At 70.5% G+C, this 55,072-nt stretch carries 53 protein-coding genes (2 of these 53 only partly in view); 15 read left to right on the top strand and 38 right to left on the bottom strand.

The window, feature by feature from the left end; genetic code table 11:
* Window positions 1-417 carry the 3' portion of an MFS transporter gene (locus tag ACQ860_RS15010; protein WP_431304145.1) on the top strand. Its footprint begins 753 nt before the window's first position, so the window shows 417 of its 1,170 coding nt (coding positions 754-1,170); its start codon lies beyond the left edge, outside the window; it ends in the stop codon at window positions 415-417.
* The gene (locus tag ACQ860_RS15005; RefSeq protein ID WP_431304144.1) at window positions 417-962 is read left to right on the top strand and encodes a hypothetical protein; all 546 of its coding nucleotides are present in this window, start codon (window positions 417-419) and stop codon (window positions 960-962) included. Before ACQ860_RS15010 ends, ACQ860_RS15005 begins: the two co-directional genes overlap by 1 nt.
* A gap of 3 nt (window positions 963-965) precedes the next feature.
* Here ACQ860_RS15005 and ACQ860_RS15000 read toward each other — a convergent pair whose 3' ends face one another.
* From ACQ860_RS15000 to ACQ860_RS14970, 7 genes are all read right to left on the bottom strand, one after another.
* Complete coding sequence (locus ACQ860_RS15000; protein WP_431304143.1) at window positions 966-1,223, bottom strand: hypothetical protein; 258 nt, start codon at window positions 1,221-1,223, stop codon at window positions 966-968.
* 120 nt (window positions 1,224-1,343) lie between these two features.
* Complete coding sequence (locus ACQ860_RS14995; RefSeq protein ID WP_431304142.1) at window positions 1,344-2,321, bottom strand: MBL fold metallo-hydrolase; 978 nt, start codon at window positions 2,319-2,321, stop codon at window positions 1,344-1,346.
* 94 nt (window positions 2,322-2,415) lie between these two features.
* Window positions 2,416-3,390: an MBL fold metallo-hydrolase gene (locus ACQ860_RS14990; protein ID WP_431304141.1), complete on the bottom strand. Its 975-nt coding sequence runs from the start codon at window positions 3,388-3,390 to the stop codon at window positions 2,416-2,418.
* A gap of 37 nt (window positions 3,391-3,427) precedes the next feature.
* Window positions 3,428-4,687, bottom strand: a complete 1,260-nt coding sequence (locus ACQ860_RS14985) for a class I SAM-dependent RNA methyltransferase (RefSeq protein ID WP_431304140.1) — start codon at window positions 4,685-4,687, stop codon at window positions 3,428-3,430.
* Between the two features lie 225 nt (window positions 4,688-4,912).
* On the bottom strand, window positions 4,913-6,115 hold the full coding sequence (locus tag ACQ860_RS14980; RefSeq protein ID WP_431304139.1) for an acyl-CoA dehydrogenase: 1,203 nt from the start codon (window positions 6,113-6,115) through the stop codon (window positions 4,913-4,915).
* Between the two features lie 132 nt (window positions 6,116-6,247).
* Entirely contained in the window at window positions 6,248-7,090 is an 843-nt protein-coding gene (locus tag ACQ860_RS14975; RefSeq protein ID WP_431304138.1) for a c-type cytochrome, read from the bottom strand.
* Between the two features lie 72 nt (window positions 7,091-7,162).
* On the bottom strand, window positions 7,163-9,115 hold the full coding sequence (locus ACQ860_RS14970; protein WP_431305764.1) for a DEAD/DEAH box helicase: 1,953 nt from the start codon (window positions 9,113-9,115) through the stop codon (window positions 7,163-7,165).
* 202 nt (window positions 9,116-9,317) lie between these two features.
* Here ACQ860_RS14970 and ACQ860_RS14965 point away from each other — a divergent pair, with 202 nt between their 5' ends.
* Window positions 9,318-10,019, top strand: a complete 702-nt coding sequence (locus ACQ860_RS14965) for an alpha/beta fold hydrolase (RefSeq protein WP_431304137.1) — start codon at window positions 9,318-9,320, stop codon at window positions 10,017-10,019.
* On the opposite strand, the gene ACQ860_RS14960 is transcribed toward ACQ860_RS14965, so the two are convergent.
* Window positions 9,997-10,404, bottom strand: coding sequence for a hypothetical protein (locus tag ACQ860_RS14960; protein ID WP_431304136.1), 408 nt, complete (start codon window positions 10,402-10,404; stop codon window positions 9,997-9,999). The genes ACQ860_RS14965 and ACQ860_RS14960 overlap by 23 nt on opposite strands.
* Before the next feature lie 6 nt (window positions 10,405-10,410).
* The gene (locus tag ACQ860_RS14955; protein ID WP_431304135.1) at window positions 10,411-10,560 is read right to left on the bottom strand and encodes a hypothetical protein; all 150 of its coding nucleotides are present in this window, start codon (window positions 10,558-10,560) and stop codon (window positions 10,411-10,413) included.
* Window positions 10,561-10,769: 209 nt separating this feature from the next.
* Between ACQ860_RS14955 and ACQ860_RS14950 the strand changes: the two genes are divergently transcribed.
* Window positions 10,770-11,513 (top strand): DUF4189 domain-containing protein, encoded by a 744-nt coding sequence (locus ACQ860_RS14950; protein ID WP_431304134.1) that lies wholly within the window; start codon window positions 10,770-10,772, stop codon window positions 11,511-11,513.
* A 15-nt stretch (window positions 11,514-11,528) separates the two neighbouring features.
* On the opposite strand, the gene ACQ860_RS14945 is transcribed toward ACQ860_RS14950, so the two are convergent.
* The 8 genes from ACQ860_RS14945 to hppD form a co-directional block, all read right to left on the bottom strand.
* Window positions 11,529-12,473, bottom strand: a complete 945-nt coding sequence (locus tag ACQ860_RS14945; protein ID WP_431304133.1) for an alpha/beta fold hydrolase — start codon at window positions 12,471-12,473, stop codon at window positions 11,529-11,531.
* Between the two features lie 30 nt (window positions 12,474-12,503).
* A complete protein-coding gene (locus tag ACQ860_RS14940; RefSeq protein ID WP_431304132.1) occupies window positions 12,504-13,385 on the bottom strand; it encodes an ABC transporter permease in 882 nt (293 codons plus the stop codon).
* The gene (locus ACQ860_RS14935; RefSeq protein ID WP_431304131.1) at window positions 13,382-14,329 is read right to left on the bottom strand and encodes an ABC transporter permease; all 948 of its coding nucleotides are present in this window, start codon (window positions 14,327-14,329) and stop codon (window positions 13,382-13,384) included. The genes ACQ860_RS14940 and ACQ860_RS14935 overlap by 4 nt, the downstream gene beginning before the upstream one ends.
* A 1-nt stretch (window position 14,330) precedes the next feature.
* Entirely contained in the window at window positions 14,331-15,845 is a 1,515-nt protein-coding gene (locus ACQ860_RS14930; RefSeq protein ID WP_431304130.1) for an ABC transporter substrate-binding protein, read from the bottom strand.
* Window positions 15,842-16,870 (bottom strand): ABC transporter ATP-binding protein, encoded by a 1,029-nt coding sequence (locus ACQ860_RS14925; protein WP_431304129.1) that lies wholly within the window; start codon window positions 16,868-16,870, stop codon window positions 15,842-15,844. Before ACQ860_RS14925 ends, ACQ860_RS14930 begins: the two co-directional genes overlap by 4 nt.
* Window positions 16,867-17,832: an ABC transporter ATP-binding protein gene (locus tag ACQ860_RS14920; protein ID WP_431304128.1), complete on the bottom strand. Its 966-nt coding sequence runs from the start codon at window positions 17,830-17,832 to the stop codon at window positions 16,867-16,869. Before ACQ860_RS14920 ends, ACQ860_RS14925 begins: the two co-directional genes overlap by 4 nt.
* Window positions 17,829-18,530: a DUF1028 domain-containing protein gene (locus ACQ860_RS14915; protein WP_431304127.1), complete on the bottom strand. Its 702-nt coding sequence runs from the start codon at window positions 18,528-18,530 to the stop codon at window positions 17,829-17,831. The genes ACQ860_RS14920 and ACQ860_RS14915 overlap by 4 nt, the downstream gene beginning before the upstream one ends.
* A gap of 179 nt (window positions 18,531-18,709) precedes the next feature.
* Window positions 18,710-19,810 carry a 4-hydroxyphenylpyruvate dioxygenase gene (gene hppD, locus ACQ860_RS14910; protein ID WP_431304126.1) on the bottom strand — a complete coding sequence of 367 codons (1,101 nt, stop codon included), beginning with the start codon at window positions 19,808-19,810 and terminating at the stop codon, window positions 18,710-18,712.
* A gap of 115 nt (window positions 19,811-19,925) precedes the next feature.
* Between hppD and ACQ860_RS14905 the strand changes: the two genes are divergently transcribed.
* Together ACQ860_RS14905 and ACQ860_RS14900 are read left to right on the top strand one after the other, a co-directional pair.
* A complete protein-coding gene (locus ACQ860_RS14905; RefSeq protein ID WP_431304125.1) occupies window positions 19,926-20,402 on the top strand; it encodes an Lrp/AsnC family transcriptional regulator in 477 nt (158 codons plus the stop codon).
* A 55-nt stretch (window positions 20,403-20,457) separates the two neighbouring features.
* Window positions 20,458-20,871, top strand: coding sequence for a globin family protein (locus ACQ860_RS14900; protein WP_431304124.1), 414 nt, complete (start codon window positions 20,458-20,460; stop codon window positions 20,869-20,871).
* Here the strand turns inward: ACQ860_RS14900 and ACQ860_RS14895 are convergent.
* From ACQ860_RS14895 to ACQ860_RS14830, 14 genes are all read right to left on the bottom strand, one after another.
* Window positions 20,859-21,890 carry an NAD-dependent epimerase/dehydratase family protein gene (locus tag ACQ860_RS14895; protein WP_431304123.1) on the bottom strand — a complete coding sequence of 344 codons (1,032 nt, stop codon included), beginning with the start codon at window positions 21,888-21,890 and terminating at the stop codon, window positions 20,859-20,861. The two genes, ACQ860_RS14900 and ACQ860_RS14895, sit on opposite strands and share 13 nt — an antisense overlap.
* 17 nt (window positions 21,891-21,907) lie before the next feature.
* The gene (locus tag ACQ860_RS14890) at window positions 21,908-22,081 is read right to left on the bottom strand and encodes a hypothetical protein (RefSeq protein ID WP_431304122.1); all 174 of its coding nucleotides are present in this window, start codon (window positions 22,079-22,081) and stop codon (window positions 21,908-21,910) included.
* Between the two features lie 253 nt (window positions 22,082-22,334).
* Complete coding sequence (locus tag ACQ860_RS14885) at window positions 22,335-23,321, bottom strand: branched-chain amino acid ABC transporter permease (protein WP_431304121.1); 987 nt, start codon at window positions 23,319-23,321, stop codon at window positions 22,335-22,337.
* 3 nt (window positions 23,322-23,324) lie between these two features.
* Complete coding sequence (locus ACQ860_RS14880; RefSeq protein WP_431304120.1) at window positions 23,325-24,209, bottom strand: branched-chain amino acid ABC transporter permease; 885 nt, start codon at window positions 24,207-24,209, stop codon at window positions 23,325-23,327.
* Between the two features lie 84 nt (window positions 24,210-24,293).
* Window positions 24,294-25,529, bottom strand: a complete 1,236-nt coding sequence (locus ACQ860_RS14875) for an ABC transporter substrate-binding protein (protein ID WP_431304119.1) — start codon at window positions 25,527-25,529, stop codon at window positions 24,294-24,296.
* A 61-nt stretch (window positions 25,530-25,590) separates the two neighbouring features.
* Complete coding sequence (locus ACQ860_RS14870; RefSeq protein ID WP_431304118.1) at window positions 25,591-26,838, bottom strand: ABC transporter substrate-binding protein; 1,248 nt, start codon at window positions 26,836-26,838, stop codon at window positions 25,591-25,593.
* A gap of 65 nt (window positions 26,839-26,903) precedes the next feature.
* Entirely contained in the window at window positions 26,904-28,145 is a 1,242-nt protein-coding gene (locus tag ACQ860_RS14865; protein ID WP_431304117.1) for an ABC transporter substrate-binding protein, read from the bottom strand.
* 22 nt (window positions 28,146-28,167) lie between these two features.
* Window positions 28,168-29,403 carry an ABC transporter substrate-binding protein gene (locus ACQ860_RS14860; RefSeq protein ID WP_431304116.1) on the bottom strand — a complete coding sequence of 412 codons (1,236 nt, stop codon included), beginning with the start codon at window positions 29,401-29,403 and terminating at the stop codon, window positions 28,168-28,170.
* 55 nt (window positions 29,404-29,458) lie between these two features.
* Complete coding sequence (locus ACQ860_RS14855; protein ID WP_431304115.1) at window positions 29,459-30,163, bottom strand: ABC transporter ATP-binding protein; 705 nt, start codon at window positions 30,161-30,163, stop codon at window positions 29,459-29,461.
* Window positions 30,156-30,941 (bottom strand): ABC transporter ATP-binding protein, encoded by a 786-nt coding sequence (locus ACQ860_RS14850; RefSeq protein ID WP_431304114.1) that lies wholly within the window; start codon window positions 30,939-30,941, stop codon window positions 30,156-30,158. The genes ACQ860_RS14855 and ACQ860_RS14850 overlap by 8 nt, the downstream gene beginning before the upstream one ends.
* Window positions 30,942-31,032: 91 nt before the next feature.
* Entirely contained in the window at window positions 31,033-33,312 is a 2,280-nt protein-coding gene (gene xdhB / locus ACQ860_RS14845; protein ID WP_431304113.1) for a xanthine dehydrogenase molybdopterin binding subunit, read from the bottom strand.
* The gene (locus ACQ860_RS14840) at window positions 33,309-34,667 is read right to left on the bottom strand and encodes an FAD binding domain-containing protein (protein ID WP_431304112.1); all 1,359 of its coding nucleotides are present in this window, start codon (window positions 34,665-34,667) and stop codon (window positions 33,309-33,311) included. Before ACQ860_RS14840 ends, xdhB begins: the two co-directional genes overlap by 4 nt.
* Before the next feature lie 40 nt (window positions 34,668-34,707).
* Window positions 34,708-35,286 (bottom strand): amino acid synthesis family protein, encoded by a 579-nt coding sequence (locus ACQ860_RS14835; RefSeq protein ID WP_431304111.1) that lies wholly within the window; start codon window positions 35,284-35,286, stop codon window positions 34,708-34,710.
* Entirely contained in the window at window positions 35,283-36,437 is a 1,155-nt protein-coding gene (locus ACQ860_RS14830; protein WP_431304110.1) for an amidohydrolase family protein, read from the bottom strand. The genes ACQ860_RS14835 and ACQ860_RS14830 overlap by 4 nt, the downstream gene beginning before the upstream one ends.
* 70 nt (window positions 36,438-36,507) lie before the next feature.
* Between ACQ860_RS14830 and ACQ860_RS14825 the strand changes: the two genes are divergently transcribed.
* The 6 genes from ACQ860_RS14825 to ACQ860_RS14800 all read left to right on the top strand — a co-directional run bounded on the left by ACQ860_RS14825 (window position 36,508) and on the right by ACQ860_RS14800 (window position 45,322).
* Entirely contained in the window at window positions 36,508-37,263 is a 756-nt protein-coding gene (locus ACQ860_RS14825; RefSeq protein ID WP_431304109.1) for an FAD binding domain-containing protein, read from the top strand.
* Complete coding sequence (locus ACQ860_RS14820) at window positions 37,260-39,938, top strand: molybdopterin-dependent oxidoreductase (RefSeq protein ID WP_431304108.1); 2,679 nt, start codon at window positions 37,260-37,262, stop codon at window positions 39,936-39,938. The genes ACQ860_RS14825 and ACQ860_RS14820 overlap by 4 nt, the downstream gene beginning before the upstream one ends.
* A complete protein-coding gene (locus tag ACQ860_RS14815) occupies window positions 39,932-41,401 on the top strand; it encodes a 6-hydroxynicotinate reductase (RefSeq protein ID WP_431304107.1) in 1,470 nt (489 codons plus the stop codon). The genes ACQ860_RS14820 and ACQ860_RS14815 overlap by 7 nt, the downstream gene beginning before the upstream one ends.
* Window positions 41,398-42,285: a UPF0280 family protein gene (locus ACQ860_RS14810; protein ID WP_431304106.1), complete on the top strand. Its 888-nt coding sequence runs from the start codon at window positions 41,398-41,400 to the stop codon at window positions 42,283-42,285. The genes ACQ860_RS14815 and ACQ860_RS14810 overlap by 4 nt, the downstream gene beginning before the upstream one ends.
* A 960-nt stretch (window positions 42,286-43,245) precedes the next feature.
* The gene (locus ACQ860_RS14805) at window positions 43,246-44,316 is read left to right on the top strand and encodes a hypothetical protein (protein ID WP_431304105.1); all 1,071 of its coding nucleotides are present in this window, start codon (window positions 43,246-43,248) and stop codon (window positions 44,314-44,316) included.
* A 22-nt stretch (window positions 44,317-44,338) separates the two neighbouring features.
* Window positions 44,339-45,322 carry a Bug family tripartite tricarboxylate transporter substrate binding protein gene (locus ACQ860_RS14800; protein WP_431304104.1) on the top strand — a complete coding sequence of 328 codons (984 nt, stop codon included), beginning with the start codon at window positions 44,339-44,341 and terminating at the stop codon, window positions 45,320-45,322.
* A gap of 4 nt (window positions 45,323-45,326) precedes the next feature.
* Here ACQ860_RS14800 and ACQ860_RS14795 read toward each other — a convergent pair whose 3' ends face one another.
* A complete protein-coding gene (locus ACQ860_RS14795; RefSeq protein ID WP_431304103.1) occupies window positions 45,327-45,944 on the bottom strand; it encodes a DUF1194 domain-containing protein in 618 nt (205 codons plus the stop codon).
* A gap of 126 nt (window positions 45,945-46,070) precedes the next feature.
* Between ACQ860_RS14795 and ACQ860_RS14790 the strand changes: the two genes are divergently transcribed.
* Complete coding sequence (locus ACQ860_RS14790; RefSeq protein WP_431304102.1) at window positions 46,071-46,490, top strand: CBS domain-containing protein; 420 nt, start codon at window positions 46,071-46,073, stop codon at window positions 46,488-46,490.
* A gap of 4 nt (window positions 46,491-46,494) precedes the next feature.
* Here ACQ860_RS14790 and ACQ860_RS14785 read toward each other — a convergent pair whose 3' ends face one another.
* Entirely contained in the window at window positions 46,495-47,607 is a 1,113-nt protein-coding gene (locus ACQ860_RS14785; RefSeq protein WP_431304101.1) for an NADH:flavin oxidoreductase/NADH oxidase, read from the bottom strand.
* Complete coding sequence (locus ACQ860_RS14780; RefSeq protein WP_431304100.1) at window positions 47,604-48,419, bottom strand: DUF2272 domain-containing protein; 816 nt, start codon at window positions 48,417-48,419, stop codon at window positions 47,604-47,606. The genes ACQ860_RS14785 and ACQ860_RS14780 overlap by 4 nt, the downstream gene beginning before the upstream one ends.
* A gap of 58 nt (window positions 48,420-48,477) precedes the next feature.
* Between ACQ860_RS14780 and ACQ860_RS14775 the strand changes: the two genes are divergently transcribed.
* Window positions 48,478-49,914: an FAD-dependent oxidoreductase gene (locus ACQ860_RS14775; RefSeq protein ID WP_431304099.1), complete on the top strand. Its 1,437-nt coding sequence runs from the start codon at window positions 48,478-48,480 to the stop codon at window positions 49,912-49,914.
* A gap of 4 nt (window positions 49,915-49,918) precedes the next feature.
* Here ACQ860_RS14775 and ACQ860_RS14770 read toward each other — a convergent pair whose 3' ends face one another.
* The 4 genes from ACQ860_RS14770 to aroA all read right to left on the bottom strand — a co-directional run bounded on the left by ACQ860_RS14770 (window position 49,919) and on the right by aroA (window position 54,919).
* A complete protein-coding gene (locus tag ACQ860_RS14770) occupies window positions 49,919-50,647 on the bottom strand; it encodes a response regulator transcription factor (RefSeq protein ID WP_431304098.1) in 729 nt (242 codons plus the stop codon).
* A gap of 340 nt (window positions 50,648-50,987) precedes the next feature.
* A complete protein-coding gene (rpsA, locus tag ACQ860_RS14765; protein ID WP_431304097.1) occupies window positions 50,988-52,706 on the bottom strand; it encodes a 30S ribosomal protein S1 in 1,719 nt (572 codons plus the stop codon).
* 231 nt (window positions 52,707-52,937) lie between these two features.
* On the bottom strand, window positions 52,938-53,573 hold the full coding sequence (gene cmk, locus ACQ860_RS14760; RefSeq protein WP_431304096.1) for a (d)CMP kinase: 636 nt from the start codon (window positions 53,571-53,573) through the stop codon (window positions 52,938-52,940).
* Window positions 53,570-54,919, bottom strand: coding sequence for a 3-phosphoshikimate 1-carboxyvinyltransferase (gene aroA / locus ACQ860_RS14755; RefSeq protein ID WP_431304095.1), 1,350 nt, complete (start codon window positions 54,917-54,919; stop codon window positions 53,570-53,572). Before aroA ends, cmk begins: the two co-directional genes overlap by 4 nt.
* 86 nt (window positions 54,920-55,005) lie before the next feature.
* On the opposite strand from aroA, the gene ACQ860_RS14750 reads away from it, so the two are divergent.
* Window positions 55,006-55,072 carry the 5' end (the start) of a TIGR02300 family protein gene (locus ACQ860_RS14750; protein WP_431304094.1) on the top strand. Its footprint extends 260 nt past the window's final position, so 67 of the gene's 327 nt are visible here — the first part of the coding sequence; it begins with the start codon at window positions 55,006-55,008; the stop codon falls past the right edge of the window.

Below are 55,072 nucleotides of genomic sequence, written 5' to 3'. Positions count from 1 at the left end.
CACGGCCCCTTGCAGGTGGCGGCGCGCGCAGGCCTCTACGTCGCGGGCTCGCGCGCCTCGACGCGCTGGGTGGGCTTGGGCGCCATGCTGCTGCTGCCCATCGCGCTGGCCTGGCTGGGCGGCGCGCCGGCCGCCTTCCTGTGGCTGCTGCCCTTCGTCTTCTGCTGGGCGGTGGCGGATGGATTGCTCACCATCGTCCGCGCCGCCGGAACCGCGGAAATCCTGGGGCGCGAGGGTTATGGCGCGGTGACGGGCGCGCTCAGCCTGATCGCCGTGCTGCCGCGCACCCTTGGCCCCATCACGGTCGCCCTCATCTGGGAGGCTCAGGGCGGCTATGCTTCCGTGCCCTGGATCCTCGCCGCGGTCGGCATGCTGGGGGCGGCGAGCTTCGTTCTCGCCCTGAGGGACAAGGGATGATGCGCGCCTTTCTCCTGCTGATGCTCATGATGGGCCCGGCCCTCGGCCAGACCCTCACCCTCCCGGGCGAGGCACGCTTCGGCGATGACCGGCGGGCGGTGCGCTTCACCTTCCTCTGCTCGGCCAATGCGGGCCCGCAGGTGACGGGCGTGCTGGGCGTGGAGCTGGCCATCCCCCGACATGCCAGCCTGCGCCCGCAGTTCAATTTCGACGTCTTCGAGGGGCCCGATGCGCGGGCGGGGCGGCGGACGGCGCTGGAGAGCCAGGCGGGCGGCGCGGCGGCCCGGATGCAGGCGGAGGTCAGCGGCTCGATCGGCGTGGCGGAGGATGCGCCCTTCCAGTTCGGCCTCTATGCCGCCCGGCGGGGCGAGGTGGCCCGGCTCGGTGAGGTCGCGCGCCTGCTGGCGCCGCTGACGCTGGGGCAGGCGCAGCTCACCTGGACCCAGTGGCAGCCGCGCGGCCCGGCGATTGAAGCGCGGCTCATGGTCTCCGCGGAAAATGCCGCGCGGCTGCGGAGCCTGCTTGCGCCCTGCTTCCCAAGGTAGCGATCAGCGGGCCGCCGTGCGGCGGATCGGCGTGCCGGGGAAGTTCTGGTTGAACTGGGCCTGGCGGGCGGCGCGGGCCGCGCGGTCGGCGGCGGTGCCGGAACCCTGGGTGGTGGTCATGCCCTGCAGCGTGGACAGGTTCTGCGGCAGGTTCCAGGACTGGCCGTACATCACGCCGTTGGAGGAGATGCCCTGCGCGGAGGCAGCGCCAGCGAAACCGGCGATCAGCAGGGCGGCGGCGGCGATGGTGATGCGGCGCATGGCGGTGGTCCTTCTCGCTTCGGGGCGGGAGGATGTCCCCCGCCGGTGAGAGAAGAATTAGCGCCAGGACCACAATAGGCGTGAGACCGTAAAAACGATCATCACGATAGGATTGGCCGATTATATGGCGTTGGTCCAATCGGCCGGCACGAAGCGGAAGCCCTCGCCCATGCGCTGGACGAAGCCATTGGCCGGGAAAGGGAAATGATAGGCCGTCATCCGCGCCCGCTCGGCCGCGATGCGGTCGAAGATGGCGATGCGGCTGGCCGTGGCCGTCGGCCCGTCAATGTCGAAGATGCTGGTCCAGCCCGGGTTGCGCAGGAAGAGCTCGGGCCGCGAGGCCGTGTCGGCGGTGACGAAGAGCTGGTCCGCGCCGTCGGCCACATGGAAGACGGTGTGGCCCGGCGTGTGGCCATAAGCGGCGACCGCGCGCACCCCGGGCAGGATCTCGGCGCCGGCGGCGAAGCGCTCCACCTTGCCCTGGTACGGCCCGAAGCGGCGCGTGACATTGGCGAAGGTGCCGCGCTGGAACTCCGGCACGCTGCCGCTGTTGGAGGAATCCGTCCAGAAGGCCCACTCGACCTCCGGCACGAAGACCTGCGCATTGGGGAAGACGGCGGCGTTCTCGGCGGTGGTGAGGCCGGTGATGTGGTCGCCATGGAAATGGCTGACCAGAATGCGCGTGACGCGGGCCGGGTCAATGCCGGCGGCGGCCAGGTTCTCGCGCATGCGGCCGGCGGTGGGGGCGAGTTGCCCACCCGTGCCGCTGTCGAACATGGTCAGCCCGGCCGGCGTCTCCAGGAAGGTGACGATGAAGGGATTGTCCAGCCGCGCGGTGGAGAGCATCGCATCGCGCAGCGCGCCCTCGACGGCCGCCTGGTCAGCATTCACGATCCAGCCGCGGCCGGGGTTCTGGCGCGGCGCGAAGCCATCCCACACCGTGGTGGCGACGAAGCCGCCGACGCGGAAGCGGTAGAAGCCCGGCGCCTGGGAAGGTGCTGCGGCGGGGGCGGCCGTTTGGGCCACCGCGCCCCCGATCAGCGCGGGGGCGGCGAGCAGCGCGCCGGTGGCGGCCAGAAGATGGCGGCGGTCTGTCATGACATGTCTCTCCACGAAGGGTGATGTCTGGCAAGGCCGGCCGCGATCTGGCCGGAAGGAAACCCGCCCGGGCGAGGCCGGGCGGGGAGTTCGTTCAGACGGCGCTCGACCAGTCGGCCGGCACGAAGCGATAGCCCTGGCCGTCGCGCGTGAAGAAGCCATTCGCCGGGAAGGGGAAGTGATAGCCCGTCACGCGGACGCGGTCCGTCGCCGCCATGTCGAGGATGCGGCGGCGGGTGGCGGCGGCGGCATCGCCATCGAAGTCGAAGACGATCTGCCAGTCGGGGCGGCGGGCCATCAGCTCGGGCCGGTTGGTCACGTCGGCCAGGAAGATCATCTGATCCGCGCCGTCGCTGATGCGGTAGATGGTGTGGCCCGGCGTGTGGCCATGCGCGGCGATGGAGCTGATGCCCGGCATGACCTCACCGCCTGGCGTGATCTGCCGGACGCGGCCCTGATAGGGCGCGAAGCGGCGCGCGGCATTGGCGAAGGTGGGGCGCTGGCCCTCGGGGCTGCGGGTGCTGTTGCCCTCATCGGTCCACCAGGCCCATTCGGGGGCGGGGACGATGATCTCGGCATTGGGGAAGGCGCGGCCGTTCTCGGCGTTGAGCAGGCCGTTGATGTGGTCGCCATGGAAATGGCTCTGGATCACATGCGTCACGCGCGCGGGATCAATGCCGGCGGCGGCCATGTTGGCGATCATCCGACCATTGGTGGCGCCGGCCGCGGTCACGCCATTGCCGGCGTCGAAGACCACCAGCGCGTCGCCGCGCTGGGCGAAGGTGATGGTGAAGTTGATGGTCAGCGCATCGCCGGGCAGGAAGCTCTCGGCCATCACGGCCTGCACCTCGGGCAGCGGCGCATTGCGCACGAAGCCCTCGAGCGGGCGGCGGAAGAAGCCATCATGCACGGTGGTGATCAGCCAGCCGCCGACGCGGAAGCGGTAGAAGCCGGGGGCCTGCGCCGCGGGCGCCGGGGCGGCGCCCTGTTGCGCGGCGGCGGGCAGCGCCAGCGCCGTGGCGAAGGCGGCGGAGCCGGCGAAGAGCGTGCGGCGGTTGGACGCGATCATCTGGTTATCTCCCTGGAATGATCAGGGAGATAAAGTCTCAACGCGCAAATACAACCACGCTTTCCAGATGCGGCGACCAAAGGAACTGGTCCACCGGCGTCGCCGAGACGAGCCGGAACCCGGCTTCCCGCAGCGTGCCCGCATCCCGCCCGAGCGCCGCCGGGCTGCAGGAGACATAGATCAGGTGGGGCAGCGTGCTGCGCGCGATCTGTGCCACCTGCTCGGCCGCGCCGGCGAACGGCGGGTCGAGCACCACGGTCGCGAAGGCCTTGAGCTCGGCCGGCAGGAGCGGCTGGCGCACCAGGTCCCGCCGCGCGGGCTGCACGCGCGAGGCCTGGGCGGCATTGACCGCGAGGCGCAGCGCCTCGGCCGCCGCGGGGTCGCCCTCATAGGCGTGCACCACATGGTTGGCGGCGAGCGGGAAGGAGAGCGTGCCGATCCCGGCATAGAGATCGGCGATGCGCGCGCGGGGCGACAGCTTCTTCGGCAAGCCGGCGAGGACCGCGGCGATGATCGCGGCCTCGCCCTCCGCACTCGCCTGGAGGAATGCGCCGGGCGGCGGTGAGACGGGGATGCCGGAGAGCATGTGGCGCACCGGCTTCACCTGCGCCGCGACCTCGGCCGGCGCGCCCTTCCCCGCCCAGGCGATGCGCGGGATACCGGCGCGCGCGGCGAAATCCGCGAGCATCTTGCGATCGGCCATGGTGAGCGGCGCATCGGTGCGCAGCAGGATATCGGCGCCCGTGTCGAGCCAGTTGATGACGGCCGAGCCCAGGCGCTTCAGCGCGTTCAACCCACGCAGCGCATCCTGAAGCGCGGGCAGGAGCGCCACGAGCGAAGGCAGCATCACATGGCATTCGCGCATGGGCACGAGATGCGTCGCGCCGCGCTCGTGAAAGCCGATCTCGACGCGGCCATCGGTCAGGCGTTCCAGCCCGAGATCGGCGCGCTGCCGCACGGCACGCGGCGTCGCCACCATCGGCGCCACATCCGGGTCGGCATAGCCGGCGCGCGAGAGAGCTTCCGCGAGCCGCCCGCGCTTCCATTCGGCATAGGGCGGGGCGTCCCAGTGCTGCAGCGCGCATCCGCCGCAGATGGTGAAGTGGCGGCAGGGTGGCTCCACGCGATCCGGGCTGGCCAAGACGATGCTCTCCAGCACCGCGCGATCCTTGCCCGCCACACGCGCGGCGACGCGCTCGCCCGGCAAGGTGAAGGAGACGAAGGCCGCTCCGCCATCCGGCAGCGGCGCGATGCCGTCGCCAGCGGCCCCCATTTGCGTGACCGTGAGTTCCAGCATGGGGGAGCCTTCCAGGAAAAATCAGGCGGGCCGGGACCACCCGCCCAAGCCCATCGCCACGCCAGACGCCGCGCCCGGCGTGGCCCTCATGTGGCTTCGCCACATGAGGATCAACCGCCCCGCCAGGATCAACACCAAACCGGGGCCCCCACGAAAGCGCGAAGCGATTTCGTGGGGAAGTGAGACGGGGCCCCCGCAAAAATGCCGAAGGCGTTTTTGCGGGGATTACCCGAAAGCGTTGAGTCCGGTGATGGCACGGCCGAGGATCAGCGCATGCACGTCATGCGTGCCCTCATAGGTGTTCACCGTCTCGAGGTTCATGACGTGGCGGATCACGTGATACTCATCCACGATGCCATTGCCGCCGTGCATGTCACGCGCCACGCGGGCGATGTCGAGCGCCTTGCCGCAATTGTTGCGCTTGATCAGGCTGATCATCTCGGGCGCGGCCTTGCCCTCGTCGAAGAGGCGGCCCACGCGCAGCGCGGCCTGCAGGCCGAGGGTGATCTCGGTCTCCATGTCGGCCAGCTTCTTCTGGATGAGCTGCGTCTGCGCCAGCGGCTTGCCGAACATCTTGCGGTTCAGCGTGTAGTCGCGCGCGGCGTGCATGCAGAATTCGGCGGCCCCCAGCACGCCCCAGGCGATGCCGTAGCGCGCGCGGTTGAGGCAGGAGAAGGGGCCGGCCAGCGAGCGCACGCCCGGCAGGCGGTTCTCATCGGGGACGAAGACCTCATCCATCATGATCATGCCGGTGATGGAGGGGCGCAGCGAGAACTTGCCCTCGATCTTCGGCGTGGTGAGGCCCTTCATCCCGCGCTCGAGCAGGAAGCCGCCCAGCGTGCCCTCGTCATCCTTCGCCCAGACCAGGCAGACATCGGAGATGGGGGAGTTGGTGATCCAGGTCTTGGAGCCGGAGACGAGCCAGCCGCCATCCACCTTCTTCGCGCGGGTGCGCATGGAGGAGGGGTCGGAGCCGGCATCGGGCTCGGTCAGGCCGAAGCAGCCGACCCATTCGCCGGTGCGCAGCTTCGGCAGGAATTTTTGTTTTTGCGCCTCGGAGCCATAGGCATGAATGGGGAACATCACGAGGCTGGACTGGACGGAGAAGGCGGAGCGGTAGCCGCTGTCCACCCGCTCCACCTCGCGCGCCATCAGGCCGTAGGCGACGTAGGAGACGCCGGCGCAGCCATAGCCCTCCAGCGTGGCGCCCAGGAAACCCTGCTCGCCGAAGGCGTTCATGATGGAGCGGTCGAAGGTCTCGTGCCGGTTGGCCATCAGCACGCCAGGCATCAGGCGGTCCTGGCAGAAGGCGCGCGCCGCGTCGCGGATCATGCGCTCGTCTTCGGTGAGCTGCTCATCCAGCAGGAAGGCGTCGTCCCACTGGAAGGGCGCGGGCTTCGACTTGAGGGCGGGCGAGACGACGTTCATGAGCTTCTTCCTTCCGGCGATGCTGGCGCGCTGGCTTTAACATGCCTGAGTTGGGCAGGGCCATAAGCCCTGCAACCCGATCGAGCATGATCCGCTGAGGTGGAACACCGAGGCGGTAAATCATCCTCGCAGCTAATCCAGCGGCGGCAGACTGCGGAAATAGGCGAAAAGATCGGCGATGTCCTGATCCGTCATCGCGGCCCAGACCCGCCCGCGCCCCATGGGTGGCATGAGCGGGCGGCCATCGGCGCCGATCTCCTCGCGCAGCGCGCGGGTGAACTGCGCCAGCGTCCAGTTGCCGATGCCGGTGGTGCTGGGCGTCAGGTTGCGCGCGACGACGGTGCCCCAGGGGCCGGTGAAGGAGAGGCCCTGCGCGCCCTCGCGCCCCGGGATGATCCGCATGTCGGGGCCCCGGCCGGAATGGCAGTCGAGGCAATGGGCGATGGGGCCGGCGAGATAGGCGCCGCGCGCCACGGGGTTGTCGGCGGGCGGGGGCAGGTTCGCCACCACAGGGTGGGTCGGCACCGGGAAGGGATAGCTGGAGCGCCCCTGCACCGCGTTGCGCACCGGCGGCACGCTGCGGAGATACGCGGCCATGGCGGCGGCATCGGCGTCGGAGATGCGCTGGTAGAAATCCGCCGGCATGGGCCAGCCGATATTGCTGCCATCGGGGCGCTTGCCTTCACGGATGGCACGGATGAGTTGCGCCTCGGTCCAATTGCCGATGCCGGTCTCGCGGTCGGGCGTGATGTTGGGGACCACGGCCCGCATCGGGCCTTCCTCGATCACCCAGCCGCCGGCCAGGCCGCGCCCGGGCAGGGGTGCGCCATCCGGCCCGCGGCTGGCGTGGCAATTGGCACAATGGCCAGCAATTTCGACGAGGCAGCGCCCGCGTTCGAGCTGGGCGGTGGAGGGCTGCGCCCCGGCCGTGCCGACCCAAAGCGCGCATAGCCCAGCCAGGATCCACCGCCGCATCCCCAACCTCCCGTTCGTGTCGTTGCCGGAAGGTCAGAAAAGGCGGTGCGGTGGCTGCAAGAAAACGCCGCGTCAGGCGGCGGCTTCGGCGCCCTGGCCCAGGGGAGCGACGCCCTCCGCCGGCGTCTCGGCGGCGAGCATGGCGGGCGTGTCCGGCATGGCTTCAGCCGGGGCCTCGGCGGCGGCCGCTTCAACGACGGGCGCCTCCGTGGCGGAAGCCTCCGGGGCCGGGCGCTTCGGACGCGGAATCGGGATCAGCATGAAGGCGGGGATGCTGTCGCCGAAGCCGCGCACGGCAGGGCCCATATCGTCACGGTCGCGGTCACGGCCGCGCGGGGCGTCGTCGCGGTCACGCGCGCGGGGCGCGTCGTCGCGGTCACGCGCGCGGGGCGCGTCATCGCGGTCACGCGCGCGAGGCGCGTCATCGCGGTCGCGGCGCGGGCGCGCGCCCTCGTCGCGGCGGAACTCGTCGCGCGGCGGGCGGGCATCGCCGCGGCGCGGGCGGTCCTCGCGGCGCGGGCGGTCCTCGGCGACCGCGACTTCGGCAGGCGCGGCCTCCTCGGCGTCACGGCGCGGGCCGCGGCCGTCGCGACGGCCGTCACCCCGGCTGCCCTCACCGCGTCCACCGCGATCGCGGCCACCCCGGCTCGGCTCCGCGCGGCCGCCCGGGCGGGCGCCGCCCCGGCCACGCCGGCGGGTCGCCGCCTCGGCGATCTCCTCCTCGGTCACGACATCGAGGCCATCCACCTGCATGCGTGGAATGGCGGCGCCGGTCAGCTTCTCGATGGCCTGGACGAGCTTGCCGTCATCCGCCGTCGCGATGGTGTAGGCATGGCCCTCGCGCCCCGCGCGGCCTGTGCGGCCGATGCGGTGGACGTAATCCTCGGAGTGGAAGGGCACGTCGAAGTTGAAGACGTGGCTGAGGCCGCCGATGTCGAGGCCACGCGCCGCGACATCGGAGCAGACGAGCAGCTGGATCTCATTCGCCTTGAAGGCGTTGAGCGTGGCGAAGCGGGCGGACTGGTCCATGTCGCCATGCAGCGCGCCGACCGAGAAGCCGTGCCGCTTGAGCGACTTGTAGAGGATGTCCACCTCGATCTTGCGGTTGCAGAAGATCAGCGCGTTCTGCACCTGCTCGCGCCGGATCAGGCGGCGCAGCGCCTCGCGCTTGTCGCGCTCCTGCACATAGAGCACGCCGGTGGTGATCGTCGTCGCCACCGTGGCGGGGCGGGAGACGGTGATCTCCTTCGGGTTCTGCAGGAAGGCATCGGCCAGCTTGCGGATCTCGGGCGCCATGGTGGCGGAGAAGAACAGCGTCTGCCGAAGGCGCGGGATGATCTGCACGATGCGCTCGACATCGGGGATGAAGCCCATGTCCAGCATGCGGTCGGCTTCGTCGATCACCAGCAGCTTGCAATCCGCCATCAGGATGCGGCCGCGGTCGAAGAGGTCGAGCAGGCGGCCCGGCGTGGCGATCAGCACGTCCACGCCCTTCTCGAGCACGTCGCGCTGGTCGTTCATGCTCTCGCCGCCGATCAGCAGCGCGTGGTTCAGGTTGAGGTGCTTGCCGTATTTCACGAACTGCTCGGCCACCTGCAGCGCGAGCTCGCGCGTCGGCTCCAGGATCAGGCTGCGCGGCATGCGGGCCTTGGCGCGCGAGCCCGCGAGGATGTCCATCATCGGCAGGGTGAAGCTGGCGGTCTTGCCGGTGCCGGTCTGCGCGCAGCCCAGCACGTCCCGGCCCATCAGCACGATGGGGATCGCCTGTTCCTGGATCGGCGTCGGGTGGGTGTAGCCGGCCTCGGTGACGGCGCGGACCAGCTCGTCGGAGAGGCCGAGATCGGCGAAGACGGTGCGGGGTGCCGCGGCCTCTTCCGGTTCGGCTTCCGCCACGGGCGCTTCGTCGGCGTCCGCGGCGAGGATCTCGACCGGCTCGGCGGGTTCTTCCGCGACGATCTCGGCGATGGGCTGTTCGATCACGGGGGCAGCGGCCGCATCGGCGGCGGGAAGGCTCTCTCCGGGCATGTCACTCGCCACGGCGGCGTTCGGGGTGGTCTCGTTCAAAATGGGGCATCCTGGCCTAAGGGGGCCCGCGCGAAGGCGCAGGGCCGCTCGGGCGGACCTGCCGCCCTCTTCATCAACGGGGGGCATATGCGCCCGAAACGGGCAGCTTGCAACCGGAAACCGGGCAATTGCGCCCAAGGGGACCGCGATTTATGCCCGTCGCATGGCGATTCCACTGCTCCTGCTCCCCGGCCTTCTCTGCGACGCGCGGCTCTGGCGCGATTGCCTTCCCGCAGGTGCGGAGGCGCGCATCGCCGACCTGACGCGGGATGACAGCGTCGCCGCCATGGCGCGCCGCGCGCTGGAGCTGGTGGTGGATGCGCCGCATTTCGCCGTGGCCGGCCTTTCCATGGGCGGCTATGTCGCGCTGGAGGTCTGGCGCCAGGCCGCGCCGCGCGTCACACATCTGGCGCTGCTCGACACCTCCGCCCGGCCTGACACGCCCGAGCAGACGCAACGCCGGCTCGACCTCATCGCGCTCTCCGGGCGCGGCGCTTTCAAGGGCGTCACGCCCCGCCTGTTGCCGATGCTGCTGCATCCCTCGCGGCTTGAGGGCCCGCTCGCCGGCGAGGTGATGGAAATGGCCGAGCGCGTGGGCGTGGAGGGTTTCCTGCGGCAGCAGCGCGCCATCATGGCGCGGCCTGATTCCCGGCCGGACCTGCCGCGCATCGCCGTGCCCACGCTGGTGGCCTGCGGCGATGCCGATCTTCTGACGCCGCCCGCCCTGCATGATGAGATGGCGGCGCTGATCCCCCGCGCGCGACAGGTGAGCTTCGCCGGCTGCGGCCATCTGCCGACGATGGAGGCACCCGATGCGGTGCGCGCCGCGCTGGAGGATTGGCTCAGCCCGCCACGCAGCGCGTGACGTTGGGCTGATCCCGCGCCGGGATGGCGGTGGTGCCCGGCGGGCAGGGCGCCTGGGCGCGCGTCGGCGGCGCCAGGCCACGATCCCAGTCGCGCACCTCGGGGTCATCGCCGAGCCAGCCGGTGCCGGCGGCGCCGATGCCCGGGCCGCGCGAGCAGCGCCCCCGCCCCTGCGGCGTGCCGCCATGCGGGCAGAGGAAGGCGCGGGCGGAAGCCAGCGCGGCGGCGCTGGCGCGCGGGCTGCGCGGCTGGCCCAGCGGGCGCGCCTCCACCGCCCGCCCGGCGCCGTGCGTCTCGGTGCGGGGAGCGGTCGGGTTGCGCGGCAGCTCCTGCGCTGCGGCGGCGCCACACCAGGTGAGCGCGAGGAGGACGACGAGGGGGCGCATCTGCGCTCATTCTAGGACGTGATCCGGCGAAGCGGGATCGGCCTCGCGCCGTTCCGCGGAATGATTCACCGCCTCGGCGCCAGCGCCTTCGCGGATCATCCAAGCTTCGCCGGGAGGATGATTCACCGCTTCGGTGCCAGCACCTTCGCGGATCATGCTCCGTGACAAACCCCAAGATGAAGGGATTTGGGAAGGGGAGACGGCGCGCGGCAAATTCATGCGCGGGAACGCCTGTCCGGATTGCACTCAGGACATGGCTGCCGCATCCTTCCCAAATGAGGCAGTCCTGGCCCGATCTCCCGGCACCGAAGGCGCCCGCGGCGCGGCTTCGGCGCGCCGCGGGGCGATGGGCGGGCGCGGGATTGATGCGCGGCCTCCTTCTTCTGCTGACCATCCTCGCGCTGGCACTCCCGGCTGCGGCGCAGCAGCCGCAGCCCAGCCACGCCTGCCGGATCGCCTGCCGCGTCGGGCAGGCCCCGCCCTCCCCGGACCAGCGGCAATGCCTCTCGCAATGCATGGCGGGCCAGCCGATCAGCCGCGACGCGCCGGGGCAAGCGCGCCCCTCCGGCTCGCAGGCGGTCGCCCCCTCGGCGGTGGCACGGCCAGCACAGCCGCCGCCGCCAAACGCGCAACAGCAGCAGCAGCAGCAGCAACAACAACAGCAGCGCGGGCGTGGCGCGGCGCCGCCCCCCGGCGGGGCGCAGGCGGCGGCCCGCACGCCGCCACCCGCGGCGCAGCGGCCGGGCGCGACCTATGGCGCCTTCTATGTCGGCATCCCGCCCAGCATGAGCTATGGCATCTCCGTCGCGCAGCGCGACCGCAGCCAGGCGCATCGCCTGGCCGAGACCGCCTGCCGCGGGCGGGGCGGCAATTGCTCGCTCCAGATCGAGTTCAACGACATCTGCGTGGCGGTGGTGGAGGGCGTGCGTCGCGCGCCCAGCGCCTTCTTCATGACGAGCGACCCGCGCACCTATGTCGTGCGCGCCATCACCCTCGGCAATGCCGGAAATCCGGCCGATGCCGAGCGCATGGCGCGCGACGCCTGCGCGCTGCGTGAACGCGGCGGCCTGACCTGCCGCATCGTCCATGCGGAGTGCGGGGCGCGCTGAAGCGCCCGCCCCGGATCAGCGGCGCGCCGAACGCACCAGCTCGGCCAGCTCCCGGTTGAAGCGCGGCGCGTCCTCCCAGAAGGGCGCGTGGCCGATCGCCGGGTATTCGCTGAGCCGTGAGCCCGGAATGAGCGAGGCCGTGTGCCGCCCCATGCTGATGTCCGAGACCTTGTCCAGCGCGCCATGCGTCACCAGCACGGGCACATCCACGCTCCGCAGGCGCTGCTCGAAGGTGATGGGCCGGCCGCCCAGGCCGATCCGCACATGGCGCGGCACCATCATGTTGAAGGAGAGCATCACCTCGAAGTCATTGGCGCTGGGCTGCACCTCGAAGCAGTCGCGCAGGAAGGCGATGGTGGCGGCGATGGCGGTGGCAGGGTCCGCGCTGCCCATCGGGCCCAGGTGACGCAAGGCGCGGCCATAGCGCGAGGTATCGGCGGTGGAGGAGGTGGCGGCCACCCAGTTCATCGCCCCGATGGCGCCGGTGCCGTATTCGGCCACGTAGTCGCCCATCAGCCGCCCGGCATAGGACCAGCCGACCAGGGTGGGGCGCGCGAGCTGCAATTGCTCGATCACCGCCTTCACGTCATCGGCCCAGAGCTTGCTGTTGCGGTAGTGCTCATTGCCGACGGGCTTGTCGCTCATGCCATGGCCGCGCAGATCGAGTGCGACCATGCGGAAGTCGCGCGCGAGCGCCGGGTCGCGCGTCTGGCGGTCCCAGCAGAGCGCGGCTTGGGCATAGCCGTGCAGGAAGAGGATCGCGGGGCCCTGCGGGTTGCCATACTCATAGGCGGCGAGCGTCAGGCCATCCGGCGTGCGGATGTTGTGCGCGCGATAGGGCAGCGTGGGGCCGGCGGGGGCCGGCGCGGGCGTGGCGGGCGCCTGGGCCAGCACCACGCCGCCGGGCAGCGCGGCGGCGGCTGCAAGGCCTGCGGTGAGGGTGTTGCGGCGGCTGGGCATGAGATTCCTCCCTGAGGTTTGGGAGGAAGCCTAACGCCTCTGGCTCCGCGGATCGAGGGCGTCCCGCAGCCCATCGCCCACCAGATTGAAGGCCAGCACCACCAGGAAGATCGCCAGCCCCGGAAAGATGGCGAGCCAGGGCGCGGATTCGATGAAGCGCTGCGCCGAATTCAGCATCGAGCCCCAGGAGGGGTTGGGCGGCTGCTGGCCGAGGCCCAGGAAGCTGAGCGAGGCTTCGGCGATGATCGCCTCCGCGATGGCGAGCGTCGCCTGCACCAGCAGCGGCGGCAGGATGTTGGGCAGAACATGCAGAAGGCCGATGCGCCAGGGCGGATTGCCCATGGCGCGCGCCGCCTCCACCCAGTCGGTGCTGCGCGCATCCAGCGCCATGCCGCGCGCGAGCCGCACGAAGATGGGCGAGGCGGAGATGGCGATGGCGAGCATCGCATTCTCCAGCGCGGGGCCGAGGAAGGCGGCGAGCGCGATGGCGAGGATCAGGAAGGGGATGGAGAGCATGGCATCGGCCACGCGGCTGATCACCATGTCGATCCACTTGCCGCCCAGGCCGGCGAGCAGGCCGATCGGCACGCCGATCAGCGCCGCGCCGCCAACCGCGATGACGCCGGCCATGAGGCTGGCGCGCGCGCCGTGCAGCACGCGGCTCAGCACATCGCGGCCATTCTCGTCGGTGCCGAAGGGATGCGCCCAGGAGGGCGGCTGCCGCAGGCGGGACCAGCTGGTCTCCAGCGGGTCATAGGGCGCGAGCCAGGGGGCGAAGACCGCCGCCGCCACGAAGATGACGACGACGACCAGGCCGAACATGGCCAGCTTGTGCTGCGCGAAGCGGCGCAGCGCGCGGCGGCCGGGGCTTTCGCCCGTCTCGATGGCGGCTTGTCCCGTGGTGGTGCTCATGCCGTGCGCAGCCTCGGGTTGATGGCCATGTAGAGCATGTCGGCGATGAGGCTGAGGGTGACGAAGATCAGGGCCGTCGCCATCACCACGCCCTGCACCACCGGGTAGTCCCGGTTGAACACCGCATCCACCACCAGCTTGCCAAAGCCGGGGATGGAGAAGATCTGCTCGGTCAGCACCGCGCCCGCCAACAGGCGCCCGAACTCGATGGTGCCGAGTGTCACCACCGGGATCAGCGCATTGCGCAGCGCATGCTTGCCGACGACGAGCTTCTCCGAAAGGCCCTTGGCCCGCGCCGTTCGCACATAATCCTGGCTGAGGGCGCCGAGCATGGCCGCGCGGGTGTGGCGCATCAGCACGGAGGCGACGCCGGTGCCGAGCACGAAGGCCGGCATGATCGTCGTCTCCAGGCTCATCACCGGGTCTTCCCAGAGCGGCACATAGCCGCTGGGCGGCAGCCAGCCGAGCTGCACGGAAAACAGCAGGATCATCATGATGCCGAGCCAGAAATTCGGCATGGAGATGCCGAACAGGGCCACGCCATTGATCGCCCAGTCGGAGGGCCGGTCGCGCCAGACGGCGCTCAGCACGCCGGCCGGCACGCCGATCAGCACGCCGATGACGAAGCTCATCGCCGCCAGCTGGAAGGTGACGGGCAGCTTCTCGAGGATGAGCTGCCCCACCGGCATGCGGATGCGCCAGGAGAAGCCGAAATCCCCATGCAGCACACGCCAGAGCCAGTGCAGATATTGCTCCGCCAGCGGCCGGTCGAGCATCAATTCGGCGCGGATCTGCGCCAGCACCTGCGGGTCCCCCCGCTCCTCGCCCGCCAGGATCAGCGCGGGGTCGCCAGGCATGAGCTGCTGCAGCCCGAAGACCAGCACCGAGAGGATGAGCAGCGTCGGGATGACCTGCCCGAGCCGGCGGAGGAACCAGAGGAGCATGTTACTGGAGGCGCATGCCCTGCGGGCGGATCAGGCCGTCGGGCACGCTGACGAAGCCGTTGAGCCGCGCCGTATGCGCCACGATGTTCTTGCGGTGCCACAGGTAGATGCGGTGGCGGTCCTGCCGGAAGGCGATCTGGTAGGCCTGGGCATAAAGGGCGCGCCGCGCATCGGCATTGGATTCGACGCGCGCGGCATCCAGCAGGCGGTCCACCTCGGGGTTGCTGTAGCGCCCGTCATTCTGCGCGCCGCGCGAATGGGTGAAGGCCCAGAAATTGCCGTCGATGTCCACGCGGCCGGACCAGGCCACCAGATAGGTCTCGAACTCCCCGCGCGCGGCGGCTTGCAGCGAGGTGGCGAACTCCGTCGCGTTCAGGCGCAGCTCGAAGCCCGCCTCGCGCACCATGGCCTGGATCACCTCGCCCACCTGGCGGAGGTCGGGGTTGTTGGGCACGGTCATTTCCACGCGCACGGGCGTGGTCACGCCGGCCTCGCGCAGCAGGGCGCGGGCACGTTCCACATTGCGCGGCTCGGGGCGGAAGTCGCGGACATGCATCGGGTTGGCCGGCGGCACGGGCTGCGCGGTGGGGGCGAACATCCCCTCATAGACCACGCGGTTCAGCGCATCGCGGTCGATCGCCAGCTCGAAGGCCTCGCGCACGCGGGCATTCTGGCCCATCGGCGTCTGCGCGCGCGGGCCATTGCCGGTGTTGATGGTGATGCCCTGGTAGCCCAGCTCATCGCTGATCGAGAGGCGCAGGCGGTTGTTGCGGCGCACCGCCGGCACGTCATCCGGATCGATGGTCTGCACCATCTCCAGCGCGCCGGATTGCAGGTTGGCCAGGCGCACCGTGCTGTCCGGAATCGGCAGGTAGGTGATGCGGTTCAGGTGGATGGCGCCGGCATTCCAGTAGTCCGGGAAACGCTCCACCACGATGCGGTCCTGCGCCACGCGCTCGACGAAGCGGAAGGGCCCGGCGCAGACGGGACGGTTGCCGAAGTTGCGGCCGGCGGCCTCGGCGGCCTTGGGGCTCACGACCATGCCGGCGCGGTCGGTGAGCTGGCTCAGGAAGGGCGCGGAGGGCGCGGTGAGCTTGATGCGGATCTGCGCGGGGCTCACCACCTCCATCGCCTCGATGGTGTTGATCTCGCTGCGGCGGAAGCTGCCCTGCATGGTGAGGTGGCGGTTCAGGCTGTAGCGCACCGCCTCGGCATCCATCACCTCGCCATCATGGAAGCGCACGCCCTCGCGCAGCGTGATGAGCAGGGTGCGCGGGTCCTCCCAGGTATAGCCGGTGGCGAGCTGCGGGACGATTTCCAGCCGCTCATTGATGTCGAAGAGCTTGTCGCACAGGCTTGCGAAGACGATGCGGCCCACGAAGGTGCGTGCCAGCGTCGGGTCGAGGATGTCGGGGTCCTCACGCAGGCCGATGCGGAGATTTTGGGCCTGAGCCTCCGCGATGCCGGCGGAAAGACCGATGGCGGCGCAGGCGGCGAGTAGAATCCGGCGGATCATGCGGGTTGCTCCGTGAAGAAGGCTTGCAGTCGGGCGAGGCGCTGATCGGCCGCGGCCTCGCGGATCGGGGTGGCGGCGGGCAGGCTCTCCTGCAGGTGGCAGGCGGCGCGATGCGCTACGCCTTGCAGAAGCGGCGCCTGCTCGCGGCAGATGGCCTCAGCATAGGGGCAGCGCGTGTGGAAGCGGCAGCCAGCGGGCGGCGAGACCGGCGAGGGCACGTCGCCCTCCAGCAGCTTCGCCGTGGACCCCTGCCCCGGCACGGCGGCCAGCAGCGCGCGCGTGTAGGGGTGGCGTGGGCTGTGGAAGAGCGCCTCGGCCGGCCCCTGCTCCACCACCTGGCCGAGATACATCACCGCCACCTCATCGGCGATCTGCCTGACGACGCCGAGGTCGTGGCTGATCAGCACAAAGGTAAGGCCGAGCTCGCGGATCAGATCGCCCAGCAGGTTCACCACCTGCGCCTGCACGGAAACATCGAGTGCGGAGACCGGCTCATCGCCGATGATGAGCCGCGGCTCGGAGGCGAGCGCGCGGGCGATGGCGATGCGCTGGCGTTGGCCGCCGCTGAATTCATGCGGCCAGCGGCGCGCGAGTTCGGGCCGCAGGCCCACACGCTCCAGCAATTCGGCGACACGCGCACGCTCGCGGCCGCGATGCAGCTTGTGCAGGATGAGCGGCTCGGTGATCGCCGCCTCGACCGTCATGCGCGGATCGAGGCTGGCGAAGGGGTCCTGGAAGATGAGCTGCATCTCGCGCCGCCTGGCACGCAGCGCCGCGGGGGAGAGGGCAAGAACATCCTCGCCGTCGAAGCGAAGCGCGCCTGAATCCGGCTCGATCAGCCGCAGCAGCAGGCGGCCCAGCGTGGACTTCCCGCAGCCGCTCTCGCCCACGATGGCGAGCACGCGGCCGCGCGGCACGGCCAGCGAGACGCCATCCACCGCGCGCACCGCGCCGCGCGTGCGGCCCAGGCTGTCGCGGAAGGGGAAGTGCTTGACGAGGCCGTCAGCTTGAAGAAGGGGCGTCATGCCGCCAGCACCTGATCGAGCGGCGCGCGATGGCACGCCACGAGATGGCCGGGCGTCACCTCCGTCAGCGGCGGCAGCGCCGCACAGGCGGCGAGGGCGAAGGGGCAGCGCGGCGCGAAGCGGCAGCCGGGCGGCGGGCTGCGCAGATCGGGCACCGTGCCCTCGATGGAAGCGAGGCGCGCGCGGCGTGAGTCCAGGCGGGGTGCGGCGCCCAGCAGGCCGATGGTGTAGGGGTGCTCGGGCCGGGCAAACAACTCAGCCGTGGGCGCGCGTTCGGCGAGGCGGCCGGCATACATCACCGCCACCTCATCCGCATGGTCGCGCACCACGCCGAGATCATGGGTGATGAGGACGACAGCCGTTCCCGTCTCGCGCTTCAGCTCGTCCAGCAGGGCCAGGATCTGTGCCTGCACGGTCACATCCAGCGCGGTGGTGGGCTCGTCGGCGATGAGCAGCTTGGGCTTGCAGGCGAGCGCGATGGCGATCATCACGCGCTGGCGCATACCGCCCGAAAGCTGGTGCGGATACTGCTTCGCACGGCGCGCGGCTTCCGGGATGCGCACGCGCTCCAGCATGGCGATCGCCCGGTCCATCGCGTCGCGCGCGTTCAGACCCTCGTGCAGGCGCAGCGCCTCGGCCACCTGCTCGCCCGCGGTGAAGGCGGGGTTCAGGCTGGTCATCGGCTCCTGGAAGATCATGGCGAGCTCCCGCCCGCGCGCGCTGCGTTGGCGCTCGGGCGTCAGCGCCTGGCCGGCGAGGGTGAGGCGGCCCGAGACCTCGGCATTCTCGGCCAGCAGGCCGAGGATGGAGAGCGCGGTGGCCGACTTGCCGCAACCACTCTCGCCCACGATGGCGAGCGTCCGCCCGGGCTCGACCGAGAAGGAAAGGCCGTCCACCGCGCGCAGCACGCCGCGCTCGGTGTGGAAATCAATGCAGAGCCCTTCGACCTCGAGCGCGTTCATGCAACCCCTGCCTTCTGCAGCGCTTCGTTGATCACCGCGCGGTCGAAGACGCCCGGATGGTCGGCGCCGGGCAGGAAGCGGCGGAAATGCACGAAGCGCTGCTGCGCCACGCCATGCAGGCGGCGCAGCTCGGCCAGCGGGTCGGCATGGTCATCCACGCGCAGGTCGAGATCCGGGTAGGGGTCGTTCGAGGTCACGATCAGCGCGGCGGATTGCTTGCCCCGCGCATCGCCGCCCGCGGCCTCGCCCGCTTCCATGGCCTGGATCAGCCGCAGCGCCATCGGCAGATGCGGCGCGGCGAGGTAAGCGGTCAGCGTATCTTCGACCACGCGGGGACCGGCGAGCATGTTGCCGGCGACCGAGACATTCTCCGCCCGCACCGCGCCGCACCAGGGCACGCAGTCGGACCCGGTGTGCTGCGCGATGCGCCCATCGGCCGAAAGGATGTGGCATTGCCGGGACTCCCGCCCGGCATCGGCGGCGAGCAAGGCGGCCAGCGCCTCCTCCGGCGCGGCGCCGTTGCGAAGCGAGTCGAGCCCGCGCGGGGCATAGAGCGGATTGATCAGCGCCTGGGTGGCCAGCGCGCCAATTGCCGCCTCGGCGCGCGGGCAGAGCGCGCCCACCGCGAAAAAGCGGGTCGCGACGATGACGCCCAATTCTCCGCTCTGCGGATCGCGGGCGAGGAGGGACCAGGTCATGACCCCGCAATGAAACCAGCCGCCTTCGCGCGCAAGGGGGGGTCACACGGATGCCCCGCCGGCGCTCTCCCCCGGTGCCTCCCAAACAGGCAGAGCCCGCGAAGTCAGGGTGCACGGACTGTGAAAGCCACGCGGGGTTTTCACCCCTGCCGGGGAGCGTGAGGGGCGGCGCCCCTGGCCTATTCCGCGGCGGGCTTGAGCACGCCGCGCCGCACCTGATCCAGCTCGATGCTCTCGAACAGCGCGCGGAAATTGCCCTCGCCGAACCCCTGGTCGCCCTTGCGCTGGATGAGTTCGAAGAAGATCGGCCCGATCACCGTGTTGGTGAAGATCTGCAGCAGCCGCCCGCCGGAGGGTGAGCCATCCATCAGGATGCGGTTCTTCTGCATCCGGGCCAGGTCCTCGCCCGTGTCGGGCAGGCGTGTGGGCAGCAGCTCGTAATAGGTGTCCGGCGTGTCGAGGAAGGCCACGCCCTCGGCGCGCAGGCCCTCCACGCTCGCGTAGATGTCCTTGGTGCCCATGGCGATGTGCTGGATGCCCTCCCCGCCATAGGCGCGCAGATATTCCTCGATCTGCGACTTGTCGTCGCTGCTCTCGTTGATGGGGATGCGGATCTGGCCGCAGGGCGAGGTCATGGCCTTGGATTTCAGGCCGGTCAGCTTGCCCTCGATGTCGAAGTAGCGAATCTCGCGGAAATTGAAGAGGCGCTCGTAGAAGCCGGCCCAGGCATCCATCCGGCCGCGATGGACGTTGTGCGTCAGGTGGTCGATCACCGTCAGCTCATTGCCTTTCGGGTGCGGGTCCACGCCGTCGATCCAGCGGAAATCCACGTCGTAGATCGAGCCCTTGGCGCCGTAGCGGTCCACGAAATAGATCAGCGAGCCGCCGATCCCCTCGATGGCCGGGATGTTCAGCTCCATCGGGCCCACGCGGCCATGGAAGGGGCGGGCGCCCAGGCTGATCGCACGCTCGAAGGCGGCGGCCGCATCGGCGACGCGAAAGGCCATGGCGCAGGCGGAAGGCCCGTGCACGCGGCCGAAGGATTGGGCGAAGCTCGCCGGCTCGGCATTCAGGATGAAGTTCACCTCGCCCTGGCGCCAGAGCGTCACATCCTTGCTGCGATGCCGCGCCACCATGGTGAAGCCGAGACGCGCGAAGACATCGCGCAGATGCGCCGTGTCGGGGCCGGTGAATTCCACGAATTCGAAGCCATCGGTGCCCATCGGGTTGGCCTCGCAGATGCGGCCGGCGATGTCGGTGCGGTCGGGCGGGATATCCATGGACGCTCTCCTCGGAGGGTTTCCCGCTTGTAGCCAGGCTTTTCGGGTGAAACTCACCGAATACGCTGCTACACGCGTCATCGGTGATAGAAATTCACTCCCAAAGGTACAAATCATGGCGAAATCCACCAAGATTCCGCTGGACGCGGCGGACCGGCGCATCCTGCGCGCCCTGCAGCACGATGGCCGCCTGCCCATCACCGCGCTGGCCGAGCAGGTGGGCCTCTCCGCCACCCCCTGCCAGCGCCGGGTGAAGCGGCTGGAGGAGGCGGGCGTCATCGCCGGCTATGCCGCCCGCATCAGCGCCGCCCGCGTCGGCCTGCCCTTGCAGGCCTTCGTGCAGGTGGCGCTGGAAAGCCATTCGGAGGAGGTGGCGGAGCGCTTCCACACCGCGCTGGCCGCCCGGCCCGAGGTGATCGCCGCCTACACGATGAGCGGGGAGATGGACTATCTGCTGCATGTGCTGGCTCCCGACATGGAGGCCTTCGGCGAATTCGCCACGCGCGGCCTGCTGCGGATGCCGGGCGTGAAGGAGACGCGCAGCAGCTTCGTCCTCGCCACGCTGAAGGAGGCGGGCGAGGTTCCGGTCTGACTTCCGTGGAAAGGCTTCGGGCGTCTATATCCCCTTGCCACGGCAAGGAATGCCAATGACGCCCGACCAGATCGCCCTCGTTCAGCAGAGTTTCCGGCAGGTGGAGGCGACCCAGGAAGCGACGGCGAAGCTGTTCTACGAACGGCTCTGGCAGGTGGACCCCTCCACCGCGCCGCTCTTCGCGCGGAGCGACATGGCCCTGCAGGGGCACAAACTGATGGCGGCCATCGCGCTGATGGTGAACGGGCTGAGCCGGCCGGAGACGGTGATCCCGGCCGCGCAGGACATGGCACGCCGGCATGTCGCCTATGGCGTGACCCGCGCGCATTACGCGAGCGTGGGCGCGGCCCTGCTCCGGACGCTGCGCCAAAGCCTCGGCGAGCGCTTCACGCCCGAGGCCGAAGCCGCCTGGACAGCGGCCTATGAGCTGCTCAGCGCCATCATGATCGAGGCCGCCTACAACGGTTGATGCACGGCGCGGCCGCCCGGCATGGTCGGGGCGGCGGGGCAGGACCTGCGGGCGGCGATGCCGCCCGGGACGGATGGCGCGCGCCGCGCCCAGTCCAGCGCCGTGGGTGGCGGCGCGGGGAAAAGGCAGCGCAGCCCGCTCTCCAGCTCCATCGCGGCTTCGACGCCGAGCACATGGATCGCCTCGTTCGGGTCGCCCAGGGCGGCGCGCAGCTCCTGCGGGCGCCGCGGGCCGAACTGCACCAGCGGCACGCGCGCGGCGACGACGCCCATGAGGTCCGCCAGGGCGCGGATCGTGGTGGCGCGGCCGGTGCAGAGGTTGAGCACGAGCGCCTGCGGCTGGAGCTGGAGCAGCTGCATCCCCGCGAACAAGTGTCGCACCACGTCGGAGACATGCACGAGGTCGCGCACCTGCTGGCCGTCTCCATGCAGCGTGATGACTTGGCCGGCCAGGATGCGCTCGGCGAAGATCGCGACCACGTCGCGCCGCTGACCCTCGGTGCGCGCGCCATAGGCGTGGAAGATCCGCAGGCCGAGATTGGGAACGCCATGCTGCGCGAAGGCGAGTGCCGCCTGGTGCTCCGCGCCCAGCTTGTCGGCGCCGAGATGGCCCTGCGGGCGCGGGCGCGCCGCCTCCTGGATCGCGCGGGGCCCCTGCTCGCCATAGATGGCGGCGGAGGAGGCGTAGCAGACGGGGACGCCCCCCGCCGCGCGCGCCGCGTCCAGCACGGCGACGGTGCCGCCCTGGTTGACCCGGTGGGAGCGGGACCAGTCCTCCCGGCAGCGCGGTTCCGCGGTGATGGCGGCGAGGTGGAAGACGCCGGCGCAATCCTCGACGGCACGGCGCACCAGCGCGGTGTCCGCGACATCGCCCTCCAGGAACTCGATCGCGGGGTCGCTCGGGCGTGGCGCGGCGGAGAGGTCGTCCAGCACGCGCACCTGGTGGCCGGCGCGAAGCAGGGCCTCGGTCAGGTGGCTGCCGATGAAGCCGGCGCCGCCGGTAACGAGATAGCGGGACATGGGGCGCGCCTCCGGCGTCAGGCGAAGGGGGCGAGGAGGTGGCGGGCCGCCGAGCGCAGCGCCACGGGAATGGCGGGCACGGCGGCGACCAGAGCGGCCAGCACGAAAGCCGCGACCAGGGCGCATTCGAGGAAGCTCATCTCCTCATGGCCCGCACGCGAGGGGCGCGGGGCGGCAGGAAGCCGGGACATCGTCGTTCCTCACCGGGCAGGCTCTTCCCCGCCCTTGACCGGGGGCGCTGCGCGGGGGGTCGCGAACGCTCATCCGATGTGAGATTTTTTAGAACAACCCCCCACGCTTCCGCAAGAATTTTGTTCCAAAAATTAGTATTTGCAATTTTAATGTTCATTCGTGACCCGGAACCGCCAGCGCACGGGCATGAAAAAAGCCCCGGGCCGCCCCTTCGAGGGGGTGGCCCGGGGCCGTTCACGGATCAGCCGGCGATCAGAGCCGGACGCGCAGCCAGTTGCCGATCTCGCCCACCACGCCGCGGCGGAAGGCGAGCACGCAGAGCACGAAGATCACGCCCTGGATCACCGTGACCCAGGCGCCGAACTCGGCCAGGTAGTTCTGCATGGTGATGATCACGGCCGCGCCCACCACAGGCCCGAAGATCGTGCCAAGGCCACCCACCAGCGACATCAGCACCACCTCGCCCGACATGGTCCAGAAGACGTCGGTCAGGGTCGCGATGCCGAAGACGATGGATTTCAGCCCGCCCGCCACGCCGGCCAGCGCAGCCGAAAGCACGAAGGCCATCAGCTTGTAGTCATCCGTGCGATAGCCGAGCGAGGTCGCGCGCGGCTCGTTCTCGCGGATGGACTTCAGCACCATGCCGAAGGGCGAGTGGACGATGCGGTGGATCAGCAGGAAGCCCGCCAGGAAGATGCCGGCCGTCATCCAGTACATGGTGAGGTCGGGCTGGAGGTCCACCACGCCCAGAAGCTTGCCGCGCGGGATGGACTGGATGCCGTCCTCGCCGCCGGTGAAGGGCGCCTGCACGCAGAAGAAATAGACCATCTGCGCGAAGGCCAGCGTGATCATGGCGAAGTAGATGCCCTGCCGCCGGATGGCGATCCAGCCGATGACGAGGCCGAGCGCCGCGCCGACGGCACCGCCGATCAGGATCGCGATCTCGGGCGTGAAGCCCCAGACCTTGGCCGCATGGCCCGCCAGATACCCGCCCATGCCGAAATACGCCGCATGCCCGAAGCTGAGCAGGCCGACATAGCCGATCAGCAGGTTGAAGGCGCAGGCGAAGAGCGCGAAGCACAACAGCTTCATCAGGAAGACGGGATAGAGGAAGAAGGGGCTGATCGCGATGAAGGCCACCATCGCGAGAAACGCCAGGAGCTGCGCCTTGGTGAAGCCGAGGAGGAAGGTCTCCTCCTGCTTGAAGTCGGTGCCGCTGAAACCGCCGGGAGCCGCCATCGCTCAGCTCCTCCCGAACAGGCCGGCGGGACGCGCCAGCAACACGATCGCCATGACGACGAAGATCACGGTGGATGATGCCTCCGGATAGAAGACCTTGGTGAGACCCTCGATCACCCCCAGCGCGAAGCCGGTGATGACGGAGCCGAGGATGGAGCCCATGCCGCCGATGACGACGACGGCGAAGACGATGATGATGAGGTTCGCCCCCATCTGCGGGTTCACCGAATAGATCGGCGCGGCCAGCACGCCCGCGAAGGCGGCCAGCGCCACGCCCGCGCCGTAGGTCAGCGTCATCATGCGCGGCACGTTGATGCCGAAGGCCTGCACCAGCGCCGGGTTCTCGGTCGCGGCGCGCAGGTAGGAGCCGATCTTGGTCTTCTCGATCACCAGCCAGGTGGCGAGGCACATGACGAGCGCCACGACGACGACCCAGCCGCGATAGATCGGCATGAACATGAAGCCCAGGTCCCAGGCGCCGGTCAGCTCGGCCGGGATGCGGTAGGGCATGCCGGAGGAGCCGAACTCATTGCGGAACAGGCCCTCGATGATCAGGCCGACGCCGAAGGTGAGCAGCAGGCCGTAGAGGTGATCGAGCTTGTACAATCGGGCGATCATTGTTCGTTCGAGGATGACGCCTGTCAGCCCCACGATCAGCGGCGCGATCAGCAGCGCGCCCCAATAGCCGATGCCCAGATAGTTCAGCAGCATCCAGGCCACGAAGGCGCCCATCATGAACTGGGCGCCGTGGGTGAAGTTGATCACGTTGAGCATGCCGAAAATCACGGCGAGCCCGAGCGAGAGCAGCGCATAGAAGGCCCCGTTGATGAGGCCCAACAGCAGCTGCCCGAAGAGCAGCGGCGCGGGGATGCCGAAAATCTCGTCCATGCCTAATCCGTTTCCTGGATGGATTTGCGGCCGGCCCCGGGCATTGCGCCTGGGCCGGCCGCGATTGGTGAGAAGGCGCCGCCCTTACGTGCGGAGGAAGGCGCAATTGCCCTCGGCGAGGGGGCGGAAGGCCTCCTCGGCGGGGGTGGTCTGCAGCAGCTTGTAGTAGTCCCACCGCCCACGGCTCTCACGCGGGGACTTCACCTCGAAGAGGTAGGAGGGGCAGAGCTTGCGGCCATCGGCGCGGATGGTGCCGCGGCCGAAGGCGTCGTCGTCGCAGGGCATCGCCTTCATGCGGTTGATGACCTCGACGCCGGAGGCCTTCGCCGCCGGCACGCCCATGTCGGCGATCGCCTTCAGGTAGTGCAGCGTGCAGGAGTAGTTGGCGGCCGAGGCCATGTTCGGCACCACATCGCGCAGGCGCGGGCGCATGCGCTCGGTGAAGGCGCGGGTGCGGTCGTTCAGGTCCCAGTAGAAGCTCTCCGTCAGCACCAGGCCCTGGGCGGTGTCGAGGCCGATGGAGTGCACGTCGGGCAGGAACATCAGCAGCGCGGCCAGCTTGGTGCCGCGCCGCGTCACGCCGAACTCGGCCGCCTGCTTGATGCTGTTGATGGTGTCCGCACCCGCATTGGCGAAGCCGATCACCTTGGCCCGGCTGGCCTGCGCCTGCACGAGGAAGGAGGAGAAGTCGGTCGTCGCCGGGAAGGGATAGCGCACCGCGCCCAGCACGCGCCCGCCGGCCGAGCGCACGAAATTGCCCGTGTCCCGCTCCAGCGCATGGCCGAAGGCGTAGTCGGCGGTGATGAAGTACCAGCTGTCACCGCCGGCGCGCACCATGGCGGCCCCGGTGGACTTCGCCAGCATGTAGGTGTCGTACATCCAGTGGATGGTGTTCGGGCTGCACTGCGCGCCCGTCAGGTCCGAGGTGGCGGAGCCCGTGTTGAGATAGGCCTTGTTCTTCTCGCGCGCGACGTTCGCGACGGCGAGGCCGACCGAGGAGGTGGGCACGTCCACGATCACATCCACGCCCTGGTCGTACCACTGGCGGGCGATGTTGATGCCGACATCCGGACGGTTCTGGTGGTCGGCGTTGATGACTTCGACGTTGAAGCCGCGATTGCCGAATTCCGCCACCGCCTGCATGGCGCATTGCACGCCATAGGGGCCCGAGATGTCCCGGTAGGGGCCGGACTGGTCGTTCAGGACGCCGATGCGGATGGTGTTGGCCGCCTGCGCCCGCGCGTGCGAGAGCGGCAGCGCGCCGAGCGCCGCCGTGGCGGCGGCCCCTCCGATCAGCGTGCGACGGTTGAATTCGGTCATTGGACTTTACTCCCTCGGTGGTGGGGATGGCGGGTCTCTCGCCCGCTCATCCCCGTGCGGGTCAGGTGCGCAGGAAGGCGCACCCACCCTCGGCGATCGGGCGGAATGCCTCCTCGGCCGGAGTCGTCTGAAGCAGCTTGTAGTAGTCCCACGGGCCGCGGCTCTCGCGGGGCGACTTCACTTCGAAAAGGTAGCTCGGCTGGATGCGGCGGCCATCAGGGCGGATGCTACCCTGGCCCATCGCGTCGTCATCCGTCGGCTGCGCCTTCATGCGGTTCACCGTCTCGACGCCGCTCGCGCGCGCGGCCGGCACGCCCATCTCGGCCACCGTCTTCAGGTAGTGGAAGACGGCCGAGTAGCAGCCGGCCTGGCCCATGCCGGGGCGGAGCGAGCCGCCGGGCATGTTGGGCAGCACGCGGCGGGTGAAGGCGCGGGTTCGGTCGTTCAGATCCCAGTAGAAGGTCTCGGTGCAGACCAGGCCCTGCGCCGTCTCGAGACCGAGCGAATGCACGTCCGAGATGAACATGAGCAGCGCGGCGAGCTTGGTGCCGCGCCGCGTCAGGCCGAACTCGGCCGCCTGCTTGATGGAGTTGATGGTGTCGCCGCCCGCATTGGCGAGGCCCACGACCTTCGCGCGGCTGGCCTGCGCCTGCACCAGGAAGCCCGAGAAGTCGGTGCCGGGGAAGGGCGTGCGCACGCCGCCCACCACGCGGCCGCCGGCGGCGCGTACGAAGTTCGAGGTGTCACGCTCCAGCGCATGGCCGAAGGCGTAGTCGGCGGTCAGGAAGAACCAGGTGTCGCCGCCCGCGCGGACCATGGCGCCGCCCGTGCTCTTGGCGAGCATGTAGGTGTCATAGGTCCAGTGGATGGTGTTGGGCGAGCACTGCGCGCCGGTCAGGTCGCTCGTCGCGGCGGAGGAGTTCAGGAAGATCTTGTTCCGCTCGCGCACGATGGTGTTGACCGCGAGCGCCACCGAGGAGGTCGGCACATCGAGGATCACGTCCACATTGTCGCGGTCGATCCACTGGCGGGTCAGCGTGGCGCCGACATCGGGGCGGTTCTGGTGGTCGCCGACGACGACCTCCACATTGATGCCGCGCGCCGTGACGCCGGAATCCTGGATGGCCTGGCGCACGCAGGCGACCGAGCCCGGGCCATTCACGTCGCGATACAGGCCGGACTGGTCATTCAGCACGCCGATGCGCACGGTATTGGCGGCCTGGGCGCGCGCGTGCCACGTCGGCAGCGCGCCGAAGGCGGCGGTGGCGGCGGCGCCGCCCAGCAGGCTGCGGCGATCAATCTGGGTCATCGGACAAGGCTCCCGTTGGGCGGGGGTGGCGGATCTCTCGCCCGCTCACCCCCTTGTTGTTGGTGTCAGCGAACCAGCGCGCAGTTGCCTTGCGCCATGGGGCGGAAGGCTTCCTCGGCCGGGGTGGTCTGCAGCAGGGTGTAGAAATCCCAGGGGCCGCGGCTTTCCTGGGGCGTCTTCACCTGGAAGAGGTAGGCGGGGTGCAGCTTGCGGCCATCGGGGCGGATGGTGCCGGCGCCGAAGGCGTCGTCATCCGTCGGCATGGCCTTCATGCGGTTGATCACATCCACGCCGCTGGCCTTGGCATTGGCGATGCCCATGTCGGCCACCGCCTTCAGGTAGTGCAGCGTGGCGCTGTAGCAGCCGGCATGGCCCATGGAGGGGCGGTTGCCGCCCGGCGTGCCATTGGCGACGATGCGCTGGCTGACGGCGCGGGTGCGGTCGTTCAGGTCCCAGTAGAAGGTCTCGGTGCAGACCGAGCCGCCGGCGATCTGCAGGCCCATGCTGTTCACGTCGTTCACGAAGACCAGCAGGCCCGCGACGCGCTGGCCGCGCCGCATCAGGCCGAATTCCCCCGCCTGCTTGATCGCGTTGATCGCGTCCACGCCCGCATTGGAGATGCCGACGATCTGCGCGCGGCTCGCCTGCGCCTGGAGCAGGAAGGAGGAGTAGTCCGTCGTGCCCGGGAAGGGATGGCGCACGCTGCCCACAACGCGCCCGCCGGCGCTTCGGACGAACTCCATCGTCTGGCTTTCCAGGCTGTGGCCGAAGGCATAGTCCGCCGTGATGAAGAACCAGCTCTGGCCTCCGGCCCGCACCAGCGCGCCGCCGGTGCTGCGCGCCAGCATCCAGGTGTCATAGGTCCAGTGGATGGTGTTGGGGCTGCACTGGCCGCCCGTCAGCTCGACGGTCGCGGCCGTGCTGTTCAGGTAGACCTTGTTGCGCTCGCGCATGACGGAATTCACCGCCAGCGCGACGCCCGAGGAGGGCACGTCCACCACCGCATCCACGCCGTCGCGGTCGATCCACTGGCGCACCAGCGAAACGCCGACATCGGGGCGGTTCTGGTGGTCGGCCACCAGCACTTCCACGTTGAAGCCGCGATTGCCGAAATCCTGCACCGCCGTGCGCGTCGCCACCACGCTGGTCGGGCCCGAAATGTCGCGGAAGGGGCCGGACATATCGGTCAGCACGCCGATGCGGATGGTATTGGCCGCCTGGGCTCGCGCGCCCGTGACCGGCGTCGCGGCGGCGAGGCCGAGCGAGCCGGTGGCGGTCAGGAAATTGCGGCGGCTGGATTCGATCATCTGGGCTTCCCGTGGCTGTGGATCAGGTGCGGATCAGGCTGCACCCACCCTCGGCGAGGGGGCGCCAGGCCTCCTCCGCCGTCGTGGTCTGGAGCAGCTTGTAGTAATCGTGCTGGTAGCGGCTCTCGGCCGGCGACTTCACCTCGTAGAGGTAGGCCGGATGGAGCTTGCGCCCATCGGCGCGGATGCTGCCGGCGCCGAAGGCGTCATCCTGCGTCGGCATGGCCTTCATGCGCTCGACGGTGGCGCGGCCGCTGGCCTTGGCGTTCGCCACGCCCATGTCGGCCACCGCCTTCAGGTAGTGCAGCGTGCCGGCATAGTCGCCCGCATGGCTCATCGCGACCGGCGTGTCGCCGCCGGCCAGCGCGCGGATGCGGCGCGTCAGCGCGCGCGTCTGGTCGTTCGCGTCCCAGTAGAAGGTGTTGGCGCAGATCAGCCCCTGCGCCACCTGCAGGCCCAGCGCATGGACGTCGGTGATGAAGAGCAGCAGCGAGGCGATCTTGATGCCGCGCCGCGTGATGCCGAATTCGGCCGCCTGCTTGATGGAATTGATCGTGTCCACGCCGGCGTTGGCGAGGCCGATGACCTTGGCTCGGCTGGCCTGCGCCTGGAGCAGGAAGGAGCTGAAATCCGTCGTGCCCGGGAAGGGCGTGCGCACGCTGCCCACGATGCGGCCGCCGGCGGCGCGCACGAAGTTCGAGGTGTCGCGCTCCAACGCGTGGCCGAAGGCATAGTCCGCCGTCATGAAGAACCAGGTGTCGCCGCCTGCCCGCACGGTGGCGAGGCCGCTGGTCTTGGCCAGCATGTAGGTGTCGTACACCCAGTGGATGGTGTTCGCGTTGCAGGCGCGGCCCGTCAGGTCCGAGGTCGCGGTCGAGGTCGCGATCGCCACCTTGTTGCGCTCGCGCGCGACGTCCGAGACGGCCAGCGCCACGGAAGAGGCGGCAAGGCTCGTCACCACATCCACATTCTCGCGGTCGAACCACTGGCGGGCGATGTTCACGCCGACATCGGGGCGGTTCTGGTGGTCGGCCACCACCACCTCGACATTGAAGCCGCGGCCCGCGAATTCCTGCGCGGCGAGGCGCGTGGCAGCGACCGTGTTCGGGCCGTTCAGGTCCCGGAAGGTGCCCGAGAGATCGGTCAGGACACCGATGCGGATGGTGTTGGCCGCCTGCGCGCGGGCGGATAGCGGGGCCGCCGCCAGGGGGGCGGCGGCGATGCCGCCCAGAAGGGTGCGGCGTGTGGCTTCGGTCATCGTCTCAGCTCCCTGTGGTCATTTTTTTCATCGGACGTTTTTTCATGATCCCGGGTCAGACGCCCAGGTATTCGTGCAGACGGTCCAGCGAGGACATGAGCTCGGAATTCGGCACCATGTCCACGACATGGCCGTGTTCCATGACGTAGTGCCGGTCGGCCACGGTCTGGGCGAAGCGGAAATTCTGCTCCACCAGCAGCACGGTGAAGCCGCGCGTCTTGAGTTCGCGGATCGTGCGGCCGATCTGCTGCACGATCACCGGGGCCAGGCCCTCGCTGGGCTCATCGAGCAGCAGGAGCTTGGCGCCGGTGCGCAGGATGCGGCCGATGGCGAGCATCTGCTGCTCGCCGCCCGAGAGCTTGGTGCCCGGGCTGCGCGCGCGCTCCTTCAGGTTGGGGAAGAGCGTGTGGATCTCGGCCACCGAGAGGCCGCCGGGCCGGATCACAGGCGGCAGCATCAGGTTCTCCGTCACGTCGAGCGAGGCGAAGATGCCGCGCTCCTCCGGGCAATAGGCGATGCCGGACTGGGCGATCAGGTCCGACCGGAGGCCGATCGTCTCCTTCCCCTCGAAGCGGATGGAGCCGGAGCGCCGGCCCACCAGGCCCATGATGGCGCGCAGCGTCGAGGTCTTGCCCGCGCCGTTGCGTCCGAGCAGCGTGATGACCTCGCCCTCATGGATTTCGAGGCCCACGCCGTGCAGGACGTGGCTCTCGCCGTACCAGGCCTCCAGGCCCTCGACCTTCAGCAGCGGCTCAGCCATGGGCGGCACTCTCCGGCACGCCGACCGAGGCCGGATCGGTGCCCAGATAGGCGGCCTGCACATCGGGATTGCGACTGACGGCCATGTAGTCCCCTTCGGCCAGCACCTCGCCGCGGGCGAGGACGGTGATGTTGTCGCAAAGCCCTTCGACAACCTTGAGATTATGCTCCACCAGCAGCACGGTGCGGCCCTTCGAGACGCGCTTGATCAGCGTCACGATGCGGTCCACATCCTCATGCGTCATGCCGGCGGTGGGCTCGTCCAGCAGCATCATGGTGGGCTCGAGGGCCAGCGTCGTCGCGATCTCCAGCGCGCGCTTGCGGCCATAGGGCAGCGAGCCGGCCTGGAGTTCGGCGTATTCGGTCAGGCCCACATCGGCCAGCAGCTCGCGGGCGCGGCCGTCGAAGGTCTTGAGCACCGAATCCGAGCGCCAGAAGTCGAAGCTGCTCCCGCGCGCGCGCTGCAGCGCCACGCGCACATTCTCCAGCACCGTCAGGTGCGGGAAGACCGCCGAGATCTGGAAGGAACGGACGAGGCCAAGCCGCGCCACCTCGGCCGGCTTCATGTTCGTGATGTCCCGCCCGTCATAGGTGATCTTGCCGCGCGTCGGGATCAGGAACTTGGTGAGCAGATTGAAACAGGTGGTCTTGCCGGCGCCATTGGGCCCGATCAAGCCATGGATCGTGCCGCGACGGATGGAAAGGTTGACGCCCTGGACCGCGAGAAAGCCGCGGAACTCCTTTGTCAGCCCTTGCGTTTCGAGGATCGTATCGCTCACCCGGACCTGTCCCTTGCATATCTGGGTTGCCACATTCGCGGGCCACCTTGCCGCCTGTATGGCGAGGCCGGAAGGACCTTGCAAGCGGCATTCATGTCGTGGTTTTTTGTGCCCGCAAATTGAGCAGAACCCGCTCCGGCGTCGCCGGCAGATCAAGGCGGGTCACCCCCGCCGCCGCCCGCAGCGCGTTCACCACGGCGGTGGCCAGCAGCAGGGGCGGCTCGCCCACCGCCTTGCTGCGGAAGATGGTGGCGGCCCGATTCGGCGCACCCTCCAGCAGGCGCGTACGCAAGATGGGCGGTACGTCGCGCGAGCCGGGGATCTTGTAGGTGGAGGGGCCGAGATTGCGTTGGCGCCCTTCCGAATCCCAGAACAGCTCCTCGCTGGTCAGCCACCCCATCCCCTGCACGAAGGCGCCCTCGATCTGGCCGAGATCGATCGCCGGGTTCAGGCTGCGGCCGCAATCCTGGACGAGATGCGCCGAGAGGCAGCGATGCTCGCCGGTCAGCGTGTCGAGCAGCACTTCGGCCACCGCGGCGCCGTAGCTGAAATAGAAGAAGGGCTCGCCGCGCATGGATGCCGCGTCCCAATGAATGTCGGGCGTCTTGTAGAAACCGGTGGCGGAGAGGCTGACCCGCGCCTTCCAGCAGAGCTTGGCGAGATCCCCGAAACTCATGCGCGCATTGCTGCCGGGCCTGGCCGGGAAGACCGCGCCATTCTCGAAGATGACCTCCTCCTCGGCGCAGCCGAAATGCCGGGCCGCAACCTCCGCCATGCGCGCGCGCAGCGTGCTGGCCGCCGCATGCGCCGCCCAGCCATTGAGGTCGCTCCCCGTGGAGGCGGCGGTGGCGCTGGTGTTGGGGATTTCGGCCGTGGTGGTGGCGCTGATGCCCACCTGCTCGACGGGCACGGAGAACACCTCCGCCACCACCTGCGCCACCTTGATGAAGAGGCCCTGCCCCATCTCGGTGCCGCCATGGGCGAGGCGGATGGAGCCATCGGTATAGACATGCACCAGGGCGCCCGCCTGGTTCAGATGCGGGATGCCGAAGCTGATGCCGAAGGCGCAGACGAAACTCCCCAGGCCGCGCCGCAGCGTGGGGTGCGCGGCGTTGAAGGCGGCGATCTCGGCCAGTTTCTCCGCCCAGCCCGCATCGCGCTTGGCTTCGGCATGGACGCGGCGGATGAGATCGGGCTCCAGCGCCTGGCCGTAGGGCGTGCGGTCCGCGATGTTGAGGGCGCGGATGTCTTCCACGTCGCGGCCGAGATGCCGGGCCACGGCGTGCAGCACCTCCTCCATCAGCAGCGCGCCTTGGGGGCCGCCGAAGCCGCGAAAGGCGGTGTTGCTGACATGGTTGGTCTTCACCGCGCAGGCGGTGAGCGTGACATCGGGCACGGCGTAGCAGTTGAGCGCATGGGTGACGGCGCGGAACACCACACCGCCGGACATGTCCACACTGTGCCCGCCATCGCCGGCCAGCAGCGCGTCCAGCGCCAGCAGCCTGCCCGAGGCGTCGAAGCCCACATCCCAGCGATAAAGGAAGGGGTGGCGCTTGCCCGTCGCCGCCATATCGGCGCGGCGGGGCAGGCGCAGCTTCACGGGGCGGCCCGTCAGCGCGGCGCCGGCCGCGGCGGCGGCGGCGACCCAGCTCGCATTGCTCTCCTTGCCGCCGAAGGCGCCGCCCATGCGGCGACACTGCACGGTGACGCGGTGATAGGGCACGCCCAGCACGCGCGCGATGACGTGCTGGCCTTCCGTCGGGTGCTGGGTGGAGGAATGGACCAGCATCTCGCCATCCTCGCCCGGGATGGCGAGCGCGATCTGGCCTTCGAGGTAGAAATGCTCCTGCCCGCCCGCGTGGAACTCGCCTTGAAGCCGGTGCGGCGCATGCGCCAGCGCAGTGGCGGCATCGCCCTCGCGGATGGTCTGCGGCGGGATGATCCAGGCCTGGCGCGCCAGGCCTTCCTCGATGCTGAGCACGGGCGGCAGCGTCTCGATGCGCGGCGCGATGGCGGCGGCGGCGCGAAGTGCGGCATCGCGCGTCTCGGCGATGACGAGGGCGAGGGATTGGCCGTGATGCTCGACCACGCCCTCGGCCAGCATCGCCTCGCCGCTTGCGATGGGCGCGATGTCGTTTTCGCCCGGGAGGTCGGCGGCCGTGACGATGCGCACCACGCCGGGCATGGCCGCCGCCGCTGCGGTGTCGAGGCCGAGCAGCCGCCCATGCGCGACCGGCGAAAGGGCCAGCGCCGCATGCAGCGTTCCGGCGGGCTCGGGCATGTCGTCCAGGAAGCGCGCCTCGCCCGTCGCGTGCTTCAGCGCGCTGTCATGGCGGAGCGCCTGGCCGGCAAAGCGCAAGGGGGCGTTCATGCGTGCACCTCGGCGGCGAGGTCGGGATGGGTGTGGCGCAGGGCCACGCGGCGCAGCAGGCCGCGCGCGGCTTCCAGGCGGTAATCGGCGCTGGCGCGGGCATCGCTCAACGGCGTGAAATGCAGCGCGGCGCCGGCCGCGATCATCGCCGCGTCATCCAGCGCGCGGCCTTCCAGCGTGGCCTCGGCGGTCAGCGCGCGCTCGGTCTTGGCCGCCATGCCACCGAAGGCCAGGCGCGCGCGGCGCACCACGCCCTCCTCCAGCACGAGGCATGCGACGAGCGAGACCGCGCTGATATCCTGGTCATGCCGGCGCGAGAGCTTTTCCGCCGCCAGCAACGCGCCCACCGGCGGGCGCGGCAGGTGGATGGCGAGGATCAGCTCATCCGGCGCCAGCGCATTGCGCCGGTAGCCGGTGAGGAAATCCTCCACGCGCATCCGCCGCGTGGCGCGCGGTGCGGCCAGCTCCACCTCCGCCTCCAGTGCCAGCAGGATGGGCAAAGCGTCGCCGATGGGCGAGGCGGTGCCGAGATTGCCGGCGACGGTGCCAAGCCCGCGGATCTGCCGCGAGCCCAGCCGCGCGAGATAGGGGGCGAGCGGCGCGAAATCCTCATCGGCGCGGCAGGTGGCGAGAAGCTCGGCATAGGAGGCGGCGGCGCCGATGCGCAGACCCTCGGGTGCGCGGGAGATGCCTTGCATCTCCGTGACGTTCAGCAGGCAGATCACCTCGGCCGGATGCTCTCGATGCTCGGACAGGCGCAGGCCGAGATCGGTGCCGCCCATGAGCAGCCAGGCGGCGGGATGCGCGGCTCGCAGCGCCAGTGCTTCTGCGAGCGTCGCGGGCAGATGAAAGCCACCGAAGCGCGCGCTGCCGACGGACGGCAGCGCGGGCGGTGGCGCTTCTTCAGTGGCGAGGGCGGCCATGGCGTCGAGGATCGGGCGATAGCCGGTGCAGCGGCAGAGATTGCCGGCCAGCGCCTCATGCACGTCGCCGCCCTCCACCACATGGGCCCAGGCGGACATGACGATGCCGGGCGTGCAGAAGCCGCATTGCGTGGCGTCCGCCTCGGCCAGGGCGCGCGGGATGGGGTGGTTTGCGCCCAACCCCTCGACGGTGCGGATGGCGCGGCCATGCAACTGGCCCAGCGCGCAGAGGCAGGCATTGATGGGCGTGCGGCTGCCATCGGCGCCCTCCAGCACCACGGTGCAGGCGCCGCAATCGCCCTCGGCGCAGCCCTCCTTCGTGCCGGTGAGGCGTTCGGTGCGCAGCCAGTCGAGCAGGGTGGTGGTGGCTGGGGTCTCGCGCGGAAGGTCGCGCGAAACCCCGTTCAGGATGAGGCGGATGGCGTCATTCATGCGCCGCAGCATAAATGACGCTTACGGAAAGTTCATCCGTTTATCGGAGGCCGTCCTGCCCAATGATCTGCTCGGTGGTCAGCCCGCCCACGCGCGGCAGCGGCCGCCCGCCGGTGGTGAGCGCCAGGCAGAGCAGGATCTCGTCGCGCATCGGCGCATCGGTGATGCGGGCCTCGATCGCGTCGAAATGGCTGCGGACGAAGGCGGCATCCTTGTGGCCGAGGGGGATGTCGATCGGCGTGCCCGGCCCGCCGCGCTTTTTCGCAGACGGGATCACCGCCGGGCCCTTCACCAGCGCGCTGCGCACCGGCGCGCCCATCTTGGGATGAAGCAGCGCGGCGGCGTGTTCCAGCTCGCCATCCTCACCGACGATCGCGGCCTTGCCGAAGCTGTGCACCTGGTCGCCCGGGATGCCGAGGGCGGCGATGGCGCGCTGCGCGAGCTCGGCGCCGAGCGGCACGCTCGCCTCGATCAGCTCCGAGAGGTCCTCGACGTAGCGGCCGGCGAAGGGGTTCTTCAGCACCATCGCGGCGATGGCGCGGCGGATCACGGGCGAGACCTCGCGCCCCATTTCGAGATGCGTCTCCTCGACGCTGACGAGGATTTTGCGGATGATCATGACTGCACCGTGGGAATGCGCGCGGCCGGGGGCGTGTTGCGGCTGCGCATGGTCTTCACCTCGCCATCCACCATGACCATGCCGATGCCGGGCAGCTCGCCATAGGTGAAGGCCTCATCCGCGTCGCGGCCCGCGCCGCCGATGGGGGCATCGAGGAAGACGAGGTCCGCCGCCGCACCCGGCTTGATCACGCCAGCCTGGATGTTGCGCCAGCGCGCCGTGTTGCCGCCCGCCGCCGCGATGCCGATGGCGGGATCCAGCCCGCCCAGCGAACAGAGCAGCGAGATGGTGCGCATCACGCCCAGTGGCTGCACGCCCGAGCCCGCGGGGCTGTCCGTGCCCAGCACCAGGCGGTCCAGCCGCCCCATCTCGGTCAGCACCTTCAGCGCATGGATGGCGTTGCGCGGGTTGCCGTTGTGCACGATCTCGATGGCGCGCTTCGTGCCCGCGATCACCTTCGTCAGCTCGGCCGCGGGCAGCGAGGTCGGACCGCCATTGATGTGCGCCACGATATCGGCATCGGCGGCGATCACCACCTCGGCCTGCATGAGGTTGGAGCCGGCGATGGAGGGGCCCCCGCAATGGATCATGGCATTGAGGCCCGCCTTGCGCGCCCAGCCCATGGTCTCCACGACTTCGTCCGCTTCCTTCAGCGTGCCGAGGCCGATCTCACCCAGCAGCGTGACGCCACCGGCCGCCATCTCCTGGTAGTCGGATTCGCGAAAACCACGCTCGGGCACCGGGGCGCCCGCCAGCACGCGGGCGCCCATGGGGCGGAAGGCGGCGAAGCAGCGCTGGGCGGCGATGGCGAGCGCCTTCACGCCCACCGCATCCTTGGGGCGGCCGGGGAGATGCACCTCGCCGGCCGAGATCAGCGTGGTGGTCCCGCCATGCACCATGGCCTCGATGAAGCCGAGCTGGTTCTGCCGCGGCGTCCAGTCGCCGAAGGCGGGGTGAACATGGTTGTCGATCAGCCCGGGCATGACCGCGCAGCCCTGCGCGTCGATGATCGTATCGGCCTCGAAATCCTTGGCGCGGCCGATTCCCGCGATCTTTCCTCCCTCGATCAAAATCGCTTCCGCATCGAGACGCGGTTGCGCAAAATCGCCGGAAAAGACGAGGCCGAGGCCCTTGATGAGTATGCGCGCCATCGCTGGCTCCCCTAAACTGTGACAGCAGGTTAATGGGCGGTGCTGCGTCGCGCCAAGTGGGAGACCAAGGGTGGGTTCGTATCGAAGGCCGCATGAATTGCCGGAGGCGCTGGAGCTCCTGGCTCAGGGAAGCTGGCAGGTGATGGCGGGCGGCACGGATGTGTTTCCGGCGCGCGCGCATCGCATGGCCTGGGGGAACCCGAACGACGCCGATTGGCTCGACATCACCGCCATCCCGGAGCTGCGCGGCATCACGCGCGAGGGCGACGGCTGGCGCATCGGCGCCGCCACCTCCTGGGCCGCGCTGCGCGATGCGGCCCTCCCGCCCGGCTTCGATGCGGTGCGTGAGGCGGCGCGCCAGGTGGGCGGGCGGCAGGTCCAGGCGCGCGGCACGATCGGCGGCAATCTCTGCAATGCCTCGCCGGCGGCCGATGGCGTGCCGCCGCTGCTGGTGCTGGATGCGGAGGTGGAGCTGGCCAGCGCGCGGGGGCGGCGGCGGCTGAAGCTCGGCGAGTTCATCCTGGGCAATCGCCGCACGGCGCGGGCGGCCGATGAACTGCTGGTGGCGCTGCATGTGCCGGCGGCGCGGGCGGAGGCGCGCTCGGTGTTTCTCAAGCTGGGGGCGCGCTCGCATCTGGTGATTTCCATCGCCATGGTGGCCGCCGATGCGGAAGGCCGCGTCGCGGTCGGCGCCTGTTCCGAGGTCGCGCGGCTTTGGGATGGCACGCCGCTGACGCCGATGGATGATGTGCGCGGCAGTGCCCTCTATCGCCACGCGGCGGCGGCGGAACTGGTGGCGCGCGCGCAGGCGAGGTTGGCAGCATGACGGCGCTTCTGGTGAATGGCGTGCCGCGCGACCTGGCGCTGGACGGCGGCACGCGGCTGGCGGATGCGCTGCGCGACGGCCTGGGGCTGACCGGCACGAAGCTCGGCTGCGATGCCGGGGATTGCGGCGCCTGCACGGTCCTGGTGGATGGCGCCCAGGCCTGCGCCTGCCTCACCCCGCTCGGCCAATGCGCGGGCACGGAAGTGGAGACCATCGAGGGCATCGCCGCCACGCCGGAAGGCCAGGCGCTGATGGCGCGCTTCCACGCGCATGGCGCGGCGCAATGCGGCATCTGCACGCCGGGGATGGTCGTCGCCGCGACCGAACTGCTGCGCCGCAACCCGACGCCCTCCGAGGCGGAGGTGGAGGAGGCGCTGGGCGGCGTGCTCTGCCGCTGCACCGGCTATCGCCGCATCATCGACGCGGTGCGCGGGGTGGAAGCGAGCGCCGAGACCGGAACGGTCGGCGCGCGCCTGCCGCGCGTGGATGGTGTGCCCAAGCTGGATGGCACGGAGCGCTACGGCGCGGATCTCGCACCCGCCGATGCGCTCTGGCTGCGCGCCATCCGCAGCCCGCATGCCCATGCGCGCTTCACGATCGGCGATGTCGCGGGCTTCCTCGCCGCGCATCCCGGCATCACGCGCGTGCTGACGGCGGTGGATGTGCCGGGGCGCAATGGCTATGGCATCTATCCGCACATCAAGGACCAGCCGGTCTTCGCGCAGCACACGGCGCTCTATCGCGGCGATGCGGTGGCGGCCGTCATCGGCACGCGCGAAGCGCTGGAGGCGCTGCGTTTCGAGGCGCTGCCCATCACCTGGGAGAAGCTGAACGCGCTGGACGATCCGCGCGCGGCGCTCGACGCCCCCGCGCTGCACACGCAATTCCCAGACAATGTCCTGGCCGAGGGCTTCGTGCGGTCCGGCGACGTGGAGGTCGCGCTGCGCGAGGCCGCGCATGTGGTGCAAGGCGACTGGCAGACCAGCTTCGTCGAGCACGCCTATATCGAGCCGGAAGCCGGCTATGCGCGCCGGGTCCGGCCGGAGGCCGGCAAGGAACATCTCGGCGACCGCATCGAGATCTGGTCCAGCACCCAGGCGCCGGCGATGGACCGCGAGGAGGTGGCCGGCGTGCTCGGCCTGCCGCTGGAAGCCGTGCGGATCATCCCCTCCGCCTGTGGCGGCGGCTTCGGCGGCAAGCTCGATGCCGGCATCCAGCCCATGCTGGCCGTGGCCGCCTGGGTGCTGGACCACCCGGTGCGCGCCATCTGGCCGCGCAGCGAGAGCATGGCCGCCAGCACCAAGCGCCACCCCGCGCGCATCACCGCGCGCGCCGGCTGCGACGCCGAGGGCCGGCTGCTCGCCCTCGACTTCGAGGGCATCTACGACACGGGGGCTTACGCTAGCTGGGGCCCGACCGTCGCCGGCCGCGTGCCCGTCCACGCCACCGGGCCCTATCGCGTGCCGCATGTCCGCGCCCGGGCGCGCGCCGTGCACACGCACCAGCCGCCCTCCGGCGCCTTCCGCGGCTTCGGCGTGCCCCAGGCCGCCATCGCGCAGGAGGCGCTGTGGGATCGCCTCGCCGATGCCTGCGGGCTGGACCGCCTGGAATTCCGCATCCGCAACGCGCTGGTGGCGGGCGATGTGACCGCCACCGGGCAGAAGCTGGAGCATTCGGCCGGGCAGCGGCTGTGCCTGGAGGCGCTGCGGCCGGCCTGGACGGAATTCCGCGCCGAGGCCGCCGCGCGCAACGCCAAGGGCGGCGTGCTGCGGCATGGCGTGGGCGTCGCCGGCATGTGGTACGGCATCGGCAATACCGGCATGTCCAACCCCTCGGACATGCGGCTCGTGCTCGGCACGGATGGGCGCATCACCTTCTTCAACGGCGCGGTGGATATCGGCCAGGGTTCCTCCACCGTGCTCGCCCAGATCGCGGCCGAGGCGCTGGGCCTGCCCGTCGCCGCACTGCGCCACGTGAATGGGGACACGGCAACGACGCCCGATGCCGGCAAGACCAGCGCCTCGCGCCAGACCTTCGTCAGCGGCCGCGCGGCGATGGAAGCGGCGCTCGACCTCCGGCAAAAAATCCTGCGCGGCAGCAATGGCGTGCTGGGCTGGGATGGCGGGCTGACCCTGGATGGCGCGCCCTTCCGGCCCATGGCCCCCATCGAGGGCCTGGGCCGCTTCGACCCGCCGACCGTGCCGCTCGACGCCAATGGCCAGGGCATTCCCTACGCCACCTATGGCTTTGCGGCGCAGCTTTGCGCGCTGGCGGTGGATGTGAAGCTCGGCACCATCCAGTTGCAGCGCATCGTCGCCGCGCATGATGTGGGGCGCGCGATCAACCCGACGCTGGTGGAGGGGCAGATCCATGGCGGCATCGCGCAGGGCATCGGGCTCGCGCTGATGGAGGAATACCTGCCCGGCCGCACCGAGAACCTGCATGACTACCTGATCCCCTCCTTCGGCGACGTGCCGCCGATCGAGACCATCCTGATCGAGGAGCGCGAGCCGCTCGGCCCCTATGGCGCCAAGGGCGTGGGCGAACCCGCGCTGGTGGCCACCGCGCCCGCCATCTTCTCCGCCATCCGCGACGCGACGGGCGCGACCATCCATCGCATCCCGGCACTGCCGCACCGCGTGCTGGAAGCCCTGAAGGAGACGGGCCGTTGGTAGACCGCACTTCCATCTTCGGCGCCGCCGAAGCCGACGGCATCGTCCGCTGCGATGCCTGCCCCGTGCTCTGCCGCATCCGCCCCGGCCGCGCCGGCGCCTGCCACCGCTACGCGAACGAGGATGGCCGCCTGGTCCGCACCGACCCGCTGGTGCTGCTGACGCAGACCGACCAGCCGCTCGTCCCCTTCCTGGAGGGCGCGGAGGATTGGGATGGCGGGATCACGCGCCCCACCTTCGTCACCGCCATCGGCGCGGGCACCACCTACCCGGACTACAAGCCCGCGCCCTTCATCGTCTCCAGCCAGCACCAGGGCGTGGACACCGTCACCGTCGTGACCGAGGGCATCTTCAGCTATTGCGGCCTCAAGGCGAAGATCGACACCGACCGCCATCTCGGCCCCGAGAGCGCCCGCGTGATGCATGAGGGCGAGCAGATCGGCCATGTCACCACCGCCGAATATGGCTCGCAGATGCTTAGCATCGGCGGCGTGCGGCATCTGACCGGCGGCTCCAAGCGCGAGGGCAGCGTGACCTGCGCGACCATGCTGGCGCTCGCGTCCAAGCAGGCGATCGAGGTGGAGATCGAGGGCGGCTCGCGCCTCATCCTCCAGGCGGGGGCCGCGCCCATCGTCAACGGCGTGCCCGAGACGCGCATGCGGGTGGGCTGCGGCAGTGCTGCCGTCGGCATCTTCGCGCAGCAATGGCAGGGCCATGTGGATGAGGTGATCGTGGTGGATGACCACATCACCGGCGTGCTGACCGAGCACCAGGCGGGCAAGTGCCTCAACATGCGCGCCTCGGGCATCCGCGTGCGCGGGCGGCGCTCCACGCCCGGGCGCTATTTCCAGGTGGCGCATCCTGGCAGCGGCTGGGGCGGGACGGATGTGACGGACCCGCTCTCGCTCATCGAGAGCATTGATCCCAAGCTCGCCTGGCCCGGGCTGCGCCTGCTGCTGACCAGCACGACGGGCGAGGATTTTCTTTACGTGGAGCTGGACGAGGCGCTGCGGCCTGTGCCCGCGCCCGTGCCGGCGGCCGTCGCGGCCACCGTCGCGCGTATCGGGGAGAATTGCGAACCCGCGCTCACCTCCATCCTCTTCATGGCCGGCGCGGGCGGTTCGCTGCGCGCCGGCGTGACCGACAACCCGATTTTGTTGACGCGCGCCGTGCAGCGTGGCGAGGTTGTGGTCACGATGGGCGGCGCGCCCTGCTACCTGTATCCGGGAGGCGGCATCACGATCATGGCGGACGTCCTGCGCCTGCCGGATAAGGCCTTCGGCCATGTGCCGACGCCCGCGCTTGTCGCGCCGCTCGAATTCACCCTGCGCGCCGATCTCTATGCCGCCCTGGGCGGGCATGTGGACCAGGCGATCAGCCTCGCCACCCTGCTCGCGCAGGAAGGGGACGCGGCCCGGCGCGAGGCCTGGCTGAGCGACAACCCCTGGCCCGGCGCGCCGGGATGACCGAGGTCGAATGGCCCGCGCCGCGCCGCGCGCTGCTGCCCGATGGGCGGCTGCACCTGCAGGACGGGCCGATTGACCTCGTTATCGGGCTGGAGGGCGCGCGCCCCGCGGTGATCGAGGCGCGGGAGGCCGCCTGGCAGGGGCTGCATGGCGTGCTGGCCGGCCTCTCGCGCGAGTTGCCGCTGCTGCGTTCCCCGCTGATGGGCCGCATGCCGAACTTCACGCATCCCGTGGCAAAGCGCATGGCGGAGGCCGCCTGGCCGCACCGCATGCATTACGTGACGCCGATGGTGGCGGTGGCCGGCGCCGTGGCCGAGCATGTGCTGCGCGCCATCATCGCCGTACCGGGCATCAGCCTCGCGCATGTGAACAATGGCGGGGACATCGCGCTGCATCTCTCGCCCGCCAGCACGCTGCGCGTGGGGCTGGTGGAGGATCCGGCGCGGCCGGAGCCGAGCGGGCTGGCCGTGATCCGCGGGGGCGACGCGGTGCGCGGCATCGCCACCTCCGGCTGGCGGGGGCGCAGCTTCAGCCGGGGCATCGCCGATGCGGTGACCGTGCTTGCCGCCCACGCGCCGGAGGCGGATGCGGCGGCCAGCATCATCGCCAATGCGGTGGATGTGGACCACGCCTCCATCTCCCGCGCCCGCGCCTGCGAGCTGGACCCGGACAGCGACCTGCGCGACCTCCATGTCACGGTGGGCGTAGGCCCGCTGCCGCAGGATGCCATCGCCACGGCGCTGGATGCGGGTGAGCGCTGCGCCGAGGGGCTGCTGGCACGCGGCCTGATCCTGGGCGCCTGCCTGCGGCTGCAGGGGCGGCTCAGGCTGGTCGGCGCGGCGGGCGTGCTGGCCGCGATGGAGCAGGCGGTCGTCCCGCCCTGATCCCGCCCGCGCGGGAAAAAAGCGCCTCCGTTGCGCGTGCAATTCGAGCGGCGCCGTCCTACCATCCTGCCCCGTTGAGGAGGCACGCATGACAGAATTCGACCCACGGCTGCGCCGCCGTCTGTTGGTGGTGAACCTGGTGGCCCTGGGCAGCGCGGCCACCGGGTCCCCAGCCCTGGCGCAAGGCACGAAATCCGGCCCCCGCCCGCCGCAGAGCGGCCTGACCGACGCCGACCCCGGCGACCAGCCCGGCAATGGCCGCGGCGGCAATGCGCCCCGGCCCGGCCGCAGCGATTCCGATCCGAATGACCCCGCTGGCCAGGGGCGTGGCGGCAGCGGTGGCCGTGGCGTGAGCGATGCCGATCCGAACGACCCTGCCGGCCAGGGGCGCGGCGGTGGCGGCGGGCGCGGCGCGAGCATTCAGACCCCAATGACCCGGCCGGCCAGGGGCGCGGCAGCGCCCGCCCGGGCGGCCAGAGCGATTCCGACCCGACCGATCCGCCGGGCCAGGGACGCGGCGGCAATGCGCCACGCGGCCAGGGCGCCAGCGACTCAGACCCGACCGACCCGCCCGGCCAGGGACGGGGCGGCGCCCGCCCGCGCGGCCAGAGCGATTCCGACCCGAACGACCCGCCGGGGCAGGGACGCGGCGGCAATGCGCCACGCGGCCAGGGCGCCAGCGACTCAGACCCGACCGACCCGCCCGGCCAGGGGCGGGGCGGCGCCCGGCCCGCGCCGGCCGGGCCAACCGACAACGACCCGAGCGACCCCCCCGGCCGGGGCCGTGGCGGCAGGCCGGAGCAGAAGGGCGCCTGATCGCGGGGCACGCCGGCCATGGGGGCGGAAAACCACCCGCCGCCCATGGGCGGCGAAATTACCAGATTGTGAGACGGCGCATTCCCTGCTTCTCTCCCGCGCGGGCGATGTCCAGACCCGCGTCTTCCATGGAGGCTCCTGCCGATGCGCAGCCATCACGTCACGCTCACCAAGCCGGCGCTGCGCGCGGCCACACTGGCGCTTCTCGCCGCGCCGCTGCTGGGCGCACCCGCCGCCGCCGTCGAATATGACGGCAACTGGCAGTTCACCATCAGTTGCACCGCCACCGGCAACCAGGCCGCCTTCACCGAGCGCTTCATCGCCCCCATCGCGCAGAACGCGGCGACCCGCGCGCGCGACACGCGCAACGCCCAGGGCACGCAGGACATCAACCGCTTCAACGCGCGCATCGAGAATGGCCAGATGACCGCCAATATCGAGCGCAGCCGCGGCAATGAGCGCTGGAGCCTGCGCTTCGCCGGCCCCGCCACCTCCGACACGCGCTTCGACCTGGCCGGCGGCATCTTCTCGGGCGAGCGCCAGCTTCGCAGCTGCCGCCTGATGGCCGAGGCGCAAAGCTCCGCCCCTGGCAGCCTGGCCGCCACCGCGCCCGCCCGCGCCGAAGCCGCGCGCCAGCAGCTGGCCGTGGCGGTCGCGGCGCTGGCCGCGCTGGAGGCCAATGCGGCGGCCGAGATCCAGGCGCTGCGGACCGACCTCGACCTCGCGCGCTTCGAGAGCGTGGCGATGCGCGCCGAGCTGGACCAGCGCGGCGCCGCCATCCTGGCGCTGGAGACGCGGCTGCGGACGGCGGAGGGTGTGGCCACCCAGGCGCAGACGGCCCTGACCCAGGCCGTGGCCACCGCGACCGCCGAGATCGGCCAGCGTGACCAGCGCCTGACCGCCGCCGCGACCGAGCGCACCGCGCTGCAGCAGCGCCTGACCGCGGCCGAGGCCGCCCTGGCCCAGGCCCAGGGCCAGGCCCAGACGCAAGCCCAGGCCGCCGCCACCGAGCGCACGGCGCTGCAAGGCCGCGTGACCGACGCCGAGGCCGCGCTGGCCCAGGCCCAGGCGCAAGCCCAGGCCGCCGCCACCGAGCGCACGGCGTTGCAGGGCCGCGTGACCGACGCCGAGGCCGCCGCGACGCAGCTTCGCACCGCGCTGGAGACTGCGCGGCGCGAGCTGGCGGAGGCCCGCGCCGCCCAGCCGCCGCGCTAGGCCGGCAACCGGGGACACGATGATGGCGCGCTTCACCCGGCGCAGCACCCTGGCCCTCGCGGCGGCCGCGCTTCCGGCCCCGCTCGGCGCCCAGGGCCTGTGGAACCCGACGCGCCCGATCACACTCGTCGTGGGCTTCCCCACCGGCGGGCAGACGGATTTCGCCGCCCGCGTCATCCAGTCGGGCCTGCAGAAGGCGCTCGGCGTCTCCGTCATCATCGACAACCGGGCCGGGGCGGGCGGGAACCTGGGAACCGAGGCGGTGATGGCCGCGCGGCCGGACGGCTATACCCTGCTGGCGGGCAACATCTCGCCCATGGTGATCAACCCGCACACCATGCAGGGCATGATGATCGACCCGCGGGAGATGGCGCCGATCGGCCTGATCCTGCGCTCCTCGCTCATTCTCTGCACACATCCTTCTCTGAATGTCGGCAACCTGGCGGAGCTGCGCGCCTGGATCGCGGCCCAGCCGCGCGGCTCGATCCAGTATGGCTCCACCAGCACCGGCAGCCTCACCCATATCGCGATGGAGCTGTTCCGCGAGCGCCTGGGCAAGCCCAAGATGACGCAGCTGCCCTATCGCGGCTCCGGCCCTGCCATGGCGGATTTCGTGGCCGGGCGCTTCAGCCTGATGTTCGACGGCGCCTCGGTCGTCGCACCGCTGGTGCAGGCCGGGCAGCTGCGCTGCGTGCTGGCCACCGGCAGGACGCGCAGCCCCGCCTTCCCGGGCCTGCCCACGGCCGAAGAGCAGGGCCTGCCGGATTTCGCCTTCTACACCTGGACCGGCCTCTTCGCGCCGCGCGGCACGCCGCCCGAGATCGTCACGCGCCTCAACGCCGCGCTGAACGCCGCCCTGGCCGAGCCCCCCATCCGCGCGCGCATGACCGAGCGCGGCGCAGAGCCGGGCGGCGGCAGCGCGGAGGAGATGGGCCGGATCATGGCCGAGGATTACGCCCGCTGGGGCGGTGTGGTGCGCGCCAACCAGATCCGCGTGGAGAGCTGAGTGGTCATGCCTCCGGCGAGGACCCGCGCATCTCGCGCACCAGCTTGCGGGCGATGGCTCCGGTGAAGTCGGCGTAGTCGGCGCAGGGCAGGGCGAAGCTGCCGGGCCCGCCGATCACCTCCGCCGCGTAGTGCTGCAGCAGGTCCGGCTCCTCGTTCAGCACGGCCAGGCCGTTGATCACCACGCCCGCCGCCACCGCCACATCCCGCACCGGGCCCGAGGCGCGGCCGCGATTGCCCGCGCCATCGCCCGAGACGTCCACCACCTGGCGCGTGGCGGGCGCCGGGCAACGGCCGAGCAGGGTCAGCGCGGCCACCAGCCCCTCCCCCAGCGCGGTGGCGCCGGCCCGCGGCAGGCGGGGGGCGTCCCGCAGCGCGGCCGCGATGGCCGCCCCCTCCCCGGCGGAGGAGAGGCGCGTCCAGGGCAGCGCCACCTCCTGCGCCTCGGACCAGAAGAGGGCCGAGACCGCCACCGCGCCACGCGGGCCGCTGGCGGCGGCGGCGAGCACGTCCGTATCCTCGAAGGCGGCGGCCAGGCCGCCCAGCATCAGGGCGAACTCCTCGAAATCCACGCTGGCCGAGACATCCACGGCCAGCACCAGGGCCAGGTCCACCGAATCCATGCGCCCTTCCTGGCAGCATCGGCGCGCGCCGGCCAGCTTTGTGAATCGGGGCGGGAGATTGCGCCACCGCAAGGCGCGCTCCGCGTTGTCATGGCATCATCACCTGCAAGGAAGAGGAGCCGAGACATGCAGACGCGCACCATGGCGGAGATGGTTCGCCACCAGGATCCCCTGACGCTCGGCGCTGGCGCCACGGTGCAGGAGGCCTGCGCCGCCATGCACAGGCGCCGCGTGGGCGCCGTGCTGATCGTGGACGGGCAGCGCCTGCTCGGCATCTTCACGGGCCGTGACGCGGTGCATGCGCTGGCCGTCGGCCTTGACCCGCAGCGCACGCTGGTGGGCCAGGTGATGACGGCCGAACCCTGCTGCCTCAGCCCGCATGACCGCGCGCATGACGCGCTGCGCCTGATGACCGATGGCGGCTTCCGGCATCTGCCCGTGGTGGAGGACGGGCATCTGCTCGGCATCGTCTCCCGCTACGATTTCCGCACCGATGAGCACCGGCGCATGGATGAGGAGACGGGGTTCTTCGAAGTCCTCCGGTAGAGGCTTACAGCGCCGGCAGCGGCTTGCCGATCTCCGGGTCCGTCTTGAACTTGGCGAGGCTGCCCCAGGCGCGGTCATATTGCGGCGGGATCTTCAGCGCATCCACCCGGCCCAGCGCCACCGCGGCGTTCACCACCCAATAGGGGTCGCGCAGGAAGGCGCGGGCCAGCAGGATCATGTCCGCCTTGCCCTCGTCCAGGATGGCCTGGGCCTGGGCCGGCTCGGTGATGAGGCCGACGGCCATGACGGGAATGCCCGCCCCCTTCTTCACGGCCTCCGCCCCCGGCACCTGGTAGCCCGGGCCGAGCGGAATCTTCTGGCCGGCATCCAGGCCGCCGGAGCTGACATCCACGATGTCCACGCCCAGCGCCTTGAGCTGCTCGGCCAGCATCACGCTCTCTTCCGTGGTCCAGCCGCCCTCGACCCAGTCGGTGTGGGAGATGCGGACGCCGAGGGGCATGCTCTCCGGGATCACGGCGCGCGTCGCGCGGGTGATCTCGCGCAGCAGGCGCGTGCGGCCCTCGAAATCACCGCCCCAGGCATCGTTGCGGAGGTTGGAGATGGGCGAGAGGAACTGGTGCACCAGATAACCATGCGCCGCGTGCAGCTCGATGAAGGTGTAGCCGGCCTTGACCGAACGTACCGCCGCATCGGCGAAGGCCTGGATGGTGCCGAGGATCTCCGCCTCGCTCATCGCGCGCGGGGTGGCATAGCCCTGGAAGGGCGTGGCGCTGGGGGCCAGCGCCTCCCAGCCCGGCACGGCGGGGCCGGCTTCCCAGGCGGGAAGGCGGCTGCCCTTGCGACCGGAATGAGCGAGCTGGATGGCCGGCACAGTGCCCATGGCGGCCATGGCGGCCACCAGGCGCTGGTGGCCGGGCAGCTGGTCATCGCTCCAGATGCCGAGGTCGCCCGGGCTGATGCGGCCCTCGGGCGTCACCGCCGCCGCCTCGGTCATCACCATCCCCGGGCCGGCGACCGCGCGGGAGACGAGGTGGGCGAGGTGCCAGTCGGTCGGCTTGCCGTCCTCATTCGCGCAGTACTGGCACATGGGCGAGACGCCGATGCGGTTACGGAAGGTGACGCCACGCAGGGTGAGCGGGCTGAACAGGTCGGTCATGAGCGGAGGTCCTGGAGATTGAAAGGCGGCGTGCGGCCGAGGCGGTTTTCCATGATGACGAGAAACGGCCGGGGATCGGGCAGCAGCCGCCCCTCCCCATCCGTCGCCCAGCGCATGAGCGCCACGCTGTCGCTGACATTGCCACCCACCGCCTCCACCACGCCAGGGGCGGCATGGACGACGATGTCGCAATGCATGGGACGGAAGCGCCCGCGCTCGACCGCGCGCTCGGCCCAGTTCCGCAGCGGCCGGCTGGAGCGGTCACGGCAGACGAGGTCTCCGGGAGCGGGGGCATGGAGGGCCGGGTCGCGCGGCAGGAAGGGCGCCTGGACGGGCCAGGCGGCGGCCAGCGCGTCGAGGTGGTCGAGGTAGCGGGCATGGGCGGCATCGGGCGCGAATTCCGGCGCATCCACCCCGGCGGCGCCGATCACCCAGGAGATGAAGGCGGCGGACCAGAAGGGCTCGGCCCACAGGTTGCCGCCGCCGGTGCCGGCCAGGGCGCGTTGGTAGCGGGCGCGGTTGGACGGGATCGCCTCGTGCGATTGCGGCACGCTGCGCCAATAGGCCAGCACACGGGGGAAGTTCTCGGGCGCGCTTTCGGGGCGGGCGGGCTCGGTGGGCGTGCAGGGGAGTGCGGCGGGGCCGGGCAGGCCCACGGTCATGCAGCCCCAATCCTGCCACTCCCCGAGGGCGAGGCGCAGCATCCGCTCACGCGCGGCGGGCGGGTAGCTCAACGGCTCGGGCAGCGTCGCCACAGGCGGCGGGGCCGCGCAGGCGGCGAGCAAGGCCAGCAAGGGCAGGAGGCGAAGCACCCGCCGTCTCTGCCAAAGCCTATCCTTGTGGGCAAGACGGCCTATGCTGCGCGTCGCCATGTCCGACACGCCAGAGAAAGAAGGCGGACGCCTCTTCTTCCGCAGCGAGACCTTCGCGGCGGACCCGAGGCGCAGCCGCCGCATCCCCACAGGAGAAGCGGTGCCGGAGCCCGCGCGCGACATCCCGCTGCATGCGCGCTGCGACGTTCTGGTGGTGGGGGGCGGGCCCTCGGGCGTGGCCGCCGCCGTCGCATCCGCGCGACAGGGGGCGCGGACCATCCTGCTGGAGCGGCACAACCATCTGGGCGGGCTCTCCACCGGCGGGCTGGTGATCTGGATCGACCGGATGACGGACTGGTCCGGCCAGCGCGTGATCCGCGGCTTCGCGGAGGAGTTTCTCGACCGGCTGCCCCAGGGCGCCGTGAACGGCCCCTCCCCCGCGCTCTGGGGTGCGCGGGATGCCGCGACAGCCGCCTGGTGGGCGGCGCGGACCAGCGCCTTCCACGGCGTGGTGACCCATTCGCCCACCTGCGACCCGGAGGCGATGAAACTCGCCGCGCAGGAGATGGTGCTGGAGGCCGGGGCGGAGCTGCTCTTCCATGCCTGGGGCGCGGAACCGATTGTGCAGGGCGGCGCGGTGCGCGGCGTCTTCTTCGAGTCCAAGCAGGGGCGGCGCGCCATCCTGGCCGGGGTCACGGTGGATGCGACGGGCGATGGCGATCTGTTTGCCCGCGCCGGCGCCGCCTTCAACGACGATGTGGATGAGCGCGACATCCATCATTGCATGAACACGAGCTGGCTCTTCGGCGGCGTGAACATGCCGCGCTACCAGCGCTGGCGGACGGAACACCCCGATCAGTTCAGCGCCTTCCTGCAGCGCGGGCGGGAGCGGACGCGCTTCTTCGACAAGGCCTTCGCCTCCTGGCGGGAGGATGTGGCGCTGTTCATGGGCCCGCGCCTCTCCGGCTATTCCGCCGTGGATGTGGATGACCTGACGGCGGTCGAGATCCAGAGCCACCGGCTGATGGCGGAGCATCTGGCGCTGTACCGCGAGGGCGCGCCGGGCTTCGAGCACGCCTATATGATGCTCTCGGCGCCGCAGCTCGGCGTGCGGCATGCGCGGCGTCTGACAGGCGTGGCGGCGGTGACGCGGGGCGATTGGGACGGGCGGGTCTGGCCGGATGAGATCGGCGTCTCGCCCAGCCTTTCGCCGAAATTCCCCAATGTCTCGGTGCCTTATGGCGCGCTGGTGCCGGCGGCGCTGGACGGGCTTCTCGCGCCAGGGCGGCATCTGAGCTGCGATGCCAACAGCCACTCCTTCCTGCGGGAGATCCCGCAATGCTGGATGACGGGCCAGGCGGCCGGGGTGGCGGGGGCGCTGGCGGTGGCGCGGGGGGTGGCGCCGCGCGCGGTGCCCATCGCGGAATTGCAGGCGGCGCTGCGGGCGGGCGGGGCGCATCTCTCGGCTCCCGCCCCGGAGCGCGCCATCGCCTGAGCCGTCAGGCGGTGGCGAGGCGGCTTTCGCCCAGGCCCGAGCGGGCGGCGGCGCTGTTCCCCGCCGCGTCGCGGATGATGTAGCCGCGGCCCCAGACCGTGCCGATCACGTTGTTGGCGCCGGCCGTCTGCAGCTTCTTGCGGAGCTTGCAGACGAAGACGTCAATGATCTTGCTGTCCGGCTCATCCATGCCGCCATAGAGGTGGTCGAGGAAGTTCTCCTTGGAGAGGACGGTGCCGCGCCGCATCAGCAGCAGCTCCAGGATGGCGTATTCCTTGCCGGTCAGGTGGACGGCCCGGCCCTGGACCGCAACCTCCTTTGCGCCGAGGTCGAGCGAGAGGGGGCCCATCTGGATGCGCGGCTGGCTGAACCCCTTGGAGCGGCGGATCATCGCCTGCAGGCGGGCCACCAGCTCCTCCGGCTCGAAGGGCTTGGCCAGGTAGTCATCGGCGCCGACCGAGAGGCCGCGCACCTTGGCCTGGGTCCGCGCCACGGCGGAGAGCATCAGCACCGGCGCCTCGATCCGCGAGGCGCGGAGCTTGGTGACCACGTCATACCCCTCCATGTCGGGGAGCATCAGGTCCACGACCACCGCGTCGTAGTCGTAGAGGCGGGCGAGCTCCAGGGCCTCGGCCCCGCAATCGGCCACGTCCACCACCATCCGGTGCTGCTGGAGCTGGAAGGTGATGCCGCGGGCGGCGGAGCGGTCATCTTCGACAAGAAGGATACGCATTTCCAGGGGATCTCCACACGTTTTGCGTGTGGAGATTTACCACCATGACGCGAACTCGCCAAGGGAAATTCAGCTTTTGGTGTGTCTTTAAAAAAATAAATTTCATTAAACGGTATCAAATGCCACATTTCCCGCAAAAATCCTGATTCATCGAGTCAGTTTCGTCCGCAATCCGAGGCTCGTTAATGAATTTGCCGCAAACCTCGGATCAGTCTCGCAATTGAGTCTTTTGTCTCGCCATTCGATGCGCTTTCGACCCGTTCCAGGCCGCGCACAACAAAAAAGGGCGCCCCTCGCAGGGCGCCCTTTCCCGTTCCGAGCGGCTGCGAGCCGCGCGGGATTACTCCTCGCCGGCCATCTCGCGGCGGCGGCGGATGGCCGCGCCCAGGATGTCGCCCAGCGAAGCGCCGCTGTCGGCCGTGCCGAACTCCTTCACGGCCTCGCGCTCCTCCTCGATCTCCTTGCCCTTCACGGTCAGGGAGAGGCGGCGGGCGGCGCGGTCCACGGCGGTGATCTTCGCATCGACCTTCTCGCCCACGGCGAACTTGTCGGGGCGCTGGTCCTGGCGATCGCGCGCCAGCTCCGCACGGCGGATGAAGCCGGTCAGCACCTCGTCGATCTTCACCTCGATGCCATTGGCCTCGATCTTGGTCACGGTGCAGGTGACGATGTCGCCCTTCTTCACCTTGTCCAGGACCTCGGCCGCCGGGTCGGCGGCGAGCTGCTTGATGCCGAGCGAGATGCGCTCCTTCTCGACATCCACGTCGAGAACCTTGGCCTTCACCACATCGCCCTTCTTGTAGCCGGCGATGGCGGTCTCACCAGGCACGTCCCAGCTCAGGTCGGAGAGGTGGACCATGCCGTCCACATCCGGGCCCACGCCGATGAACAGGCCGAACTCGGTGATGTTGCGGATCTCACCCTCGATCTCGCTGCCCAGCGGGTGGTTCTGCAGGAAGAGCTCCCACGGATTGCCCTGGGCCTGCTTGAGGCCGAGCGAGATGCGGCGCTTCGGCTCATCCACGTCGAGGATCAGCACGTCCACCTGCTCGGAGGTCGCGACGATCTTGCCGGGGTGAACGTTCTTCTTCGTCCAGGACATCTCGCTGACGTGCACGAGGCCCTCGACGCCCGCTTCCAGCTCCACGAAGGCGCCGTAGTCGGTGATGTTCGTCACGCGGCCGGAGAACTTGCCGTTCACCGGGTACTTGATGGCGACGCCATCCCACGGATCGGACATCAGCTGCTTCATGCCGAGGCTGATGCGCTGGGTGTCGCTGTTGAAGCGGATCACCTGCACCTTCACGGGCTGGCCGATGGTCAGGGCCTCGCTCGGGTGGTTGATGCGGCGCCAGGCGATGTCGGTCACGTGCAGCAGGCCGTCCACGCCGCCCAGATCCACGAAGGCGCCGTAATCGGTGATGTTCTTCACCACGCCGTCGAGCACCATGCCCTCCTTCAGGCCCTGGACGAGCTCGGCGCGCTGCTCGGCGCGCGTCTCTTCCAGCACGGCGCGGCGGGAGACGACGATGTTGCCGCGGGCGCGGTCCATCTTCAGGATCTGGAAGGGCTGCGACTGGCCCATCAGCGGGCCGACGTCACGCACCGGGCGGATGTCCACCTGGCTGCCCGGCAGGAAGGCGACGGCACCGCCGAGATCAACCGTGAAGCCACCCTTCACGCGGCCGAACAGCACGCCATTCACGCGCTGGTTGGCGGCGAAGGCCTTCTCGAGGTTGGTCCAGGACTCCTCGCGGCGCGCCTTCTCACGCGACAGGACGATCGAGCCGTCCTTGTCCTCATAGCGCTCGACGAACAGGTCCACCACGTCGCCGGGCTTCACCTCGGGCTTCATGCCCTGGGGCGCGAATTCCTTGAGCGGAACGCGGCCTTCGCTCTTCAGGCCGACATCCACGACGGCATAGTCATCATCGATGCGGATGATCTTGCCGGTGACGACGGAACCGGCGAAGCCGGTGTTGGCGCCCAGCATCTCATCGAGGAGCGAGGCGAAATCTTCGGAAGCCGCGCGCGTGGCGGGGCTGTTGGCACTTGCCATGTAGAGTTTGTGTCCTGGGTCTTGTGCGGGGCGGCGCCCCGCATGCCGGTCTTGCGCCACGCCCCGCCCATGGCGGTGCATCACGGCTTGCGGCGCCAATTCCTGATCATCAGGGGGGAGGGCGACCGCCGGGTCCGGGGCGCGTGTCGGTCCACCCCAATCCGGCCAATGGCCTGATCAGGCCATGACAGGCGCTACATCCGCCGAGTTGGGCGGAGCGTCAAGGGAAATTCACCGAAAGCCCGAGGATTCCACGATTCGGAGCGCGGCGGCGAAGGCGGCCTCGGCGTCCAGAGCACTTGTATCCAGCGTGACCGCATCCGGCGCCGGGCGCAGCGGCGCCACGTCCCGCGCGGAATCCCGGGCGTCGCGCGCCGCCATCTCGGCCGCCACCTGTTCGAGCGGCGGGGCCGCGCCGCGCGCGGCGAGCTCGGCATGGCGGCGGCGGGCGCGTTCCTCAGGGCTTGCGGTGACAAAGAGCTTCACCTGCGCCCCGGGGAAGACCACCGTGCCGATGTCCCGCCCGTCGAGCACGGCGCCATGCGCCTGGCCGAAGCGGCGCTGGAAATCGAGCAGCGCCGCGCGCACGCCGGGAATGGCGGCCACCTGGCTCGCCGCCGCATCCGCGGGCGGGCCGCGCAGGTCACCGCGATCCAGGTCTGCGGGTTGCAGCGCCTCGGCGGCGGCGGTCGCATCGGCCGGGTTGGCGGGGTCGCCCCCCGCATCCAGCACGCGGCGGCCGGTGGCGCGGTAGAGCAGGCCCGTGTCGAGATAGGGCAGGCCGAGATGGGCCGCGAGGCGGCGCGCCAGCGTGCCCTTGCCGGCCGCCGCCGGCCCGTCCACCGCGATGATGAGCGGCCGGCTCATGCCGTCGCGATGGCCTCGGCGCCGACCGCCTGGTTCATCAGCGGGATGAAGTTCGGGAAGCTGGTGGCGATGAACGCGCCGTCATCCACCCGCATGGGGTCGCGGCAGGCCAGGCCCAGCACCAGCGCGCTCATCGCCAGGCGGTGGTCCATCTGGGTGGCCACCACCCCTCCACCCGGGGGCGGCCCGCCGCAGCCCTGGACCAGCAGGTCATCGCCCTCGATCGCGCATTCCACGCCGGCGGCGCGCAGCAATTCGGCCGTGCCGGTCAGGCGGTCGCTTTCCTTCACCTTCAGCTCGCTGAGGCCGCGGAAGCGGCTGGTGCCGGTGGCGCAGGCGGCGGCGACGGCGAGGATGGGGTATTCGTCGATCATGCTGGGCGCGCGTTCGGCCGGCACGTCCACGGCCGTGAGGCCCGTTGCGCTGACGGTGAGGTCGCCCACGGGTTCGCCGCCCTCCAGGCGGGGCGCGCCCACCTCCAGCACCGCCCCCATCTCGCGCAGGGACTGGAAGAGGCCGGTGCGCAGCGGATTGAGGCCGACATTCTCGATGACCAGCTTCGAGCCCGGCACGATCAGGGCGGCGACGACGAAAAAGGCGGCGGAGGAGGGGTCGCCCGGGACCATCACGGGGGCGGCGCGCAGCTCGGGCTGGCCGTCCAGCTCGATCACGCGGCCATGGCCCTGCGCGGCGACGCGCACCGTCGCGCCGAAATGCCGCAGCATGTTTTCGCTGTGGTCGCGCGTCGCTTCCGGCTCCACCACGCGCGTGACACCCGGGGCGCAGAGCCCAGCCAGCAGGCAGGCGCTCTTCACCTGGGCGGAGGCGACGGGCAGCGTGTAGTCCAGCGGCAGCGGCTCGCGCGCGCCCTGGATGGCGAGCGGCAGGCGCCCGCCCTCGCGGCTCCAGAAGCGGGCGCCGGTGGCGGCGAGCGGCTCGGTCACGCGCTTCATCGGGCGACGGCGGAGGCTGGCATCACCCGTCATCACGGCGAAGATCGGGTGGCCGGCCAGCAGGCCGCAGATGAGCCGCGCGGCGGTGCCGGAATTGCCCATGTCCAGCACATCGGCCGGCTCGACGAGGCCGCCGATGCCGCGGCCGGCGACGCGCCAGCGGCCGGGGCCCAGATGCGCGACCTCGGCCCCCAGCAGGCGCATGGCGGCGGCGGTGCGCAACACGTCCTCGCCCTCCAGCAGGCCCTCGATCTCGGTGGTGCCGATGGCCAGCGCGCCGAACATGAGCGCGCGGTGGCTGATGGACTTGTCGCCCGGCACGGACAACCGCCCGGAGAGGCCCTTTCGGGCCGGGAGGGAGCGCAGCGGGGTGGGGTCGGAACCATGGGACATGAGAGAGGGTTTGACACCGATGCGCGGCCCGTGGCAATGCGCCCCGCCCTCCCGTCGGGGAGTGGGCAAAAGGAACAGAGGGCTCCATGGCAAAGCCTGATCTCGGTTTGAAGCGCGTCTGCGTCTCCTGCGGCGCCAAGTTCTACGACATGG

It is taken from the genome of Sediminicoccus sp. BL-A-41-H5 (assembly GCF_050632405.1).
Classification (GTDB): Bacteria; Pseudomonadota; Alphaproteobacteria; order Acetobacterales; family Acetobacteraceae; genus Roseococcus.
The sequence above is the reverse complement of the archived record's forward strand: the minus strand, read 5'-3'. Positions and strand labels throughout refer to the sequence as shown.

What these genes read in the sequence shown, in the direction of transcription:
- ACQ860_RS14915 (WP_431304127.1), bottom strand. Translation starts at nt 18,530, where the DNA reads ATGACCTGGTCCCTCCTCGCCCGCGATCCGCAGAGCGGAGAATTGGGC.
- ACQ860_RS14805 (WP_431304105.1), top strand. Translation starts at nt 43,246, where the DNA reads ATGCGCAGCCATCACGTCACGCTCACCAAGCCGGCGCTGCGCGCGGCC.
- ACQ860_RS14975 (WP_431304138.1), bottom strand. Translation starts at nt 7,090, where the DNA reads ATGCGGCGGTGGATCCTGGCTGGGCTATGCGCGCTTTGGGTCGGCACG.
- ACQ860_RS14930 (WP_431304130.1), bottom strand. Translation starts at nt 15,845, where the DNA reads ATGATCCGCCGGATTCTACTCGCCGCCTGCGCCGCCATCGGTCTTTCC.
- ACQ860_RS14980 (WP_431304139.1), bottom strand. Translation starts at nt 6,115, where the DNA reads ATGAACGTCGTCTCGCCCGCCCTCAAGTCGAAGCCCGCGCCCTTCCAG.
- ACQ860_RS14920 (WP_431304128.1), bottom strand. Translation starts at nt 17,832, where the DNA reads ATGAACGCGCTCGAGGTCGAAGGGCTCTGCATTGATTTCCACACCGAG.
- ACQ860_RS14935 (WP_431304131.1), bottom strand. Translation starts at nt 14,329, where the DNA reads ATGCTCCTCTGGTTCCTCCGCCGGCTCGGGCAGGTCATCCCGACGCTG.
- ACQ860_RS14770 (WP_431304098.1), bottom strand. Translation starts at nt 50,647, where the DNA reads ATGCGTATCCTTCTTGTCGAAGATGACCGCTCCGCCGCCCGCGGCATC.
- ACQ860_RS14875 (WP_431304119.1), bottom strand. Translation starts at nt 25,529, where the DNA reads ATGACCGAATTCAACCGTCGCACGCTGATCGGAGGGGCCGCCGCCACG.
- ACQ860_RS14820 (WP_431304108.1), top strand. Translation starts at nt 37,260, where the DNA reads ATGACGGCGCTTCTGGTGAATGGCGTGCCGCGCGACCTGGCGCTGGAC.
- ACQ860_RS14985 (WP_431304140.1), bottom strand. Translation starts at nt 4,687, where the DNA reads ATGCTGGAACTCACGGTCACGCAAATGGGGGCCGCTGGCGACGGCATC.
- ACQ860_RS14800 (WP_431304104.1), top strand. Translation starts at nt 44,339, where the DNA reads ATGGCGCGCTTCACCCGGCGCAGCACCCTGGCCCTCGCGGCGGCCGCG.
- ACQ860_RS14790 (WP_431304102.1), top strand. Translation starts at nt 46,071, where the DNA reads ATGCAGACGCGCACCATGGCGGAGATGGTTCGCCACCAGGATCCCCTG.
- ACQ860_RS14970 (WP_431305764.1), bottom strand. Translation starts at nt 9,115, where the DNA reads ATGCCCGGAGAGAGCCTTCCCGCCGCCGATGCGGCCGCTGCCCCCGTG.
- ACQ860_RS14965 (WP_431304137.1), top strand. Translation starts at nt 9,318, where the DNA reads ATGGCGATTCCACTGCTCCTGCTCCCCGGCCTTCTCTGCGACGCGCGG.
- ACQ860_RS14855 (WP_431304115.1), bottom strand. Translation starts at nt 30,163, where the DNA reads ATGGCTGAGCCGCTGCTGAAGGTCGAGGGCCTGGAGGCCTGGTACGGC.
- ACQ860_RS14870 (WP_431304118.1), bottom strand. Translation starts at nt 26,838, where the DNA reads ATGACCCAGATTGATCGCCGCAGCCTGCTGGGCGGCGCCGCCGCCACC.
- cmk (WP_431304096.1), bottom strand. Translation starts at nt 53,573, where the DNA reads ATGAGCCGGCCGCTCATCATCGCGGTGGACGGGCCGGCGGCGGCCGGC.
- xdhB (WP_431304113.1), bottom strand. Translation starts at nt 33,312, where the DNA reads ATGAACGCCCCCTTGCGCTTTGCCGGCCAGGCGCTCCGCCATGACAGC.
- ACQ860_RS14900 (WP_431304124.1), top strand. Translation starts at nt 20,458, where the DNA reads ATGACGCCCGACCAGATCGCCCTCGTTCAGCAGAGTTTCCGGCAGGTG.
- ACQ860_RS14835 (WP_431304111.1), bottom strand. Translation starts at nt 35,286, where the DNA reads ATGATCATCCGCAAAATCCTCGTCAGCGTCGAGGAGACGCATCTCGAA.
- ACQ860_RS14990 (WP_431304141.1), bottom strand. Translation starts at nt 3,390, where the DNA reads ATGATCGCGTCCAACCGCCGCACGCTCTTCGCCGGCTCCGCCGCCTTC.
- ACQ860_RS14995 (WP_431304142.1), bottom strand. Translation starts at nt 2,321, where the DNA reads ATGACAGACCGCCGCCATCTTCTGGCCGCCACCGGCGCGCTGCTCGCC.
- ACQ860_RS14960 (WP_431304136.1), bottom strand. Translation starts at nt 10,404, where the DNA reads ATGCGCCCCCTCGTCGTCCTCCTCGCGCTCACCTGGTGTGGCGCCGCC.
- ACQ860_RS14785 (WP_431304101.1), bottom strand. Translation starts at nt 47,607, where the DNA reads ATGACCGACCTGTTCAGCCCGCTCACCCTGCGTGGCGTCACCTTCCGT.
- ACQ860_RS14795 (WP_431304103.1), bottom strand. Translation starts at nt 45,944, where the DNA reads ATGGATTCGGTGGACCTGGCCCTGGTGCTGGCCGTGGATGTCTCGGCC.
- ACQ860_RS14830 (WP_431304110.1), bottom strand. Translation starts at nt 36,437, where the DNA reads ATGGCGCGCATACTCATCAAGGGCCTCGGCCTCGTCTTTTCCGGCGAT.
- ACQ860_RS15005 (WP_431304144.1), top strand. Translation starts at nt 417, where the DNA reads ATGCGCGCCTTTCTCCTGCTGATGCTCATGATGGGCCCGGCCCTCGGC.
- ACQ860_RS14905 (WP_431304125.1), top strand. Translation starts at nt 19,926, where the DNA reads ATGGCGAAATCCACCAAGATTCCGCTGGACGCGGCGGACCGGCGCATC.
- ACQ860_RS14895 (WP_431304123.1), bottom strand. Translation starts at nt 21,890, where the DNA reads ATGTCCCGCTATCTCGTTACCGGCGGCGCCGGCTTCATCGGCAGCCAC.
- hppD (WP_431304126.1), bottom strand. Translation starts at nt 19,810, where the DNA reads ATGGATATCCCGCCCGACCGCACCGACATCGCCGGCCGCATCTGCGAG.
- ACQ860_RS14810 (WP_431304106.1), top strand. Translation starts at nt 41,398, where the DNA reads ATGACCGAGGTCGAATGGCCCGCGCCGCGCCGCGCGCTGCTGCCCGAT.
- aroA (WP_431304095.1), bottom strand. Translation starts at nt 54,919, where the DNA reads ATGTCCCATGGTTCCGACCCCACCCCGCTGCGCTCCCTCCCGGCCCGA.
- ACQ860_RS14955 (WP_431304135.1), bottom strand. Translation starts at nt 10,560, where the DNA reads ATGATCCGCGAAGGTGCTGGCACCGAAGCGGTGAATCATCCTCCCGGC.
- ACQ860_RS15000 (WP_431304143.1), bottom strand. Translation starts at nt 1,223, where the DNA reads ATGCGCCGCATCACCATCGCCGCCGCCGCCCTGCTGATCGCCGGTTTC.
- rpsA (WP_431304097.1), bottom strand. Translation starts at nt 52,706, where the DNA reads ATGGCAAGTGCCAACAGCCCCGCCACGCGCGCGGCTTCCGAAGATTTC.
- ACQ860_RS14860 (WP_431304116.1), bottom strand. Translation starts at nt 29,403, where the DNA reads ATGACCGAAGCCACACGCCGCACCCTTCTGGGCGGCATCGCCGCCGCC.
- ACQ860_RS14940 (WP_431304132.1), bottom strand. Translation starts at nt 13,385, where the DNA reads ATGAGCACCACCACGGGACAAGCCGCCATCGAGACGGGCGAAAGCCCC.
- ACQ860_RS14890 (WP_431304122.1), bottom strand. Translation starts at nt 22,081, where the DNA reads ATGTCCCGGCTTCCTGCCGCCCCGCGCCCCTCGCGTGCGGGCCATGAG.
- ACQ860_RS14865 (WP_431304117.1), bottom strand. Translation starts at nt 28,145, where the DNA reads ATGATCGAATCCAGCCGCCGCAATTTCCTGACCGCCACCGGCTCGCTC.
- ACQ860_RS14950 (WP_431304134.1), top strand. Translation starts at nt 10,770, where the DNA reads ATGCGCGGCCTCCTTCTTCTGCTGACCATCCTCGCGCTGGCACTCCCG.
- ACQ860_RS14775 (WP_431304099.1), top strand. Translation starts at nt 48,478, where the DNA reads ATGTCCGACACGCCAGAGAAAGAAGGCGGACGCCTCTTCTTCCGCAGC.
- ACQ860_RS14885 (WP_431304121.1), bottom strand. Translation starts at nt 23,321, where the DNA reads ATGGCGGCTCCCGGCGGTTTCAGCGGCACCGACTTCAAGCAGGAGGAG.
- ACQ860_RS14925 (WP_431304129.1), bottom strand. Translation starts at nt 16,870, where the DNA reads ATGACGCCCCTTCTTCAAGCTGACGGCCTCGTCAAGCACTTCCCCTTC.
- ACQ860_RS14880 (WP_431304120.1), bottom strand. Translation starts at nt 24,209, where the DNA reads ATGGACGAGATTTTCGGCATCCCCGCGCCGCTGCTCTTCGGGCAGCTG.
- ACQ860_RS14840 (WP_431304112.1), bottom strand. Translation starts at nt 34,667, where the DNA reads ATGAATGACGCCATCCGCCTCATCCTGAACGGGGTTTCGCGCGACCTT.
- ACQ860_RS14945 (WP_431304133.1), bottom strand. Translation starts at nt 12,473, where the DNA reads ATGCCCAGCCGCCGCAACACCCTCACCGCAGGCCTTGCAGCCGCCGCC.